This is a genomic window from Nocardiopsis tropica, from assembly GCF_042660575.1.
Classification (GTDB): domain Bacteria; phylum Actinomycetota; class Actinomycetes; order Streptosporangiales; family Streptosporangiaceae; genus Nocardiopsis; species Nocardiopsis tropica.
Window position 1 is genome coordinate 100610 of sequence record NZ_JBHSUF010000009.1, and the last position, 54428, is coordinate 155037.

The window sequence follows — 54428 nt, forward strand, 5'->3', positions numbered from 1 at the left end:
ACGGCCGGAAGGCAGTGCGGATGGAGCATACTCTTGGTGGAACCAGCTTCGATCGGGCACCTGAAATCGAGGGGATGTCCGACCTGTTCGGTGCACTTCAAGCCGAAGCGCTGTCTCCGCGACGATCCCTCGAAGTCCTCCATGCGACGATGAAAGGTCTGTGATGAGCACCGCCGACAACTGGTCCTGGCACAAGTCCAGCCACAGTGATGGAGGAGGTGGGGACTGCGTGGAGGTCGCGGAAGGACCTACCACTCATGTTCGTGACACCCAGAACCGGAACTTGGGTCACTTGTCGACCGAAGCCTCGGAGTGGACGGCGCTACTGGCTGCGGTGCGCGCCAAGTAGCGGAGTAGTGAGTCGGCCCTGCCCGGACAGACGGGTGGGGCCTGCCGCATGTCGGGGGTCGAGGAAGCTCTCACGGGCAGACCGTTTCGCGGTGGCCCCTGCCGAGCACAGGTCCAGGGAGATGCTTTCAGGCGAGCGAAGCCCGGACATGCTGAGAGAGGCCCTTGACGATGTCGGAGAAGTGGCACAAGTCCAGCTACAGCGGTAACACCGGGCACTGCGTCGAGGTTTGCGAGGGTGTGGTCACGGGCGTGCGTGACACCCAGAACCGAGAGTCGGGACAACTCGACGTCCCCGCTCCCGAATGGACCGCGCTGCTGAACGCGATGCGCAGCTGGTAGTACCACCCTCACACACGCGAAGAACCGCACCCTGCCGTCTGCCTGGGCAGGGGGCGGTTCCCATGTTTAGGAGATCGGTTCACCCACGGGAGGGTGCACCGCCACGGCCGAGCGTCCTTCGACGTGCTCGGCACAACCCCTCCGGCCGATGACCACGGCCAATGGCGGATCCGCCTTCCCCGGGGGAACGCGGACAACCTCCGATGTCGCCCACACCCGCGCCACTCGTGAGAAGATGAGACACACCGCCCACCAGGAGGAATCGATGGGTCTCCATTTCTCCCGATCTCCTTTCGCGCCTCTGGTCACCGGCTGGACCTGCACGTACGGCAATCGCCCGCACCGCCCCGGGGCTTCGATCCTCGAAAGCCCTTTCTGCGAGGGCTGATGAAAACCCTTGCCCCTTTCGGGGGAAATGTCCGAATGCCCGGAAGGTAACTTCCGGCGGCTGTCTGACAGAAGAAAGGCCCGCCTGTGAGCCCCCACCCCCCCACTCCCGCCGAAATACCTCTCCCGATCGACGAACCCTCCACCCCTTCCGCGCCGATCCGCGTCATGGTCGTGGACGACCACGCGCTGTTCCGCCGCGGTCTTGTCTCGGTCCTGGACGAGGAGGAGGACATCAACGTCGTCGGTGAGGCCGGACGGGGGTCGGAGGCCGTCCGGCTCGCCGCGGGGGTACGCCCCGACGTCGTCCTGATGGACGTGTGGATGCCCGGTTCCAACGGCATCGACGCCTGCTCACAGATCCGGCAGGCCGCCCCGAGGACCAAGTTCATCATGCTCACCATGAGCGACGAGAACTCGGACCTGTTCGACGCCCTCAAGGCCGGCGCCACCGGGTACCTCCTCAAGGAGATCGCGGTCACCGACATCGCGCGCGCCGTGCGCTCCATCGCGGACGGCCAGTCGTTCATTAACCCGCGGATGGCCAACAAGCTCATCGGGGAGTTCGCGGAGCTGGCCAAGCAGGAGGCCACCCCGCCGTCCGCCCCCGCCATCCCCGACCTGACCCCGCGCGAGACCGAGGTCCTCAAGCTGCTCGCCCGGTCGCTCAACAACCGCGAGATCGGGGAACGCCTGTTCATCACCGAGAACACGGTGAAGAACCACGTGCGCAACATCCTGGAGAAGCTGCAGGTGCACTCCCGCACCGAGGCCGCCATCTACGCGGTGCGCGCCGAGTACGTCAGCTAGGGTTCCGGGCCGACCGCCCCGATCGGTCCGACCGCACTCTGCCCGAGGTCGCCGAGGTGCTGGAGCTGTCCCGTACCTGCTAGGCGTTGTCGGGGGCTGTCGTGGTGGCGATCCAGCGCAGGTAGTCGGGGGAGCCCGCCACGATCGCGGTCGCGACGACCTCGGGGTTCGTCCACGGGTGGTGCTCGACCAGGTGCGCCTCGATCTGCGGGTACCGGTCCGCGCGCGCCTTCAGCAGGAGCTGCCACTCCTGCCCGGTGCCGAACTCGCCCAGGTGCCAGAACACCGACGTGACGGGCCCGACGATCTGCGCACCGGCCGCGAGCTTGGCCGTTACGAGGGATTTCGCCAGGTCCACCGCCTGCTCGCGGGTCTCGGTCGCCGTGGACACCTGGACGTAGCCGGTCATGGCGGGGTCCGTTCCGTCGCGGGGATTATCCGGCCAGTCTAGAGTTCATCTCCCTTGTCGAATCGGCGGTAGCAGATCAGTGTGCGAGCGATGCGGGCGAAGGCGCGGAAGCGGTCGTCCCTGTGTTCGTGCAGGTGGCGCGGGAAACGGCATCCGGCCGACCTCGGACGGTTCGCGGTGACGAACGCTAATGTCACGCCCTGTTCCTAAACTGCCGACATGCACACATCCGAAGCAGAAATGGCCGATTCGTGCGCCGGTGCGGACAGCTCGCCCCGGGTGACGGCAGCGGTGCGCGACTGCCTCGCGCCGCTGCGGGTCTCGGAGGTCTTCGAGCCGGTGGCCGAGCACGTACTGCGCGGTACCGGTCCGGAGGTCCTGGCGGTGTTGCGCGAGCGGCCGACCGGCGCCGACATGGTCGCCAAGCCGGACGTCACCTGGTCGGCCGCGCGGGTGAGGGCCGTCACCGACCTGCATCCCGGCTGGTCGCCGCAGGACGCCGAGGCCGCACGGCTCACGGTCTACCGGACCGCGCAGGCCGACGTCCTCGCCCGGTTCGGGCAGGTGCTGCACGCCGCCGCCGACAGGACCCCGGCCTCCGGGGAGCCGTCGTGGCTCCTCGTGCTGGCCGACGACGTGACCCGTGCGTACGGCGCCGCCGGGGCCGACGCCGAGGACGTCCAGCGGCGGTGGGACCCCCGCTTCCTCACCGAGGTCGCCCGGGCCGGCGACGCCCCCGGCCGGACCCCCGTGCACGCCACCCTGTCGGCGCTGCTGTACGCGGACTCACGCCATTGGGCGCACCGTCGGCACCAGCTTCTGGAGAGCGACGCGGGCATCGAGTTCCTCGCCCGGTACGCCGACGATCTCGCGGACGTCGCCACCGGGCTCGCGGACCACAACCGGAGGTCTGTGCTGCGCCTGTGCGCGCGCAGACCGGAAGCGCACGCGGCACTCGCCGCCGAGCTGGCGGCCGACGCCGACGCGGGCGTCCGCACGGAGGCGCTGGACACCCTGTCCCGGCTCGACGGGCCACGGCAGGTGGCCCTGCTGCGACAGCACCTGCGGACCGCGTCGCCGGACCGCCTGTCGGACCCCCTGGCCCGCCTGGCCGACCTCGACGGCGGCGTCGTGGCGATCGAGGATGCCCTGGCCGACGGCGGCGACGGGCCGGAGGACCCGGAACGCGACCGGCTGCTGCGCCGGGCCGTCTTCCGGGTACGGGTGCTGCGAGCGGCGGAGGCCGTCGTGCCCGTGCCGCCCGTCGCCGCGCCCCAGGACGCGGACCTCGCGGAGGACCTGCGGGCACTGGGGGCCGGCCGATCCGGCGGAGACCCTTCCTGGCACGGTGTCGAGGGGCGGCTGGCGCTGATGCCCGACGTCCGCGTCCTTCGAGACGCGTACCGTGCCGCCGGGATGCCCGACGCGGACCGGCGGGCCGCCGCGCTGCTGGTCACCCGCACGACCCACGCCCGCCGAAAGATCGGCGCCTTCCTGACGCCTGAGGACGCCGAGCGCTGGTGGCCCCTCTTCGCCGAGCGCCTCGACCTCGCGGACGAGTACCTCGACGGCGGCGACGGGAAGCGGCACCCGGACCAGTCCGCCGTCGACACGAGGACGATGATCCTGACGATCCTCGAACGGTTCCCCGCCGCCCCCGAGGCCCTGGTCCCGCGCCTGACCTCGCTCGCGCTCGGTGCGAACCGCCACCGCCTGCCGGCCCGGCGGGTGCTCGGCGACCACCCGGGCGCCCGGGCGGCGGCGACGGCCGCGCTGTCGGACGCCGACGCGGGGACCCGCTCGTCCGCCGCGGAGTGGCTCGCGGGGCTGGGCGAGCCGGGAGCGGTGGCGCCGGAGCCCGGCTGGGAGTTCGGCGCGGGGGTGCTGTCCCCGGCGGTGAGGGCCCTGCCCGCGTCGACGCTGTGGTGGCTGGACCGGTTCCGGGAGCAGGCGCTGGACAAGGGGGTTCCGGCGGACGACGTGGACCGGTGGCTCGGGCTGGCCCGCCCGAAGCTGCGGACGGCGCGCGACGGCTCCGGCCCGGCCGTCGGCCGGCTCGGCGGTCCGCTGATGCTCCCGCCGGACGTGCCCACCCCGGCCACGGTGTGGGGCCCCGACAACTCCTACGAGTACCAGCTCATCGCGACGCTCGACCTGGCGGCGATCCCGCCGGGCGCCACCGACCTCCCGCTCCCGCCCGACGGCCACGTACTCCTGTTCGCGAACGTCGAGCTGGACGACGAGCTCCTGCCGGGCGGCGCCGTCTACGTCCCGGCGGGAACCCCGGTTGAGGAACGGGAGGTCTCGCTCGACTACGAGCCCTACGAGTACGACTCCCCCGAGGCCCTGGACGACGAGCTGCGGCGCACCGGCGACCTGCGGCTGACCCCCGGCGTGGGACTGCCCTCCTGCCCTGTCGGGGACGAGGCCCTCGCCCTGCACCCCCACGCGGAGACGCTGCAGGAGGTCTGGTCCGAGCAGTCCGACGAGGGAGGCGAGTGGCAGATCGGTGGCTACGCCGCGGACTTCGACGGCTACGGGGATCCGGCACCCGCCTCGGCGTACTCGGAGGAGGACGGGCAATGGCCGGGCCCCGGGGACTGGGTCCTGCTCGCGCAGTGGGTCGGGGTCCCGATGGGGATCCTGTACTGGACCATCCCCCGCCAGGACCTCGAGGCGCGCCGCTTCGACCGCGTCGTCGTGCAGATGTACGCCAACCCCTGACCGGCCCGTCTCCTGGGCGCGCGGCCCACTGCGTACAGGTGGGCCGCGCGCGGTGCCGCGACCGGTGAGCCCGTGGCCGCGCGCGCCGGCCGGGGACGCCTCCGGCGCACCCGCCCCGGTTCAGGCGCCGGGCAGCGGGCGCCGGGGGAAGGCCACCCCCGTCAGGGTTTCGGAGGCCTCCCACAGGCGTCGCGCGACCTCGGCGTCCCGCGCCCTCGCCGAGCGGCCGACCAGCTCCGGTGCGCCGCATCCCTCCAGGAATCCGCCCGGCCCCGCGTAGCTGTCGCCCGGAACCTCCGCCACGGCCGCGTACAGCGTCGGCAGGGCCCCGTCCTCGTCGCTCTGCGCCAGGAAGCGGACCACGGCCTGCTCCACGAGGTGGCGCACACGCCGCCGCGGGTCGGTCTTCAACAGGTTCGTGGCCGCCAGGCCGGGGTGCGCGGCGGTGGCGGTCACCGGGGAGCCGGCCCGGGTGAGCAGCCTCTGGAGTTCCGAGGTGAACAGGAGGTTGGCCAGTTTGGACTGCGCGTACGCGGCCGTCGCCCGGTACGGCTTGCGCTCCCAGTTGAGGTCCTCGAAGTCGATCGCGCCCGCCTTGTGGCCGTTGGACGAGACCGTGACGACCCGGCCCCGCAGGCGCGGCAGCAGCAGGTTCGTGAGCGCGAAGTGCCCGAGGTGGTTGGTCCCGAACTGCAGCTCGAAGCCGTCGGCGGTGCGTGTGAGCGGAGGGAACATCACCCCCGCGTTGTTGACCAGCACGTCGACGGGCTCGGTGAGGTCCTCGGCGAAGGAGCGGACCGAGGCGAGGTCGGCGAGGTCGAGCCGCCGGACCTCGACGTCGCCCGTCATCGCGTCGGCGGCGTCGCGCCCCTTGGTGACGGTGCGCACGGCGAGCACCACGCGTGCGCCCCTGGCCGCGAGGAGGCGGGCGGCCGCCCGGCCGATGCCGCTGTTCGCGCCGGTGACCACGACCGTGCGCCCCGCCATGGAAGGGATGTCCGAAGCAGAGAATGTTGCCATGGGCTACAAAGTAGTCAGTGGAAACAAAGTAGTCAACGAAAACATGGCCTGCTAGACTCGGGTCCCATGTCAGACCCCAACGAAGAGCGGCCCTACCACCACGGAAACCTCCGGGCCGTCCTGCTCGACGCGGCCGATCGCTGCCTCCGGGAGCGCGGCGCGGACCAGCTGTCGCTGCGCGACCTCGCCCGGGAGGTGGGCGTCAGCCACGCCGCGCCGCGCAGGCACTTCTCCGACCGGCAGGCGCTGCTGGACGCGCTCGCCGAATCCGGGTTCGCCCAGCTGGACACGGCGCTGCGCACCGCTCTGGCGGGCGCGGGGGAGGACTTCCCGGCGCGCGTGCGGGTCGCGATGACGGCCTACACCCGCTTCGCGACCGAGAACGCCGCGCTCCTGGAACTGATGTACTCCAGCAAGCACCGGCCGGGGGCGACGCGGGTCATCGAGGCGGCCGAGGCGCCGTTCGGCCTGATGGCCGACCTGATCGAGCAGGGGCAGGACGAGGGGGCGCTCCGGGCGGGCGACCCCGAGCGGATCGGGCTCGTCCTGTTCGCGACCCTCCAGGGCATCGCCTCGATCATCAACGGCAACTTCGTCGGACCGGACATGCTCGACGCACTCGTGGAGACCGCCGTCGAGCAGTTCCTCTCCGGGAACCGCCCGGTGGAGTGAGGCGATCACCCGAAGCGACCACGCGGTCTCCCACGGTGCGCAAGCATGGAGTGGCACGTCAGCCGCACCGACGAGGAGAACACCGTGTCCCAGCTGCCCGAGAACCTGCGCTACACCGACGACCACCTCTGGGTGCGCGTGGACGGAGACATCGTGACGACCGGCCTGACCGCCCACGGGCAGGAGCTGCTCAGCGAGATCGTCCTCGTGGAGCTCCCCGAGATCGGGGACGAGGTACAGGTCGGCGGCACGGCCGGGGGAGTGGAGTCGGTCAAGGCCTACAACGACCTCTACGCCTCCGTGGCGGGCGAGGTCGTCGCGGTGAACGAGGCGCTCGTCGAGGAGCCCGGTCTGGTCAACGAGGACCCCTACGGGGACGGATGGATCTACAGGCTCAGGCCCTCCGACCCCGGAGCGGTCGACGAACTGCTGGACGCCGCGGTCTACCGGGCGACCATCGACCAGTGACCCGCACCCGGCGGCCGACCGGGTCGGCCGCCGAACGCGGTGCCGTGCCGTGGTTCGGCACGAGGACGACGAGGAGGCGCATGCCGCGCGCACGGAGCTCGCCGGTCACCTGCCGGAGCCCGCGAGGCCGCCGGTCCACGGCGTGAAGTGAGCCGGATCCGCCGCACCGGCGGGAAGCGCCGGTGCTCAGGGGCGCGGTGTCCGGGCCGTGCGTGCAGGGGGCGGCGGATCAGTACTCAGTCGAGCTCCTCCGCGTACACCACACTCCCACCGAACAGGCCGGCCTCACGCAACCGGTTCTGAGCCTCCCGGGCCATGTGCGGGCCCAGGTCCTCGTCCTCCGACAGGCCGTGGTCGGCACGGAAGGCCGCTTCCAGCTCGGGGGTCATGGCCGGGTGGACGTCGAACTCGTGGATGGTCATGGTGTCAGCCTAGACCGGGGAAGCCCGCCGAGCGCTCAGGCGCCGGTCCCCCGTCGGTCCCCACCGTCACCGCACCGGTCTCCGTCGTCGGGCGAAGGCAAGGGGCCGGCCGGTCCGGGCGAAGTGTGCCATGAATCTGAGCTTCCGGCGGCGGCTCCGGCGTCGGTTGATCCACTTCCTCTCCTCTGTTGTCGGGGCGGGCCGTTCGTGCTGTGGCGCGGGCGGCCCGCCGTCGTTTCGGGGATGAGGTCCGGGGGAGTGTCCGCCCGGGACGGCACGGGTGATCGACCCGCCGTACGGGCACGACGGGTTCCCGATCGGGGTCGGCCGGGCGGCCGGGCCGGTCCGCGAACTCCTGGCGGACGGGGACCGAGGCCGGGACAGGGCGCCCTGCCCCGGCCTCCCGCGACCTCAGGACGCCCCGGCTCCTCCCGGGCCGGAGTCCTCGGACAGCAGCTCGGCGGACTCCTCGTCCAGCCGCAGGTGGTTGACGGCCAGCAGGTCGGTGAGCTGGTCGGTGTTGCGCGCGCTGGCCAGGACCGAGGCCACGGCCGGCCGGTCCGACAGCCACGACAGCGCGACCGAGGCCGGGGAGACGCCGTTGCGGGCCGCGACCGCGTCCAGGGCCCCCAGGACCAGCTCGGCGCGCGGGTCGTCCAGGTAGGCGCGGGCCGTGCCCGCGCGCGGGCTGTCGACCTCCGCACCGCCCCGCCGGTACTTGCCGGTGAGGAACCCGCGGGCCAGGCCGAAGTAGGGCAGCAGGGACAGGCCGCGCTCCAGGGCCAGGGGCACCAGGTCCTCCTCGACCCCGCGCTCCATCAGGTTGTAGTGGGGCTGCACGCACACCGGGGCGTGGAGCCCCTGGTCGGCGCAGATGTCCAGCCACTCGCGGATGCGCCCGGGGCTGTGGTTGGACAGGCCGATGTACCGGATACGGCCGTCGTCCACCAGCTCGGAGAACGCCCGCGCGCTCTCCGCGAGCGGGGTCCCGGGGTCGTCGTGGTGCGCGTAGTAGAGGTCGATCACCTCCACGCCGAGCCGGGCCCGGGAGGCGTCCACGGCGGCGTGGACGTTGGCGGCGGATAGGCCCGGGAACTCCGGGTGCCCGCTGACCTTGGTCGCGAGGACCAGGCCCTCGGGGCGGCCGCGCGCCGCCAGCCAGCGGCCGATGACCGTCTCGGACTCTCCTCCGCTGTTCCCCTCGACCCAGGCGGAGTAGGAGTCGGCGGTGTCGACGAAGTTGCCGCCCCCGGCGACGAACGTGTCGAGGACCTTGAAGGAAGTGCTCTCGTCGGCGGTCCAGCCGAAGACGTTCCCGCCCAGGCACAGGGGGGATACGCGCAGGTCGGTGCGGCCGAGAGGGCGAAGCCGTACGTCGTTCATGCTCACCGTGTTCCGTCGGGTGTGTGGTGCCGCGGACAGGTTAGGCCAGAGCGGGGCGCCGGGCCACCGTTTCCCGGAGAGTGCGCGGGGCTGCCCCGGCCGCCGTGACGGCGCGCCCCGCCACGCGCGGTCCCGGCCGGATGTCCGGCCCGGCCCGGAACGGAACCGGTCGCGCACGGCCGGCCCGCGTCACCGGACCCCCGGGTTGGCGGGGGTCTGGAGGACCAGCTCCTCCTCCCGCTCGGGAAGGTAGTGCACCGTCAGCACCCGTCCCACCTGCACGCTCACGACCGAGGACGCGGGAAGGACCTTCACGACCGCCGCGTGGAAGAGGCTTCCGTCCGGGCGGGTCACCCCCAGCCCGATCTCCATCTCCGGGTTGCCGTTGAGCAGGCGCCCGGTCGGCCGCACCGAGGAGACGACCCCCTGCGCCCGCACACCGCGCGCCGCGATGTCCAGGTTGCGCTCCGTCGTCAGACCCGCGCGCACCATCACCGCGTTGTAGGCCGCCTGCACCAGGGCCGGGTCCTCCCCGCGGTCCAGGGAGACCACCCCGGGCCGGTCGTGCAGGTACCGGACCGGCAGCACCGTACCCGGGACCAGTTCGGCCACCTGGGTGATGTCGACGACGTGCTTGGCCACCGCGGAGAACCGGTGCCCCTCCGGCGTCTCGACATCCATGCTGATCGCCAGCTGGGGCTGGTCGTTGACGCTCAACCCGGTACGGGCCACCCCGGTGACGGTCCCGATCCCGACGGGGGCGCCGGCCGCCTCCCTGCGGCCCAACCCGCCTCCGAGTCCGCCGAGCGCCGAAGCGACCCCCAGCATCGGCAGCGTGGTGCCCAGCATCACCAGCGCCCCGATCGGCGCCCACATGTTGCGCAGCCACGGGCTGACGAACGCGTCCGGGGGCGCGGTCACCCCCGCCCACACGTACCAGCCGACCAGGCCGAGCGCCGCGACCGTCTCGACGAGCACCACCGAACGAACCACCGACCTGCCCATGGATGCCTCCCTCTCACGCTCTCGATGTCCACCGGGACCCATCAGACCCCGCCGCCGCGTCCTACCGATCCCAGGTTCGGACCTGCCGTCGACCGGCGGGGCCGGGCCGGTACCCTCGTCCTGTGCCAGCGACTCCCCTCGGGACGCTCCAGCCCCGGTCCCAGGTCATCGACCGGGCCTGGCGAGCGCTCGGCCCCGGACTGGAACCGCTCAGCGGCCCCGGCGGCGCCCCGCTCACCCGCGCCGTCAAACTCCTCGTCCTCCCGCTCGTCCTGCGCCCCGTCCTGCGCCCGGAACTCGCCGGGGACCTCCTCACCGACGAGGCCGCCGACCTGGCCGCCGGCCTCCTGCGCGGGGACGGGCCGCGACTGGCGGCCGCCGCCGGCTGGTTCACGCTGCTCAAGCGGGTCCGCCGGGCCCTGCGCGTGGTCGGGGGCAACCCGCAGGACCTGTACTTCCAGCGCTGCTACGAGCTCGCCGCCGAGCACGGGGCCCCGCGGCCCCCCGACGCGGAGGAGGTCGCCAGGCAGGTCGTCCTGGAGCTGGCCGCGCGCGACGGCGGGCGCACCGTCGAAGCCCTCAAGGCCCACCTGCGCGATCCCGCGACGGAGAGGTCGGTCGCCCAGGCGCTGTCCCGCGCCTGGGGAGCACGCCCCGTACCCGCCGCCCCCGGCGCCGTCCCCGAGGCGGACGCGCTCTCCCTCGCGGACACCGTCCTGGACGGGTGCGCACCGGCCGACCGGGGCGCCTCCGGGAAGCGCGGCGGCGCCTTCCCCGCCGACGGCGACGTCCCCCGCTACCGGGCGCAGGAGCTCGGGACGGACCTCCGGGACCCCGGTGACACCGCGGAGAGCGCCCTCGCCGCCCTGGTCGGGGGCGGCCACGGCACGCGTCTGGGGTCGGCGCTGTGGGCCGCCGGTCCGGCCTCCGCCTGGGGACCCGAAGGCGTACCGCCCCACCTGGGCCTGAGCGCCGACCCCCTGCCGCCGCGCCCCGGGGTGGGGAGCACGGCGTCCACCGCGGCCCTGCCGGCGCCCCTGGACCGCACCCTCTACGAGAGGGTCTTCACCGTCCTGAGGGCGCCCGGACACCACGACCTGCCGCCGGTCCCCGAGCTCGTCGCCGCCGAGACCGCGCGCAGCTGCTCGCCGCTCGGCCTGTCCGACGAGTCGCTGCGCGTGGCGCTCCTGGTCGGAGGACGCCTCGCCGCGGGGCTCGACCCGCTCGGCACCGCCCCGGGTCCCACGCGCGCGCACCGCGCCATCGACCGCCGCTGGCGCCGCGAGTCCTCCGTGGCGCGCGCCCGGCGCATGACCGTGTCGCCCTTCGACGCCCCGAGCGCCCACGGCACGGGGGGCGGGGCTCCCGGCGCCGGTCCCCCGGACGGCGGGGCGCCGGGGACGGGGCCGGCCCCCACGCAACCCCCGGCCCCCACCGGCCCCCCGGCCTCCGGGGAGGACCTTCTCGCCGACCTCGGCCGCTCCCTGCGGACCCCGTGGATCGCCTACACCCGCCGCCTGTGGGCCCGCCTGCACGGCCGCGACGCCCACGCGGCCGGGATCGACGGCCCCGCCGAGCTGTGGTCCCTCCTCGACGGCGTCTCCTACTCCGTGCTCATGGACCACCGGGCCCGCGTGCGCGCGGCCCTGCGGACCCTGACCGACACCACCTCCGGGAGCGCGGCATGACCTGGATCGAGGTGAGGGCGGAGGAGGACGGCGTGAGCGTGGCCGTCGAGGGCCGCCTGAGCGTCCCCGAGTTCGGCCGGTCCGTCCTCGACGCGGCCGGCGCGCTCCTCACCTGGCCCGACATCGCCGGGCCGGGCGCGGTCGCCACCGGGGTCCCCCCGGGAACCGCCCTCTCCGATGCGCGGGAGGGGGCCGCCGCGTCCGGGGCCGCCCCGTTCGGCGGCCCCCGTGCCGACCTCCTCCCCGACGCCCTGGTGGAGTCCGCGCCCGAGGCCCAGACGTGGCTGTGGGCCGTCTACGGGGCCGGGGCGGCGCGCGCCGTGGCGGCCTGCGCCGGCGGCCGGGCGCACGCCCTGCGGGTCGCCGCGGAGCCGGGCGCGCTCGCGCGGGACCTGCACCGGCTGGCCACGGGGCACTGGGCGTCCCGCTGGTGGCCCGCCTCCCACCTGGACGGCGTTCCCGCCCTCGACGCCGACCTGCTCGGCCTGGAGCTGGCCGCGCTCTCCCACCGGTGCCAGCAGGTGTGGGACCCGGACGCGGACCCCGCCGCCGACCTGGTCCTCGAACACCGCGCGGGCGTCCGGCCGCTGATCGACCTGTGGCACGCCCGGCCGGGCGCCGTCTCCGACGTCCTCCGCTCCGTGCGGGCGGTGGCCGACGACGCGGGGCTCGACGTCGACGGCCTCGCCGGACCCGACGACCCCGGCGGCCGGGGCGGCTCCGGCCCCGCAGGGTGGGCGACCTCCTTCGCGGGCGGTGCCGTCCCCCGTCGGCCGGGCGCCCTCCCGCAGGACCACGCCCTCGCCGCCGGCGGCGCCGCGGGGCCGCCACCCGGCGCCAGGGTGATGGGACGGGGGACGGGGACCAACGACTGGTGCCGGTACCCGCCCGGGTTCGTGGACGCCTCCGAGGACGCCGTCACCTGGACCGCCTTCGCCCACGGCTCCCGGCGCGCGGTCCTGGTGGAGGCGGTTGCGGGGGAGGCTCGCCCCGCCCCCGGCGTGCGGCCGGTCGCGGAGGTCCGGGTCGGCGCCACCGCCCCCGTGCGGGTGCGCTGCGAGCGCGCGGGGGACGCCTGGACCGCCCTCGTGGACACCGCCCTGCCGGACACGGCCGCCCCCTCCCCGGACGTCCAGGTGGTCCTGCCGGGGTTCGACCCCGGACCGCAGGACCCCGCCCGTGCCCGCCGGACCCGTGAGGGGCTGCGCGCGCTGGCCCGCCGCCGCCTCGCCGCGGCCGGGGGCGCCACCGGACCGGACGGAGCGGGAGCGGGGGAGGGGTTCGGCCCCGCGCCCTTCCTCGCCGAGATCGTCGCGGCCCACACGGAGGAGGACTTCTGACATGGCCCACCCCCACGACCCCTCCCGCACCCCGGCCGGGGCCGCTCCCGCCGACCCCCTCGACCCGTCCGACGCCTCCGCCGGGGACGCCCCCGAGGACCGACCCATGGGCTTCGGGGAACCCTTCGACTCGGGGCTGGCCCACAGCGAGGCACTCCTCGCCGGGAGGGAGCTCGCCGCCGCCGAGGACGTCCTCCTCCAGCTCCTCGACGCGGCCGAACGCCTCCCGGACAGCCCCGACGTGCGGTTCCTGCGGGGGCTGCTGCTCACGGACGTGGGCATGGTCCGCTCCGAGCGCGGCGCACCGGGCGACGGGGTCCCCGCCCTGGACGGCGCGCTCGTCCTCCTGCGCGCCGTGGAGCCCCACGCCACCGGCCCCCGCGGCCGCCCCCTGTGGCTGTCCATCCTCCTCAAGGCCCTCCTGGAACGCGCCGAGGCCGCCCGCAGGTCGGGCGACCACCGCACCGCGCACACCCTGCTGGACGAGGCCGACCTCAGGGCCGGGGAACCGTGCGACGACGGCGCCCGCCGGGCCGAACTCGCCGACTCCCGGGCGCGCCTGCTGATGGAGCGCGGCGACTGGGGCGCGGCCGAGGAGCTCCTCACCGCCGCCCTGGCCACCGCCCCCGAGGGACCGGCCTCCTACCTGCTGACCTCCATGGGCCTGCTCCTGGCGAGCACCGGCCGGCCCGACCAGGCCGAGGACCACCTGGACCGCGCGGCCGAGCGCTTCCGCGCGCTCGACCCCGCCGGAGCCGAACCGGCCTTCCTCACCGGCCACCGGGGGTTCGCCGCCGTGCGCCGGGGCGACCTCGACGCGGCCGAACGCCTCTACCGCACGGCCTCCGTCGCCCTCGAACGCCAGGGCGACCACGTGTCCCTGGCGGTGTGCGAACAGGCCCGCTCGCTGATCGCGCAGGCCAGGGGGTCGGCCGACGCCGCCCGCGAGCTGGCTGCCTCCTCCCTGTCCCGCTTCGAGGACCTCGGGGTGCGCCTGGCGGCGGCGGACGGCCTCGTCGTGACCGCCCGGCAGGCGTTCGAGGCGGGGGACCACCTCGCGATGAAGGACATGTGCGAGCGGGCCCGCGCCGTCTTCGAGGAGATGGGCGCCTACGAGCGGTGCGCCCAGACCGACTTCCTCGTCGCCCGGGCCGTGGACGGGCTGCTGCGGGCGGGCCGCTTCGAGGGGCACGAGCGGGAGGCCCTGGACTCCGCACTGGCCCTGGCGCTCCCCGCGTCCCTCGCCCTGGAGTCCATGCGGGCCGACTTCGCCACCGGGCACGCCCGCGACCAGTGGTCGGCGCTCTCGCGGAGCGCCGTCCGCCTCGTCTTCGAGCTGGCCCTGCTGCGCCGGGACCAGGGGCTGCTGTTCGAGCTGGTGGAGTTCCGCTGCGCCGGCGCCCCCCTGGCCCCCGCGCCCGCGGCGGAGGGGGCCTTCCCCGGGCCGGGGGCCAGAGGACCCCTCGCCCCTCCGGACCCGGCGGGACCGGACCTGCCCCCCTCCGGAGGGGGAGCCGCGGACGTCTCCCTCGCGGCCGGGGGAGGGCAGGACCCGGGCGCCCGGGGCGCCGACGGGGTGAGGGTCGCGCTGCCGCCCCGCGTCCTGATGGGGGAGGGCGCCGACCGCACCGCGCTCCAGGAGTACGTCGTCGCGGCCGAGGGCCGGTACCGGCGCAGGGTGACCTCCGACCGGACGGTCGTCGCCACCGCCGGGCCGTCCTCCTCGTTCCCGTCTCCGGTGCCGACCGTGCTGGTGCGGCTCGCGGACGCCGGGGACCTGTACATGACCTGGCGGTGGACGCTCGGCGCCCAGGGCTTCGGCACCGGGTACGCGCCCGGGGACGACGCCGACGCGGTGACGGCCGAACTCGCCGCCGCGCTCCCCGGACCCGGAGAGGACGTGGCCGCGGCCCTCGCCGACGGGGCCATGACCGACCCCGCGCGGGAGCGGGACCTCGCCGCCCGGCTGGCATCGGTCCTGTGGCCGGCCGAGCTCACCGACCAGATCCGCCAGGTGGGGGAGGGGACGGGCGTCCGCCCGCTGGTGCGGGTGCAGCCGTCCCCGCGCACCGGCCAGGTGCCCTGGGAGCTCCTGGCCGTGGACGGCGGCCGGCGGCTGCTCGACCTGGCGGACGTGGTGCTGGCGGTGCCGCTCGCCCTCGGGGCGCCGACCGACGTCCAACCCGCCCCAACCGCTCCACCCGGAACACCGCCCCCACCGGCGGCGTCCGGGGCACCAGGCCGTCACGGGCCGGGGGAGCACGGGGCCGCCCCGCCCCCCGACCCGGCCGCGCCCACGGGCCGCACCGCGACCGCCCCCGCCGTCCTCGTCCTCGACCCCCGGGTCCCGGGCTTTCGCGCGGACTCACCGCTCGGGTCCGTCCTGGGAAGACCGGGCACCGACCCCGACCTGCTGGCCCTGGTCCGCGCCCACCGGGACGCGGGCGACATGCTGCCCGCGGTCTCCGCCCCGGAGGAGGCCCTGCGCCGCACCGACCAGGACCGGGAGTGGCTGGGACGCGCCCTGCGATCGGGCGCCCGCCGCCTGCTCTACGTCGGCCACGTCACGTCCGCCCCGGTGGAGGGCGGCCAGAGCGAGGACGCCCGCCTGCACCTGTGCTGCGGCCCCGAAACCGAGGGGCACGCCGAGGTCGTCCGCTCCCACCGGCCGCTCTCCGCCAAGGACCTGCTCACGGGCGGCGCCGACGGCCGCCCCGGGGCCGAGCTCTGGCCCTCGCCTCCCCGGGTGGGGCTCATCGCGTGCGAGAGCGGCGCGGACGCCCGCTTCACCGAGTCCTTCGGGCTGGCGTCGGCCGTGCTCCGCAACGGCGCGGACCTGGTCACCTCCGCCCGGTGGGTGCTGCCCACCAACCTCGCCCTGCACCGCTTCGGGAGGGTGCCCCCCGACGAGCGCCCCCTGTCCGCGCTGGTGGCGGCGGTGGACGCCGCCCACGACGCGCCCGACCCCGTGCGTGCGCTGGCCGATTGGCAGCGCACCCGGCTGGACCGCTGGCGCACGGCAGGGGACCCCTCCGCGACCCCGCTGATGTGGGCCGCCCTGGTCACCGCCACCGCCGAGCCGCCCCGGAGCCGCTGACCCGGAGAACACCCCGCCCCGCCGGACCGGCGCCCGCCCGTGCTCCTGCCGCCCCTCCGGGGCCCCGGTCCGCCCGACCGTCCCCACCCGTGAAAGGCGATCCGCCGTGAACGCACCCCGCCCGCTGTTCGACGCCCACCTGCACATCGTCGACACCCGCTTCCCGCTGGTGGCCAACGGCGGCTACCTGCCCGCGGAGTTCACCGCCGAGCACTACCGGCGGCGCGTGGCGGACCTGGGGGTGGTGGGCGGGGCGGTCGTCTCCGGATCCTTCCAGGCCTTCGACCAGGGCTACCTCCTGGACGCCCTGGAGCGGCTGGGACCCGGGTTCGTCGGCGTCACCCAGATCCCCCACGACACCCCCGACGCCCGCATCGCCGAACTCGCCGCCAAGGGGGTGCGCGCGGTCCGGTTCAACCTGCGCCGGGGCGGTTCGGAGGGCGCCGAGCACCTGGAGGCCCTCGCCCGGCGTGTGCACGCCGTGGCCGGGATGCACACCGAGCTCTACGTCGACGCCCGCGACCTGGGGCGGATCGCCGACACCGTGGCCGCGCTCCCGGCGGTGAGCGTGGACCACCTGGGCCTGCACGCCGACGGTCTTCCGGACCTGCTCCGCCTGGTGGAGCGGGGGGTGCGGGTCAAGGCCACCGGTTTCGGGCGCGTGGACCTGGACCCGGTGGCGGCGATGCGCGCGGTGCTGGAGGTCGACCCGTCCGCGCTGATGGCCGGCACCGACCTGCCCTCCACCCGCGCGCGACGGCCGTTCGAGGACACCGACCTGGACCTGGTCTCCCGGGCCGCCGGGGAGCACCTGGACGCGGTGCTCCACGACAACGCCGCCGCCTTCTACCGCGTGGGGAGCCCGGGGGAGCGGCCGTCCCGGCCCCTCTGACCCGGCTCCGCGGAGGCAGCCGGGGCCCGGGCCCCCGGCTTCTCCCGCGAGGGCCCGCTTTCGCCGGCCCCGGGACGGGCTGTCCCGGCCGAGCCGCCCGAGGAGTTCCCCGTCGCCACCACCACGTGACCCCGAGGCGTCGGGACCGGCTGCAAGTACAAGGTCACCGGGGGCCGGGGCGCGCGCCGGACCGGCCTCCGACCGGCTCACCGCGCCCGGACGGCGTCCGACCCGAGGAAGGCGAGCACGAGCGTGACGACCCGCTCGGGGAACTGGTCGTGCGGGTAGTGCCCCGCGCCCTCGATCACCTCCAGGCGTCCGAGGCCGGACGGCAGGGCGTCGACGATCGCCGTCCCCTCGGCGTGCGGGTCGGCCCAGTCGGGGTCGAGCGTGCCCATCACGACCAGGACCGGGCAGCGGACGTCGCCGAGGTGCGCGCCGGCGTCGGCCGGGGCGCTGCGGCCCATGTTCTGCAGGGCCTTCATCCGGCCCGGCTCGCGCAGCATGGAGTCGATGCGGTCGAGCCGCTCGGCCCAGTGGTCCGGCTTGGCGCCGGGGTAGGCCGCGTCGAGGTAGGAGCGCCAGAGCGGCACGCTGCCGAGCATCCCCGCGCCGAGCAGCCGCAGCATGCCCCGCCGGAAGCGCCTCACCCGCAGGTCGCCGAGGCCGATCGACTGCTCGCGGGTGAACGGCGCCAGCTCGACGACCGCGGTGACCAGCGAGGGCTCCTGTGCCGCGGCGATGGTGGCGGCCCCGCCGGAGAACGAGTGGCCGACGAGCACGGCCGGGCCGCCCAGGTGGCGGATCACGGCGAGCAGGTCCGCGGCGACGGCGGTGCGGCTCCATTCCGGCCAGTCGACGCCGGACTCCCCGCTGCCGCGCATGTCCACGGCGGCGACCCGGTAGCCCGCCGCCACCAGCGGCGGGACCACGGCGCGGTAGGCGGCGCGGCTGTCGCCCATGCCGTGCGCGAGGACGACCAGCGGCCCGGTGCCCGACACCTCGTAGGCGATCGTGCCGCCGTCGACGGCGAGGTACTCGGTCATGGCATCCCCCAAGTGGCTAAGTGCGTTAGCTAAAAGCTAATGGCATTAGCCAGCCTTGTCAACGGCGTGTCCGCCGGGGGATCCGCGTCCCCGGCGGCACGCGGGACCGCCCGTGCCGTCGCGCGGGGGCGGCGCCGACCGCAGGGCGGAGCGCGGAGCCCCCGCCGCGCGCACATCCCGCACCCGCGCCCGAACGCACCCGCGCCCCCGCCCGAGCCGGGCGGGGGCACGGGACCGGGGTCAGACGCCGTGGAGGGACCCGCGCGCCTCCGCGTAGGCGCGCCGCACGAGGGGCGCGTCGACGGGCTCCAGCTCGGCGCCCTCGCCGAGGTTCCAGACCGGCGGCTCGGCGGTGCCCGCCAGTGCCCAGGCCGCCTGGCGGGCCGCGCCGACCGCGACGTACTCGGCGGGCGGAGGCACCGCCACCGGGACCCCCAGGACCGTCGCCGCGACCTCGCGGACCGCGGCCGACCGGGCGGCCCCGCCCACGAGCAGGACCCGCCCGACCGGCACGCCGGTGCGGGTCATGGCGGACAGGCCGTCGGCCAGCCCGCACAGCATCCCCTCCACCGCCGCGCGCGCGACGTTCTCCGGCCGCATGTTGGCCCGCCGCAGCCCGTGCAGGGAACCGGCGGCGTCGGGCAGCACCGGTGTGCGCTCGCCGTCCAGGTAGGGCAGGAGCACGACCCCCTCCGCGCCCGGTTCGGCGGCCAGCGCGAGCGCGTCCAGCCCGGCCAGGTCCACGCCGAGCATCGCCGCGGTCGCCCCGAGGACCCGCGCCGCGTTCAGCGTGCACACGAGCGGCAGGTACCGCCCGGTCGCGTCGGCGAACCCGTTGACGATCCCGTCCGGGTCCCGGCTCGGCCCTTCGCTCACCGCGAACACGGTCCCGCTGGTCCCCAGGGACACCACGGCGTCGCCCGGCCGCAGCCCCAGCCCCAGGGCGGCGCCCATGTTGTCACCGGTCCCGGGGGCGATCACCGCGCCCGACGGCGTGTGCCCCACGACCTCGGAGGGTCCGGCCACCCGGGGCGCCTCCAGCTTGCGTCCGAACGCCCTGGCCATCAGGTCGGTGCGGTAGGACCCCTCGGCCGGCGACCAGTACCCGGTGCCCGAGGCGTCGCCCCGGTCGGTGACGGGGGCGGCCCCGCCGCCGGCCAGCCGCCAGGTCAGCCAGTCGTGGGGGAGCATCACGCGGGTCGTGCGGGCGGCGTTCTCCGGCTCGCGCTCGGCCAGCCAGCGCAGCTTGCTGACGGTGAGGCTGGCGTTGGGCACGTTGCCCACGGCCCCGGCCCACTCCGCGGGTCCGCCCAGTTCGCCGATCAGGTCCAGGGCCGCCTGCGCCGAGCGGGTGTCGTTCCACAGCAGGGCCGGGCGGACGACCCCGCCGTCCGCGTCCACGGCGATCATGCCGTGCTGCTGTCCGGCGACGGCGACCGCCGCCACGTCGTCGAGCAGGCCCGAGGAGGCCTCCTCCAGGGCGGTCCACCACTCGCGGGGGTGGACCTCGGTTCCGTCGGGGTGCGGTGCGCGGGCCTCGCGCACCACCGCTCCGCCGTCGGCGTCGCAGACCACGATCTTGCAGGACTGGGTCGAGCTGTCGATTCCGGCGACCAGTGCCATGTCGGCTCCGTGAGGGTGAGGGGGTGGGTGTTCGGAGGGTGGCGGTTCGGAGTGGGAGGAGGGTTCGGCGCGCGGGCCGGTGCGTGGAGGGGAACGGCCGGGGCGGGCCCGCCGGCGGCTCAGAGGACCGCCGCCTCGATGAGCGTGCGCGCCGTCGTGGTGTCGGTCACCAGGGAGGACACCACGCCGGTCTTGAGCACGGAGTGGATCGCCTGCGCCTTCCCGGCGCCTCCGGCGACCGCGACGACCTCGGGCACGTCGCGCAGCTGCTCCAGGGTGATGGCGATGATCCGCGAGGTCAGCTCCGGTGCGGTCGGTGTGCCGTGGACGTCCACGGTCCGGGCGCACACCTCGGCCTGCACGCCGTCGCGTTCGAGGGCGGCGCCCTCGGCCGGGGAGAGGGCGTCCCGGACCAGGGACAGGGTCGGTGACCAGGATCCGATGGCGACCACCGCCTTGTCCAGCTCCGTGTAGCGCTGCATCGCCCCGGCCACCTGGGGCTGGGCTCGCAGGGCGTCGGCGGTCGCGGGGTCGGAGACCACGAGCGGGGCGTAGATGGGGTAGGCCGGGCCGCGCGCCAGGCTGGCGACCCGCCGGACCAGCTCCACCGAGTTCTCCTCCACGCCGCCGGGGAGCACGCCGGTCAGCTGCACGACCGTGCACCGGGGCAGCTCGTCCAGCGCCAGCGTCATCGCGTTGAGCGTGCGCGAGCAGGCCAGGCCCAGGGTGTCGTCCTCCTCCAGGATCTCGGTGAGGTACTCGGCCGCGATCCGCCCCAGGCCGCGGTGCATGGCGCCGCCCTCGCCGGGGTCGACGACCGCGATCGCCTGGTGCAGCCCGTAGGCGGTCCGCAGCTGGTGGGAGAGGTCGGTGTCGACCTCGGTGGGTTCGGCGATCTCGATGCGCACGATGCCCGCCGCGCGCGCGTCGTCGAGGATGCGCGCGACCTTGAACCGGCTGATCCCGAAGTCCTCGGCGATGCGGATCTTCGACTCCCCGGCGATGTAGTACCTGCGCGCGATGGCGGTGGCGCGGATCAGTTCCGCCGGTCGGAACGCGGGTTTCATCGAGATCCTCCAGGGGTTCGCTCATATGAGCATGCTGACGCTCATTATTGCATCCCGTCTTGACCCGTGATGCCAGTCACAACTTAAATGAGCCGCACGTTGCTCATCTGCTCAGGGGTCTGCTCATCTGAGCAGACCCGTGGCGGCCTGACACCCCCACGGGACACGGCTCCCCGCAACCCGGGCCGCCCCCCAGGAGGAAGAACATGCTCACACGCACGACGCGGCGCGGACTTCCCGCCGTGGCCGCCGCCACCGGCCTGGCGCTCCTCGCCACCGCTTGCGCCGGCGCGGGAGGCGGCGGCTCCGACGGGGAGCGCGTCGTCACCGTCGCCACGGTGGCCAACCCCCAGATGGACGACATCCAGGCCCTCGCGGACGAGTTCAACGCCTCGCACCCCGGCATCACCGTCGACTTCGTCGTCCTGCCCGAGAACCAGCTCCGCGACCGCGTCACCCAGGACATCGCCACCCGGGGCGGCCAGTACGACGTGGTCACCGTGGGCACCTACGAGGTGCCCATCTGGGCGGAGAACGGCTGGATCCTCGGCCTCGACGAGTACGCCTCCGACCCCGACTACGACATCGACGACATCATCCCGACCGTGCGCTCCGCCCTCTCCCACGAGGACCGGATGTACGGGGCGCCCTTCTACGGCGAGTCGTCACTGCTGATGTACCGCGAGGACCTGTTCGAGGAGGCGGGCCTGGAGATGCCCGACGAGCCGACCTGGGAGGACGTCGCCGCCTTCGCGGAGGAGCTGGACGACCCCGAGGGCGGCGTCTCCGGGATCTGCCTGCGCGGCGTCCCCGGCTGGGGAGAGCTCCTCGCCCCGCTCAACACGGTCATCCTCACCCACGGCGGCCGGTGGTACGACGAGGACTGGAACGCGCACCTGGACTCCCCCGAGGTCGAGGAGGCCGTCCGGACCTACGTCGACCTGGTGGGCGGGTACGGGCAGCCCGGGGCGCCCAACGCCGGGTTCACCGAGTGCCTGACCACCATGGCCCAGGGCGACGCCGCCATGTTCTACGACTCCACCGTCGCAGCGGGCAACCTGGAGGACCCCGACTCCAGCAGCGTCGCCGGCGACATCGGCTACGCCCCCGCCCCGGTCGCCCGGACCGAGCACGCGGGCTGGCTGTGGGCATGGGCGCTGTCGATCCCCACGACCTCCACCGACCCCGGGGCCGCCTGGGAGTTCGTCTCCTGGGCCACGTCCCGCGAGTACCACCGCCTGGTCGGGGAGCGCCTCGGCTGGGAGCGCGTGCCGCCCGGCGCCCGCGTCTCGACCTACGACATCCCCGAGTACCGGGAGGCGGCCGAGGCCTTCGCCGGTCCCACCTACGAGGCCATCGGCAACGTCGACGTGGAGCGGCCCGGCCTGCACCCGCAGCCGTGGACCGGCGTCCAGTACGTCGCCATCCCCGAGTTCCAGGACCTGGGCACCCGCGTCTCCCAGGAGATCTCCGCGGCCATCGCCGGACAGCAGTCCGTCGAGGAGGCGCTGCGCAAGTCCCAGGAGTACGCGGAGGAGACGGCCCTGTCCGGCGGCTACCGCGACTGAACCGGGTCCGGGCCGCCCCGGCCGCACCACACCGCCACCGCCACGACACCTTCGAGGAAGCCCATGACCGCTCAGACCACGCCGGACACGGCGCGGCGCGGGCCCACCACGCGCGAACCCGCGCGGGGGGAGCGCTGGATACGCCGGACCCCGCTGCTGCCGGGCCTGCTGTTCGTCATCGCGATGACGCAGATCCCGTTCCTGTTCACCGTCTACTACAGCTTCCAGGACAGCAACCTGCTGCGGCCGGACTCCGGCTCCTTCGCCGGGATCGCCAACTACGGCCGGGTCCTGGGGGACCCGCTCTTCCGCAACGCCGTCGCGAACACGGTCGTCCTGACCGCCGGCGCCGTCCTGCTCTCCCTGGCCCTCGGGCTGGCGCTCGCGGTCCTCCTCGACCGCTCCTTCCCCGGCCGAGGGGTCGTGCGCACCCTCCTGATCACACCGTTCCTGGTCATGCCCGTTGCCGCGGCACTGCTGTGGAAGACGTCCGTGTACCACCCCGTCTACGGACTGCTCAACTGGGCGCTGTCCCCGTTCGGGGTCGAGGCGGACTGGGTCAACGACTTCCCGCTGCTGTCCGTCGTCATGGTCCTCACCTGGCAGTGGACGCCGTTCATGATGCTCATCATGCTCGCCGGCCTGCAGAGCCAGTCGCCGGAGGTGCTGGAGGCGGCGCGCGTCGACGGCGCCCGGCCCCTCGCCGTCTTCCGACGCATCACCTTCCCGCACCTGCGCCGCTTCGTGGAGCTGGCGCTGCTGCTCGGCACGATCTACATCGTCCAGACCTTCGACGCCGTCTACATGATCACCCAGGGAGGCCCCGGCCAGGCCAGCACCAACCTGCCCTACTTCATCTACCTGCAGGCCTTCCGCGCCTTCGACGTGGGCGAGGCCGCGGCCGCCGGGGTCATCGTGGTGGCCGCCACCCTGGTCGTCGCCATGTTCGCCCTGCGGGTGGTCTCCAGCCTCTTCGAGGAGGAGTCGTGACAAGCGTGACCGAGGCGCCGGCCCCCGCCGCAGCCCCCGAGGCGGGGCCCGCCCCCCGCAGGCGCCGACGCCGGCCGCTCCGCCCCGCCGCGGGCCTGCTCGCCTGGGCCGTGGGACTGCTGTTCTTCTTCCCGGTCCTGTGGATGTTCCTCACCGGGTTCAAACAGGAGTCGCAGGCCTCCACCGACCCGCCGACCCTCTTCTTCCGACCCACCCTGGACCAGTACGCCGCCGTGCTCGGCCGCGACTTCGTGCCGTACCTGCTCAACTCGCTCCAGGCCTCGGTCCTGTCCACGCTCCTGGCCGTCGTCCTGGGCCTCCCGGCCGCCTACGCGCTCTCACTGGTGCGCGTCCCCCAGTGGCGGGACTCGCTGTTCTTCTTCCTGTCCACCAAGCTGCTGCCGCCGGTGGCCATGATCCTGCCGCTCTACGTCATCGCCCAGAACCTCGGCGCCCTGGACGACGCCCGCACCCTCACCCTCGTGTACACGGCCATGAACATGCCGATCGCGGTGTGGATGATCCGCTCCTTCCTGGTCGAACTGCCCAAGGAGGTGCTGGAGGCCGCCCGGATGGACGGCGCGCCCAGGCTCACCGAGATGCGGCGCGTCATCCTGCCGATGATCGCGCCCGGGCTGGCCGCCACCGCCCTGATCTGCTTCATCTTCGCCTGGAACGAGTTCTTCTTCGCCGTCAACCTCACCGCCACCCGTGCCGCCACCGTGCCCGTGTTCCTCGTCGGCTTCATCAGCGGCGAGGGGCTGTTCTGGGCCCGCCTGTCCGCCGCCTCCACCATGGCGGCCCTGCCCGTGATCATCGCCGGATGGACCGCCCAGCGCTGGCTGGTCCGCGGCCTCTCCCTAGGAGCTGTGAAGTAATGCGTGCACTCGTCGTCAGCGAACCCGGCCACTTCTCCCTCGAGCGGGTGGAGGACCCCGCTCCCGGACCCCGCGAGGTGGTCGTCGCCCCCTCCGCCGTGGGCGTCTGCGGCACCGACCTGCACATCATCGACGGGGAGTTCGCCCCCACGCCCTACCCGATCGTCCCCGGCCACGAGTTCGCGGGAACGGTCGTCGCGCTCGGATCGGAGGTCACCGGCCTGGCCGTGGACGACCGCGTGGCCGTCGACCCCTCCCTGTTCTGCGGCGCGTGCTCCAAGTGCGTCGTCGGCCGGGGGAACCTGTGCGAGAGCTGGAACGCCATCGGCGTCACCGGCCCCGGGGCCTGCGCCGAACTCGCCGTCGCCCCCGCCGCGTCCTGCTACCCGATCCCCGAGCACATGCCCTTCTCCCACGGCGCGCTCATCGAGCCCCTGTCCTGCGCGGTGCACGGCTTCGACCTGCTCCCGGGCCGGGTCGGGGAGCACTACCTCGTGTACGGGGCGGGAACCATGGGCCTGCTGATGGCCCAGCTCGCTCGTTCCGCCGGGGCCGCGAGCGTGTCCGTCGTGGACCCCAACAAGGACCGGCTGGCGGTGGCCGCCTCCCTCGGCGCCGACGCCGTCGCCCCCGGCCCCGACGAGCTCGACCGCCGCGACTGGGAGGTCGTCGTCGACTGCACCGGCGTGGTCGCCGCCATCGAGGACGGGCTGACCCGCGTCGCCCGGGGCGGCACCTTCCAGGTGTTCGGGGTGGCGCCGGCCGAGGCCACCGCGTCCTTCTCGCCGTTCCGCGTCTACAACGACGAGATCACCGTCGTGGGCAGCATGGCCGTCCTGCACAGCTACGGGCGGGCGGTGGACCTCATGGCCAAGGGCGTGGTCGACGCCGACGCCATGGTCACCGACACCTTCGCCCTGGACGGCTTCGGCGACGCCGTCGACGCGTTCCGGGCGGGCCGTGGCCGCAAGCTCCAGATCAACCCCCAGCTGTAGAGGAGGGATCCGCCGTGGCATCGGTCGGTTTCGAGAAGGCCACCCACTTCTACCCGGGCTCGGAGGCGCCCGCCGTCGACGAGCTGAGCCTGGAGGTGGAGGACGGGGAGTTCCTCGTGCTCGTGGGCCCCTCCGGGTGCGGGAAGTCCACCTCGCTGAGGATGCTCGCGGGGCTGGAGGAGGTGGACTCGGGCACCATCCGCATCGGGGGCGAGGACGTCACCGACAGCAGCCCGCTGGAGCGCGACATCGCGATGGTCTTCCAGTCCTACGCGCTCTACCCGCACATGTCGGTGGCGCAGAACATGGGGTTCGCCCTGGAGATGGCCAAGGTCGCCAGGCCGGAGCGGGAGCGCAGGGTCCTGGAGGCCGCCCGGCTCCTGGACCTGGAGCCCCTGCTGCACCGCAGGCCCAAGGCGCTCTCCGGGGGACAGCGCCAGCGCGTCGCGATGGGGCGCGCGATCGTGCGCGAGCCCCGGGTGTTCCTCATGGACGAGCCCCTGTCCAACCTGGACGCCCAGCTGCGCGTGTCCACCCGCACGCAGATCGCCGCGCTCCAGAAGCGGCTGGGCGTGACCACCGTCTACGTCACCCACGACCAGGTCGAGGCGATGACCATGGGCGACCGGGTGGCGGTGCTCAAGGACGGGGTGCTCCAGCAGTGCGACAGCCCCGTGCGGCTGTACGAGCACCCCGCCAACGCCTTCGTCGCCGGGTTCATCGGCTCCCCGGCGATGAACCTGAGGGAGTTCCCCCTGAGCCGGGAGGGGGTCCGGGTCGGCGACGCCGACCTGCCGCTCACCCCCGGCCAGCGGCGCAGGCTCGCCGACGAGGGCGCGTCCTCCGCGCTGCTGGGCTTTCGCCCCGAGGCGGTCGACCTGGTGGGGGAGGGCGAGGGGTTCGCGATGGAGGTGGGCCTGGTCGAGCACCTGGGCGCCGACTGCTACCTGTACGGCGGCCTCCCCGGGCATCCGGCCGACGGCGATCTGGTGGTGCGGGTGGCGCCGCACGCGGCTCCGGCGGCGGGTGCGACCGTGCGCCTGGGCGTGCGCCCCGGACGGGTGCACGTGTTCTCGCCGGGAACGGGGGAGCGCCTGGACGGCTGAGCGCCCCGCCGCCGCCCGGCCTCCGGGCGGCGGCGGGCTCCACGGTCCGGACGCCCCCTCACGCGCGGGCGGCCCCTCCCGGTGGCACGGCCCTCCGGGGGCACCCCGTGCCAGGGACGCCCCCCGAGTGCGGCGCGGTACGGGAAGGGGTCAGCGCAGGGCCGAGACCCCGCCGAACGCACCCCGGTGGTAGACGAGCGGCGGACGCGGGTCGTCCAGCACCAGCGTGTGCGTCACCTCCCCGACCACCAGCCAGTGGTCGCCGATCAGCCGGGTGTCGAACCGGGAGCAGACCAGGTGCGCCGAGGCCCCGTCCAGCAGCGGGACCTGCGACGGCCCCCGGCTCCACGCCGTCGGCGCGGCGAACCGGTCCTCCCCCCTGCGGGCGAACCGGTCGGCCAGGTCGGACTGCTCCTCGGTCAGCAGCTGCACCCCGAACTCGCCCGCCCTGCGCAGCGCCGGCCAGGTCGTGGAGGACTCCGCGATGTAGAAGGACACCAGCGGCGGGGCGAGGCTGACGCTGGTGAAGGAGGTGGCGGTCAGCCCCACGGGCCGCCCCTCCACGCTGGCGGTGATGATGACGACCCCGGCCGGGTGGTTGCGCAGCGTCGCGCGGAAACGGTCGGCCTCCGCCAAGGACGGGGAAGCGGTCTCGGCGATACTCAACGGACTCTCCCTTGTGGTGGGTGAAGAGAGGGGGGAGGACTCAGGCGGCGGCCGACCGGGTGCGCACCGCCGCGCGCAGCACGGGGGCCGAGCGCCCGGCCCACGGCGCGAGCACCCCGTCCAGGCGCGGAGTGCCGTCGGTCCCGCCGTCGGAGGGGACCGCGTCCTGGAGCAGGGCCAGTCCGGACGCCGGAACGGTCGCGCCCAGTTCGAGCAGCAGCGGGCGCAGGTGCACGTCCACGGCCAGGGTGTGGGCCGCGGACGCCATCACCAGCACGGGCACGGCCGTCACCCCCGCCAGCCCGCCGGACGGCAGCAGGTCCAGGAACACCTTCAGCAGACCGGTGTAGGTCGCCTTGTAGGTGGGGCTGGCCACGACCAGCAGGTCGGTGGCGCGCACCCTCTCCAGGGAGGCCTCCACCTCCGGCTGCGGGCCGGGGGCGAGCAGCAGCTGCCGGATCCGCGACAGGTCGAGCAGGTCGTCCGGTCCGGGCACGTCCGGCAGTCCGGCCGCGTCCGCGGCGTGGCGGGCCACGGCCAGGCCGGCGGTGGCGGTACGGGAGTTCGGCCGGGGATTGCCGACGAGGACGGTGGTGGTGGTCATGGCGGTCTCCGGTGCGGGGGCGGTCAGGACGTGGCCGGGGCGGACACGGCGAAGGGGACGTGGGGGGCGGCGGACTCCTCCCCTCCCTCCGGGTGCTCCCACAGCCCGCGCTCCCGCAACAGCGGCAGTACCCCCTCGCCGAACCAGTAGGCCTCCTCCAGGTGGGGGTACCCGGACAGGACGAACTCGGTGGCGCCCGCCCGGTGGTACTCCTCGATCAGGTCGGCCACCTGGGCGTGGCTGCCCACCAGTGCGGTGCCGGCCCCGCCCCTGGCCAGGCCCACACCCGCCCACAGGTTGGGGTGGACCTCCAGGTCGGCGGCGCTTCCGCCGTGCAGTTCGAGCATCCGGCGCTGGCCCTCGGACTCGCTCATGGCCAGGTGGTGCTGCACCTGCCCCACGGTGTCGGGGGCCAGCCCGTCCAGCAGGCGCCGGGCCTGCGCCCACGCCTCCTCCGCGGTGTCCCGGCTGATCACGTGCAGCCGCACGCCGTAGTCGAGTGTGCGGCCGCGCTTGGCCGCCAGGGCGCTGACCCGGTCGATCTTGTCGGCGACCGCGCCGGGCGGCTCACCCCACGTCAGGTACGTCTGCACGCGGCGGGAGGCCACGTCGAGCGCGGCGGGGGAGGAGCCGCCGAAGTAGACCGGCGGCAGGGGGTCCGGCGCCTTCGCGAGCCGGGCCCCCTCCACCGTGACGTGCTCCCCCCGGAAGTCGACGGTCTCCCCGCGCCAGAGCCGTCCGACCACCTGGAGGAACTCGTCGGTGCGCGCGTACCGGGCGTCCTTGTCGAGGAAGTCGCCGTGCTGCCTCTGCTCGGCGGACTCGCCGCCGGTCACCACGTTGAGCAGGAGACGTCCGCCGCTGAGCCGCTGGTAGGTCGCCGCCATCTGCGCCGCCAGGGTGGGCGAGAGGAGCCCGGGGCGGAACGCCACCAGGAACTTCAGCCGCCTCGTGCTCCCGGCCAGCATCGCCGTGGTCAGCCAGGCGTCCTCGCACCACGCGCCGGTGGGGGTGAGGACACCCTCGAACCCCAGCCGCTCGGCGGCTCCGGCGATCTGGGCGAGGTAGTCCAGGGTCGGCTCGCGGGTCCGCCAGGCCGAGGCCACGACGTCCGCGCCGTGGCCGCCGCCGACGATGCCGCGGCTGTCCCCCTGCGTGGGCAGGAACCAGTGGAAGGTCAGGGGCATTGAGGGACGCTCCTCCGTTGCTGGATCAGATCTGACCGTGCCGCGGTGGGCGGCGACGGTTGAGGGAGTACTCCCCGACGTGCTGGACCTTCCAGCGCACCGGGTCGTGGACGGTGTGGGTGCGGGCGTCGCGCCAGTGGCGGTGCAGGTTCTCGGAGTCGGCCGCGGCCCGCGTGCCCGCCACCTCGAACAGGGCGGAGGAGACCTCCACGGCGGCCCGTCCGCCGGCGACCTTGGCGGCGGCCACGGCGACCGAGGCCTCCGCGGTGGCGTCCTCCGCGCCGGGGGCGCCCCCGGCCAGGACGGCGTCGGCGGCGTCCACCCGGTCGGCGGCGGAGGCCAGCAGGGCCTCCGCGGCGCGCACCTGGATCTCCAGCTCGCCGAACCGGTGGACGAGCAGCGGGTCCTCGGGCGCGGTGTCGACGCCGCTCTCGAACCAGGGGCGGCTCTTGGAGCGCACGAAGGCCGCCGCCTCGGCCAGGGCGCCGCGCGCCGCGCCGACGTCGATGGCGGCGTGCAGCAGCTGCGCGAACGCGCCGTAGGTGGTGGGCCCCTCGAACGTCAGGTACTGGGGCAGGACCAGGTCGTCGGGCACGGCCACGTCGGCCAGGTGCACCGTTCCGCTGGCGGTGGTGCGCTGGCCCATGCCGGCCCAGTCGTCCTCGACGCGCACGCCCGGGGCGTCGGCCGGGACGAAGGCGATGTGCGGGCGCGGTCCGTCCGGGGTGGCCGCGGGGGCGACCACGGCGATCCAGTCGGCGAGCAGCGAACCCGTGGCGTAGTACTTGCTGCCGTTGACCCGCCAGCCGTCGCCGCCGCGCTCCAGGCGGGTGGCGTGGGTGTGCGCGGTCCTCCCGGACCGCTCGGCCTGGGCGTTGGAGACGAGCGAGCCGGAGAGGACGTCGCCGAACACCCGGGCCCGCGCGGTCCCGCCCCCGCGCAGGCGCAGCGCGTTGAGGAACGCGAAGTGCGGCTGCGGGATCTGCGCCAGGCTGAGGTCGGCGGTGCCGAGCAGGCGCAGGATCTCGGCGACGGTCCCGGCGTCCGCGCCGGCCCCGCCCAGGGCGCGGGGCACGGTGATCCCGAGCAGGCCCGACCGGGCCAGTTCGCGGACCTGCTCCCGGGGCAGGCAGCGGTCGCGGTCGCGCCCGGAGGCGCCCTCCGCGAACCGGGGGACCAGGGCGCGGGCGGCCTCGACGGCCTCCGCGTCCGAGGCGATGACCCGGACCCCGCCGCCGGTCGTGCCGGGGGTGGGGCCGGTGACGGTCTCGGACATGGTGAACCTCCTGCTGGGACGCACGCCGACGTGTGCCAGTAAATACCTACCGGAATTATGGGGAATCAAAGCACAGGTCGGTGTGCGGCGGGCGGCGGTTCCGTGTCCTCGGCGTGGTGTTCGACCAGGAGTGCCGTGCTGGGGCGGATTCGGTCGGGGGCCTGTGCGGGGTGCGCGGCGGTCCCTGTCGGATGTCGGGCATCGGGTCGGCCTCCCGTCCGATCGTGCGGCGTGGAGGGCGTTCCGGGCCGAGGGTCGGGCGGCTCCGCGCATGGCAGCCCCCTCGGCCCGGAACGCCGGGACCGGCCTCGCGTTCGTCCACCCGGCGGGGTGGCCCGGGCGGCGCGGGTGGTCGGCGGGTCCTGGCCGACGGCTCCGCGATTCCGTCGGCCTCGTCCACCAGCCTGATCCGCTAACCCCATTTTGTCAACCGAAAAAGTAGGGAATCTTCGGTGGTGCGTGCGGGGGGAGTGGGAACGTGCAGGTCGGGCGGGGTGTGTCGAGGGGTGTGGCGACACCGGGGCGGGTGTGACACGTGCGACGGGAGGCTCCTACCAACTAAACCTGTAGGGAATGTGGTTTACTGCGGTCATGGCAGTCAGAACACCGTCACACCTGCGGCCCCCGGCCTTCGACGGGCACTGTTAGCGGCCGCCGGACCAGCGCAGACTCCGACCGCCCACGAATCCGAGAGCAAGAACCCATGACCGACACCGCAGCCGCGCCCGCCGCGCCGACCCCGCTCACCCTGGACCGCCTGTCCGAGCTGACCGCCGCGGTCGCCGAGGAGGTCCGCCAGGGGCTCCACGAGATCCGCTTCGACGCCGAGAACCGCTGGTCGGTCCGCCTGCGCGCCGACGACTACACCGACGTCTGGCTCATCTCCTGGACGCCCGACCAGTCCACCCGGCTCCACGACCACGCCGGTTCGCTGGGCGCGCTCACCGTCGTCGCCGGGGAGCTGGTCGAACGCTACTGGGACGCCGGCCTGCGCGAACGCACCCTCGCCGACGGCGGGGGCGGCCGGTTCCCGCTCGGCCACGTGCACGACGTGGTCAACGCCGCCGCCGCGCCCGCCGTCAGCGTGCACGCCTACTCGCCGCCGCTGACCGCCATGCACTACTACGAGGTCAGCGGCGACAACGCGCTGCGCCGCACCGGCAGCATCCTGACCAGCGACCCCGAGCCCGACGTCCCCACGCTGGACGCTGTGCCCACGGCCGGGGCGGGGGAGCGGCGGTGAGCGCGATCGAACGGCTCCTCGACGGCAAGCGCGCCCGACTCGAACGGCTCTCGCCGGCCGAGGCGCTGCGCGCCCAGGGGGAGGGCGCGCTGCTGGTCGACACCAGGCCCGCCGTCAACCGCGAGGCCGAGGGGGAGATCCCGGGGGCGCTGGTGATCGACCGCAACGTCCTGGAGTGGCGGCTGGACCCCAGCAGTCCCGACCGGGTGCCCGAGGCCGACTCCGTTGACCGGCTCATCGTGCTGTTCTGCAACGAGGGGTACGCCTCCAGCCTGGCCGCCGTCCAGCTCCAGGAGCTGGGGCTGGCGAGGGCCACCGACATGGCCGGCGGTTTCCGCGCCTGGCGCGCCCGCGGGCTGCCCACCACCGAGCCCGTGCTCCGCGCCGAGTCCGGGCCGGAAGCCGCACACCGGGGCTGAGGTTCCGGCTCCCCGCGCCGGGACCGGTCCCGTCGCCGTGTGCCGGACACGGGGGCCGTGCTCCCCGTATCGTCACCGCCGGGCCGTCGGGCCCGGTCCCACGCCCTTTCCGGGCGCCGGAAGCGGGTCTGGCGCCTTGCCCGGCCATTAACTACACTAAATGAGTAGGTTTAGTGTAGTTAGTCGCCGTTCCGGTCGTATCCCGTCCCATCCCCCGAGGGCGCCCCCGCGCCCGGAGATCGAGGAGAACCATGAGCGAGACACCCACCACGCCCGCTTCCACGCCCGAACCGGCTCCCCCGCGCCCCCGGTGGCGGATCGGCGAGGACTGGGCGGCCACCGTCACCGGACTCGTGCTGCTCGGCCTGGCCCTGCTCGGAGTCATCCCGGCGGGACTGGTCCCCTGATGGCCACGCACACCCCCGGCCCCGGAGAGGACGCCTCCCGGGCCGACGGCGCCGGCGCGACCGGGACCGCGGACGGCACTGCGGTCGGCCCCGACGACACCGCCGGTACCCCTGAGGGCGGCGTGACCGGCGACGGCGGGGCCGACGCCCGGGAGGACGCGGATGCCCCGCGCGGACCCGGTGCACCGCTCTGGTCCGTCCTCGGCCTCCTCGTGGTCCTCGCCCTGGCCGCGGCCACCCGCTTCCTGGAGTCCTGGGTCCCCGCCGCCGCGGAGGGATCCCCGCTGGGCGGCTTCGCCGAGGCCGTCGAGTACCCCGTCTACGCGATCCTGCTCGGCCTGCTGGGCAACCTGGCGCTCTCCCTCCTGGGGGTGCGCGACCGGCTGGCCCCGGCGTTCAGGACCGAGTTCCTCATCAAGACCGGTCTGGTCCTGCTCGGCTCCACGGTCCTGTTCGACGTCATCGCCCAGGCCGCCGGACCCGCCGTCCTCCAGGCCCTGTTCCTGGTCACGTCGGTGTTCCTGTTCACCTGGTGGGTGGGCGGCAAGCTCGGCCTGGACGACCGGCTGCGGGCGCTGCTCGCCTCGTCGGTGTCCATCTGCGGGGTCAGCGCCGCCATCGCCGCGGCCGGAGCCGTGCAGGCGCGCAGGGAACAGCTCGCCTACACCGCGAGCCTGGTCATCCTGTTCGCCGTCCCCTCGATCTTCCTGCTGCCGTGGCTGGTCGGCGTGCTCGGACTGAGCACCGCCCAGGCCGGCGCGTGGATCGGCGGCAACATCGACACCACGGCGGCGGTCGCGGCCTCCGGGGCGATCGTCGGCGAGGAGGCCCTCCAGATCGCCTCCATCGTCAAGGCCACCCAGAACGTCCTGATGGGCGTCGTGGCGGTACTGCTGACCGCCTACTTCGCCTTCAGGGTCGCCCCCGCCGAGGGCGGCGGCGCGGTGGAGCGCCCCGGCCTGCGCACCCTGTGGGACCGGTTCCCCAAGTTCGTGCTGGGTTTCCTGGCCGCCTCGGTCGCCGCGACCCTGTGGTCCAACGGCCCGGCCGCCGACCCGCAGGCGGGCCTGGACACCGCCAGGGCCCTGCGCGACTGGTTCCTGATCGCGGCGTTCACCAGTATCGGCCTGGAGTTCAAGCTCGGCTCGCTGCGCGAGGCGGGCTGGCGGCCGATCGGCGTGTTCGGCCTCGCCACGGTGTTCAACCTGGCGGTCGGACTGCTGCTCGCGGTGCTGCTCTTCCGCGGCTTCGCCTTCTAGGGGCGTCCGGGCGGTCCCGACGGCCGTCCCGAGGAGGGGCGGGTCTCCGGTGGGGCCGCCCGGCGGCGGCCCCACCGGTCAGACGCCCAGGGGCGGCGACGGGGGGCCGTGGTAGATGTAGCCGACCTTGCGCACGGTCGCGATGAGGTCCCCGGCCCCGCCGAGCTTGCGGCGGAGCCGGTGGATGTGCACGTCGATGGTGCGCGAGTGCAGGTCCTTGCGGGTGCCCCACACGCGCTCCATCAGCTCGCGGCGGGCGATCGCGCGGCCGGGGGAGTCGGCGAGGCACTCCAGGAGCTCGTACTCCTGGTAGGTGAGCTCGATTTCCCGCCCGCCGGACCAGACCCGGCGGGCGTCGCGGTCGATCAGCAGGGTGGCACCCGGGACGGGGAGCGGTCTGGCGCGGGCGTGGGGCTCGTCCACCACCACCCCGTAGACCAGCATGTACTTGCCGCTCTCGGGCAGGGGCAGCACGCCGAGGAGCGAGTGGTCGGAGCCGGGCTCTTCGGGGGAGGTCGGGACGGGGCCGCCGACGGCGCCTCCCGGCCCCGCCTCCGGCCGGGGCAGGGCGGCCAGGGACGGTTCGCCGCGCAGCGGGGCCGCGCTCCGCAGGGGCACGGCACGGGTGTCGACGCTGGGGAGTGAGCTGTGTGCGCTGAGCATGCCACCATCATGCGCCGTATTCCCGTTAATTTCTACCGGATTAGTCGGTAATATGGTCCATGTGGTTCATGCCACGCGAAGGGCGGGACGAAACGGATTATTCCTACCAATCCGGTGGGATAGTGTCTGATTGGGTCGGTAATACCCCACAGGGGGCACTACCCGCCCGGGCCGACGGTGTTCGCGCCGACGCCGGGACCCCCGCGATCCTCCACCCCACGATCCCCTAAGGAGTGCACATGCGCACGACCTCAGCCGTCATCGGCGCCGCCGCCGTCACCCTGGCGCTCTCCGCCTGCGGCGCCCCCAGCGAGCAGGCCGCCGAGGCCGAGAACGGCGGCGGGGACGTCCTGACCGTGGGGGTCAGCCCCGTGCCGCACGGCGACATCCTCGCCTTCATCGACGAGAACCTCGCCGAGGAGGCCGGGCTGGACCTGGACATCGTGGAGATCTCGGACTACAACACCCCCAACGCGGCCCTGGTCGAGGGGGAGCTGGACGCCAACTACTTCCAGCACCGATCGTTCCTCGGCGAGTGGGTCGAGAACGGTCCCGACGCCGAGCTCACCTACATCACCGACGTCCACATCGAGCGCCTCGGCCTCTACTCCGAGAGCGTCGAGAGCGTCGAGGACCTGCCGGACGGCGCCGAGGTCGCGGTGCCCAACGACCCCGCCAACCTCGCCCGCGCGCTCGGCGTCCTGGAGGCCGAGGGCCTGATCACCGTCGACCCGGAGGCCGGCGAGTCCGCCACCGAGAACGACATCACGGACAACCCCCGGGACATCACCGTCACCCCGCTGGAGGCCGCCCAGCTGCCGCGCTCGATCTCCGACGTGGACGCGGCGATCGTCAACGGCAACTACGCCATCGAGGCGAACCTGCCCGAGGAGTCCAACGTCCTGGCCTGGGAGCCGGAGGGCGAGGACTACGTCGAGGCCTACGCCAACGGCCTGGTCGCCCTGGAGGAGAACGCCGAGGACGAGCGCGTCCAGCTGCTCGCGGAGCTGCTGCACGACGAGCGCGTCCTGGAGTTCGTCCAGGAGTCCTGGCAGGGCGTCGTCCTGGCGGTCGACGGCGACGGCAACGTCGTCGAGACCGGTGGGGCGGCCGACGAGGAGTAGTCGTCCGGCGGCCCGGCCGGCCGCCGCGCACCCTTCCCCGTTCCCCCGAGGGCGGTGGGGCCTCCCGGCTCCACCGCCCTTCGGCGTGTCCGGGGTCGGACGCGGGGTCGTCCGGGGCGCGCAAGCAGGCCGCCGGTCACGTTCAGGAAGAAGGGGCGGACCCATCGTGACCAGGGCTCTCCCGTGATGGAGAGGCACATGTGTGACCTGCATCACCATAGGGTAAGTTCCACAAAACCTACTCATTTAGTAGAGTTTTACACGACCGGCCCGACCCTTCCCGAACCCCCGAATGAGGACCCGAGATGAGCATGCGCACGTCTGTGCTTCCGACCGCCGCCGCAGTACTGGCACTGGGACTGGTCGCCACCGGGTGCGGGAGCGAGGGGGAAGGGAGCGGCGGGGACGGGGGCTCCGGAACCCTCACCCTGGGCTACTTCCCCAACATCACCCACGTCCCGGCCCTGGTCGGCGTGGAGAACGGGACCCTCGCCGAGGCCCTCGGCGATACCGCGCTGGAGACCCAGACCTTCAACGCGGGCCCCGACGCCATCAACGCCCTGTTCGCGGGCGAGGTCGACGCGACCTTCATCGGCCCCAACCCCGCCATCAACGGATGGGCGCAGTCGGAGGGCACCGCGCTGCACATCATCGCCGGGTCCACCTCCCGGGGCGCCGGACTCGTGGTCCGGCCCGGCATCGACAGCGTCGAGGACCTGCCCGGCACCACCCTCTCCACGCCGCAGCTGGGCAACACCCAGGACGTGGCGCTGCGCTGGTTCGCCCAGGAGCAGGGCTGGGAGGTCGACACCGAGGGCGGGGGCGAGCTGTCCGTCCTGCCCCAGGACAACGCCGAGATCATCGACAGCTTCGTCCTCGGCGAGATCGACGGCGCGTGGGTGCCCGAACCGCACCTCAGCCGCCTGGTCGACGAGGCGGACGGCGAACTGCTCGTGGACGAGACCGACCTGTGGCCGGAGACCGGCGGCGAGTTCGTCACCACGCACCTGATCGTCAGCGCCGAGTTCCTGGAGTCCGACCCCGAGGCGGTCGAGAACCTGCTGCGCGGCCACATCGAGACCGTCGACTGGATCAACGAGAACCCCGAGGACGCCCAGACGGCGGCCATCGCCCACCTGGAGGCCCTCACCGGCGGCGGGCTCTCCCCCGAGGTCGTCGCCTCCGCGTTCGAGAACGTGACCTTCACGGTCGACCCGATCGCCCCCTCCCTCCAGGGCGGCGCCGAGCACGCCGAGGCCGTCGGCCTCCTCGACCCGGTGGAGCTGGACGGCATCTACGCCCTGGACCCGCTCAACGGCCTCCTCGCCGAGGCGGGTCGCGACGAGGTCGCCGGGCTCGGCTGACGGACGGCGGAGGGCCTCCGCCCCGGGCCGGTATCCCACGGCCCGGGGCGGCGGCCCCTCGCCGGCGAGGGGCCGCGGGCCCACCGCGCGGTGGGCCCGTCCGGCTCAGAGGAGCTGGTGGACGCGGACGAGGTTGCCCGCGGGATCGCGGAAGGCGCAGTCGCGGACCCCGTAGTCCTGGTCGGCGGGTTCCTGGACGACGTCGGCGCCCGAGGCCCGGACGCGGGCGAAGAACCCTTCGAGGTCGTCCGTTGCGAGCGTGACGGAGGTGTAGACGCCCTTGGCGATGAGTTCCAGGACGGTGCGGCGCTCGTCCTCGGAGATGCCCGGATCGGTGGCGGGCGGGTGCAGCACGAGGGAGGTGCCGGGCTGCCCGGCCGGTCCGACGGTGATCCAGCGCATGTCCTCGTAGCCCACGTCGTTGCGGACCTCGAAGCCCAGCGCGTCGCGGTAGAAGCCCAGAGCGGCCTCGGGGTCGGTCTGCGGAAGGAAGGCCTGGTGGATGGTGACGTTCATGGGCGCCACGCTACGCAGGACCACCGGGGCGGGCTTCTCGATTCCTGACCGGCCTGTTCACACGCTTGGCCAGGCAGGGCGGGATCCCCGCCCCGTCCCGGGAGCGGTCGCGGCGGTAGACGCTCGGCGGCACGCCCACCAGTTCGGTGAACCTCGTGCTGAACGTGCCCAGGGAGGAGAAGCCCACCGCGAAGCAGACCTCGGTGACGCCGAGGTCCCCGCGCCGCAGCAGCGTCATCGCCCGTTCGATCCGCCGGGTCATCAGGTACGAGTACGGGGACTCGCCGTAGACGCGGCGGAACTCCCGGCTCAGGTGCCCGGCCGACATGTACGCCCCGCGTGCCAGCGCCTCGACGTTCAGCGGCTCGGCGAACTCGCGGTCGATCCGGTCGCGGACGCGGCGCATCGCGGCGATGTCGCGCAGGCGTTGCGCCTGCGCGCCTCCAGGTTCCATGTCTCCATCGTTCCACGCCGCGCCGACGTTCGGGCGGGTTCGGCCCGCAACCGGCCCGTGCGGGGACAGCGGGACCGGGGGTTCCGGCCTCAGCGCGGTACGTGTCGGGAGCGGGGCGGGCGCGGGTCGGGAATCGAGAAGCGGCGGGGTTGCGGGCACGATTGGCGTCGGAGGCGTCTCACACCGATTCCGACCAGGGGAGTGGCAGCGATGAGCGCGAACACGGGCACGACGGGCGGCGGGGCCGCGGAGGGCTTCTCGGAGGAGGAGCGCGCGGCCATGAAGGCGCGGGCCGCCGAACTCAGGAAGGAGGCGGAGCGCGGGCGGGGCGCCAAGGCCGCGGCCGGGGAGCTCGACGTCCTGGCGAAGATCGCGGAGATGGATCCCGCGGACCGCGCGGTGGCCGAGCGCGTCCACGCCATCGTCACCGCCAACGCCCCGGAGCTGACACCGAAGCTCTGGTACGGGCAGCCGGCCTACGCCAGGAAGGGGAAGGTCGTGTGCTTCTTCCGGAGCGGGCAGGCCGACAAGGAGCGCTACTCGACCTTCGGTTTCACCCCCGAGGCGAACCTCGACGACGGCGGCCTGTGGCCCACGTCCTTCGCCGTCACCGGTCTCGGCGGGGCGGCCCGGGAGGAGCTCGCCGCCCTCGTCCGCAGGGCCGTGGGCTGACCCGCCGCCCCAGCGGCCCGGCGGGCCGCCGGGGCATCCCGGGCCTCCGACACACCCGGGCGAGGCGTGGTGATCTGGATCACATTGTGCGGAGTGGCGCCGACCGTGCTGGCGTGGCGCGGGGGTGCGGCGGGTGTCCGGTGGCGCGCATCGCGACCGGTGCGCCGTTCTGACCTGGGTCTTCTCGGTGGGTGGGGTCATCCCTGGAGTGCGGTTCGGGGTGTTTGGGCTGGTCATTCGGGAAGCGGGGGACGATTCGCCTGCTTCCACAAAACCTACTTATTAAGTAGAGTTTTGCTCGTCCTCCGACGCAGCACGAAAAGGACCACTCCATGCGTGTGCCCTCCCTCCCCCTGAGAACCGCCCTGGCGGCCCTGGCCGTCGGCCTGGCCGCCACCGGGTGCGGGGCGGCCGGCGCCGAGGAGGCCGACGGGTCCTCGCTGACCCTCGGCTACTTCCCGAACATCACCCACGCCCCGGCCCTCGTGGGCGTCCAGGACGGGATCATCCCCGGGGCCCTCGGCGAGGGCGTCGCCTTCGACACCCGCATCTTCAACAGCGGCCCCGACGCCGTCAACGCCCTGTTCTCCGGCGAGGTCGACGCCGCCTACCTCGGCCCCAGCCCCGCCGTCAACGGGTGGGCGCAGTCCGAGGGCCAGGCGCTGCACGTCGTCGCCGGGGCCGCCACCAGGGGGACCGGGCTCGTCGTGCGCGAGGGCATCGACTCCCTGGACGACCTGCGCGGCACCACCCTGGCCACCCCGCAGCTGGGCGGCACCCAGGACGTGGCGCTGCGCTGGCTCGCCGAGGAGCAGGGCTGGGACGTCGACACCGCCGGGGGCGGAGACCTGTCGATCGTGCCCCAGGCCAACGCCGAGACCGTGGACGCCTTCGCCCTCGGCGAGATCGACGGCGCCTGGCTGCCCGAGCCCCACCTGAGCCGGGTGATCGCCGAGGACGACGCGCACCTGCTCATCGACGAGGCCGACCTGTGGCCGCAGACCGACGGCCGGTTCGTCACCACCCACCTCGCGGTCGGCGCCGAGTTCCTCGACCGCAACCCCGAGGTGGTCGAGGACCTGCTGCGCGGCCACATCGCCTCCGTCGACCTGCTCAACGAGGAGCCCGAACGGGCGCGGGCGGCGGCCGGGGACCATCTGGAGTCGCTCACCGGCGCGCGGCTCGACCCCGGCATCACCGCGTCGGCCTTCGACAACGTGGCCTTCACCGTCGACCCCGTCGCCCCCTCGCTGCTCGCCGGCGCCGACAGAGCCGAGGCCGTCGGACTGCTCGAACCCGTCGACCTGAACGGAATCTACGCCCTCGACCTGCTCAACGGTCTCCTCGCCGAGGACGGCCGCGAGCGGGTCGCCGGGTTGGAAGGGTAGAGGCCCATGACCACCGTCACAGAGACGCCCGCGCGCACCGCCGCCGTGGAGATCCAGGACATCTCCAAGGTCTTCGGACACGGCAAGGGCGCCGTGACCGCGATCGACGGGATGTCCGTCACCGTCGGCACCGGGGAGTTCCTCGCCATCGTGGGCGCGTCCGGCTGCGGGAAGAGCACCCTGCTCTCCCTCGTCGCCGGACTCGAACAGCCCACGACGGGCAGCGTGGACGCGGGCGGCCACAAGGTCGCGATGATGTTCCAGGAGGCCGCGCTGTTCCCGTGGCTGACCGTGGGCGCCAACATCGAGGTGCCCATGAAGGTCAACAAGGTGCCCCGGGCCGAGCGCAGGAAGCGCGTCGCCGAACTCCTGGACCTGGTGCGGCTCACCGGCTTCGACCGCAAGCGCCCCCACGAGCTGTCCGGCGGCATGCGCCAGCGCGTCGCCCTGGCCCGCGCGCTGGCCCAGGACGCGGACGTGCTGCTCATGGACGAGCCGTTCGGCGCGCTGGACGCCATGACCCGCGACATCCTCCACGACGAGCTGGAGCGGATCTGGCGCGAGAAGGAGCTGACCATCCTCTTCGTCACCCACAACGTGCGCGAGGCGGTGCGCCTGGGCGACCGGGTCGTGCTGCTGTCCAGCCGCCCCGGTCGGGTGATCGACGCCTTCCCGGTCGAGGGCGAGCGCCCCCGCCGGATCGACTCGGTGCAGATCGCCGAGCAGGCCGCCACCATCACCGACCGACTCCGCGAGGAGGTCTCGCGCCATGCCTGACACCGACGTGCGGGACGACCGGCGCCGCGTCCGCGGACTCGACGCACTCGAACTCCAGCCCCGGCGCGGTACGGGGGAGCGCAGTGCCGCCGAGACCGCCGGGAGGATCTGGGCAGCGACCTGGCCCAAGCTGGCCGCGGTGGCCCTGGTGCTGCTCGCCTGGCAGGCAGTCGTGTGGTCCGGGTGGCGGACCGAGTTCGTCTTCCCCGGACCGGACAGGGTGCTGCCGACCCTCTTCCGGGAGATCACCACACCCGAGTTCTGGGAGGCCGTCCAGGTCACCATGCGGCGGGCCCTGACCGGCTTCGCCCTGGCCCTGGTCGTGGGCGTGATCATCGGCATCGCGGTCTCGCAGTTCAAGCCGCTGCGGGTGGCGATCGGCTCGCTGATCACCGGGCTCCAGACGATGCCCTCCATCGTGTGGTTCCCGTTCGCGATGCTGCTGTACGGCATCAGCGAGTCGGCGATCATGTTCGTGATCGTGCTGGGCGCGGCCCCCTCCATCGCGGGCGGGCTGACCTCGGGCATCGACTACGTGTCCCCGTCGCTGCTGCGGGCCGGGCAGGTGATGGGCCTGCGGGGGGTGCAGCGGTACACGGTGCTGATCATCCCGGCGGCCCTGCCGATGTTCGTCACCGGCCTCAAGCAGGGCTGGGCCTTCGCCTGGCGCTCGCTGATGGCGGGCGAGCTGCTGGTGATCATCAACCAGCAGAACTCCATCGGGTGGGCGCTCAGCCAGGCGCGCCAGCTCAACGACGCCGAGCGGCTGCTCAGCTACATCATCATCGTGCTCGTCGTCGGCATCGTCATCGACGTGTTCTTCAACTGGGCCGACCGGGCCCTGCGCCGCCGCTGGGGCATCACCGGCTCCTGACCCGGCACGGGCCCGCGGGAAGGGACGGGGAGGACGTGCGCGGGGGCGCGCGTCCTCCCCGTTCTCGGTGTACAGGGCTGAACCGGGGTGTTAACCCAAGCAAAACCAACAAGAACAACAAGAAGCCAACAAAAAAGCCACACAAACCTGGTTTTTGACGGCTGGTGTGTGGTTGACTGCGTTGCGCCACTACCCCCGGCACGTCCCGGTCCCCGCTCGGCCGGCCCGTACCCCCTATGGTTTTTGGAGACGCACATGTCCATCTTCCGCAGAGGCAAGGCCCTGACCTCGTCGGTGCTCGCCGGCCTGCTCCTCACCTTCGGCCTCGCGCTCGCCGCCGCCTCACCGGCCTCCGCCGCGGGCACCTTCCGGCTCTGCAACGTCGGCTCCGGCTACTCCGCCCAGGCGACCTTCCCGGACCGCGGCGGCTTCTCCACCTACGTCGTCAACTCCGGCCAGTGCACCAGCGTGAGCACCAACGGCAACGAGGGCTACTACGTGACCATCAGGAACAGCGGCGGGCGCTTGAAGTCGACCGGGGGCTACCGCATCCCGAGCGGCAGGAGCGTGGACTTCTCCACCGGCGGCACCTTCGCCGCTCCGCAGTTCCACGCGCAGGTCTACTAGAGACCGCTCGTACCGGGGCCGGACCGCGCTGCGCGGTCCGGCCCCGTCGCCGTGCGGAAGGGCCATCGCGACGGGTCCCTGTCCCGGCGGCCTCAGGGCAGCAGACCGGCCAGGTATACCACGCCGGTGGCCGTGACGAGCGCGCCGAGCAGGAAGCGCAGCGGCTGCTCCCCCAGGCGGCGGGAGCACCCGATCCCCACCAGGGAGCCGAGCGCGCCGCCGAGCCCCAGCGCCAGGCCCACGCCCCAGTCGGGGGCGGCCGGGGCCGCGCCGAAACCGATCCGGTCGAACACCGCGTAGGCGGTCAGGCCCACCACGGACGTGGCCAGGGTGGTGGTCAGGGCCACCACGGCGGCCCGCGAGGTCAGCCACCCGGCCGCGCCGATGAGCAGCGGCGACAGCAGGGAGCCGCCGCCGATGCCCACCGCCGCGCCGAACAGCGCCGCGCCGCCCGCCGCGAGCGCGAGCAGGGCGCGGCCCCCGCGTGCGGGCCGCGCGCCCCCGGCCCCCGTCGGCGGGGGAGCGGAGGCCCGTGCCCGGCGGACCGCGAGGAGGCGCGCCCCCATGGCGAGCATGAGCACGGCGAGCAGGCCGCGGAAGAGCGCGGGATCGGACAGCCAGGTGACGCGCACGGCGGCGCCCGCCACCGCGCAGGGCACGGCGGCGGCCGTGGCCACGAGCATCTCCGTGCCGTGGCCGCGCGCCGACCGGGCCAGGCGGCTCAGGCCCAGCGGCGTGGCCACCACGTTGTAGAGCAGGTTGGTGGCACTGACCGCGGGTCCGTGCATCCCCAGGGCGCTGAGCTGCACGGGAAGCAGGAGGACGGCCCCCGAGATCCCCACGGGGGCCGTCACGGCCGCGACGGCGAATCCGGCCATGACGGCGACGAGGATCTCCATGCGGATAACTCTACTAAACAAGTGGGTTTTAGGGGGATTGTGGGTGCTCCACCGCGGATGCCCGGTGGCGGCGGTGTCCCCGTCCCCGGGCCCCGGGTCCCCGCCCCGGCGGTCCCGCTCCCGCGCCGTTTCCGAGCGCTACACGGGTTCCACCGGCCGGGACGCGCGCTCGTCGTAGGCCGCGCGCGCCGAGGCGATCTCGTCCATGTGCTCCTCCGACCACAGGCGGATCGACCCCATCAGCGCCTCCACCTCGGCTCCGAGCGCGGTCAGGCTGTACTCCACGCGCGGCGGGGTCGTCGGGTACACCCGGCGGTCGACCAGCCCCGCCCGCTCCATCTCGCGCAGGGTCTGGGTCAGCATCTTCTGCGTGATGCCGTCCAGGCGGCGGCGCAGCTCGCCGAAGCGCGCGGGGCCCTGGGAGAGCACCCCCACCACCAGGCACAGCCACTTGTTGGACAGCAGGGAGAGGACGTTGCGGGACGCGCAGTTCCGCAGGTAGACATCCGCGCCGCCGAGTTCTCGCAAGTCAGGAGTGGTATACACCAGGTACCTACAGATGGGGAAAGTGCCTTCTATACAAGGGGTACCTTAGCCGGGAAGCTGGGCGCATGACAGAGCACATGCGCACCGTCCAGCAGAAGTCCGTCGGCGGCCCCGAGGTCCTGGAGGTCGTCGAGGCCCCCGTGCCCGAGCCCGCGCCCACCCACATCCGGGTGCGGGTGCACGCGGCCGGCGTCAACCCGACCGACTGGAAGATGCGGACCACCGGCTACTGGTACACGCCCCCCTTCGGCCAGGGCTGGGACGTCTCCGGGGTCGTCACCGCCGTCTCCCCGGGGGTCACCCGCTTCGCCGTCGGCGACGAGGTCTACGGGATGCCGAACTTCCCCGACACCCCCGGCGCCTACGCCGACCAGATCACCGGCCCCGCGCGGCACTTCGCCCCCAAGCCCGCGGGACTCGACCACGTCCACGCCGCCGCACTCCCGCTCGCCGCGCTCACCGCCTGGCAGGCACTGGTGGACACCGCGGACGTCGGAGCAGGACAGCGCGTCCTCGTCCACGCCGCGGCGGGGGGCGTGGGCCACCTGGCCGTCCAGATCGCGAGGGCCCGGGGAGCCCACGTGATCGGTACCGCCAGCGCCGCCAAGCACGACCTCCTCCTGGGCCTGGGGGCGAACGAGGTGGTCGACTACGCGGCCGAGGACTTCGCCGAGGCCGTAGGCGACGTGGACGTGGTGCTCGACGCCATCGGCGGCGACTACCTGGAGCGGTCGCTGCGCACCCTGCGGCCCGGCGGGCTGTACATCGGCCTGGCCAACCCCTTCGACACCGAGGGGGTCGCCCTGGCCGCGGAGAAGGCGGGCGCGGGTGTCCGCGGCGTGACCCTGATGGTCGAACCCGACCACAAGGGCCTGGAGGCGGTCACCGCGCTCGTGGAGGAGGGGCGGTTGAAGCCGCTGGTCGCCGCGACCTTCCCCCTGGAGGAGGCCGCCGAGGCGCACGAGCTGGGGGAGACGGGCCGCACCACCGGAAAGATCGTGCTGACCCTGACCTGACCCGGCCACGGGGCGACGCCGGACGCGGGCACGCGGAGAGGGGCCTGGCCCGGCCCCTCCCGGTCGCGGCCGGTTCCCGCTCCGGGGACCTGCGGGGTCCCGAGCGGACCGGGGCACGCATCCCCGGTGCCCGGGGCGGGCCCGCCGTACGCGAACCGGCTGCGGGCGCCCGCGGGCCCCGCACGCCGTCCGGCGGTGCGGGGCCCGGACGCCTCAGGCGTGGACGAGCGGGGTGTCCACCAGGTGCTCGGCCACGAACCAGGCCTGCAGCTCGTTGACGCGGATCACCTCCGAGACCAGCAGGTCGTTCGTCCCGTCGTCGCCCATCTCCTGGGTGCGCGCGGCGGCGTCGTGGCAGTCCTCCAGGATGGTCTCGTGCGCCTCCAGGAGGCGGGAGAGCATCGCGGGCACCTCCTCGACGCCGTTCGGCGGACGCGGGACGTTGGTGATCTCGGCGACGTGCCGAGGGTCCCCGACCGCCACGCCGCCCAGGGTCTGGACGCGCTCGGCGATGGTGTCGATCAGCTCGGTCTGCTCGTCGGCGTGCTTGTCCATCAGCAGGTGGAGCTGGTAGAACGTCTGCCCGCGCATCAGCCAGTGGTGCTTCTTGTACAGGTCGTGCAGGATGCGGGTGTCGCACAGCACCTGGTTCAGCCGCTGGCACGAGTACATCCGCGCGTCGTAGGAGAGGCCGACCGGAAGCTGGCGAACCGTGCCGAACTCCTGGATCTCCTTGCCCTTCTGGTGCAGCCACGGCTGGCTGCTCCTGGGCTTGGGCGTCGTTCCGGCCTTGCGGTCTGCGGTCGTCACTCTGGTCCCCCTCCAGTCGGTGTGACTCGTCTCGCGACTGGAGCGCACACGGTGGTGCGCTCCGTGTGTCAGTCTCGGTTACCCACCGGTGCCGGGCGGCTAACGTCCAGCCAACCGGGAGTAAGTTTTCTGTGCTTTCGCCGCTTCCGGTGCGGCCCGGAAGGGGCCGCCCGCCGCTACCTCCCCGTACGCACGGGCAGGGCGAACAGGCCGTGCATGATCATGCTCGGCCACCACCGCAGCTCGGACTCGTCCACCGCGAGGCGGAGCCCGGGGAACCGGTCGAGCAGGGCGCCGACCGCCACACGGGCCTCCATCCGTGCCAGCTGCGCCCCGACGCAGAAGTGCGCCCCGTGCCCGAACGCCAGGTGCGCGTCCCCGCGCCCGGGCCGGAACCCGTCGGCGTCGTCGTAGCGCCCGGGGTCCCGGCCCGCGGACAGCAGGGAGACCAGGACCGGTTCGCCCGCCTCCAGCGCGACCCCGCCCACGGTGGTCGGCTTCCGAGGGAACCGCCAGGTCGCGTTCTGCAGGGGGCTCTCCAGGCGCAGCGTCTCCTCGACGGCCGGGCCGAGGAGCGCCCGGTCCGCGCACAGGCGCTCCCAGCGCTCCGGGCGGCGCAGCAGGGTGAAGAGCATGTTCCCGATCAGCGCCACCGTGGTCTCGTGCCCGGCGACCAGCAGCAGGAACGCCGTGGACGTCACCTCGTCGCGGCTCAGCTCCCCGGAGCGGTGCGCCTCGACCAGGTCGCCCAGCAGGTCGTCGGAGGGTTCGGCCAGGCGGGCTTCCACCAGTTCCCCCAGGTAGCGGTCGAACCAGTCGGTGGTCGCGGCGATGGCCTCCATCTCCTCGTAGGACGAGGAGTCGATGACCGCGGCCCGCCGGTGGAACTCGGGCCGGTCCGCCCCGGGAACGCCGAGGATGTCGCAGATGATGGCGATGGGCAGCGGATAGGCCAGGTCCCGGACCAGGTCCGGCCGGTCGGAGGCCGCGATGCGGTCCACCAGGTCCGCGGTGACGCGTTCGGCGCTCTCCTTCAGGGCTCTGACCCGGCGCGGGGTGAACGCCCCTCCCGCGACCCGGCGCAGCCGCGTGTGGTCGGGCGCGTCCACGTTGACCATGCTGCGCACCAGGCTGGGCCGGTGGTCGTAGGGGAGACCGAGGCCGGCCGCGCGCCAGGCGGCGTCGCCCGCCGCGGGGTCCTTGAGCATGTCGGGGTCGGCGAGGACCCGCCGCGCGTCGGCGTGGCGGGTCACCAGCCAGGCCCACGCCCCGCCGGGCAGGTCCACGCGGTGCACGGGGGAGTGCTCCCGCAGCCAGCGGTAGGCGGGGTGGGGGTCGGCCTCGAACTCGGGACCGTGCAGCTGCGGTGGGGAAACGGACATGGCGTGCCTCTCGTACCGGGGGGTGCTCCGGGTGCTTCCTACCCCCCGCGCCCCACGGGCCTACGCCGGAGGGCCCCGGCCGGTGGCCGTTTCCGGCCACGCGCCGCGCACGCGCCGCCGGGGCTCCCCGGCCGCTCCGCGCGCACGGCCGGTGCGGGCCGGGGCCTTCGCCGGGCGTGCCCGGACCGCCCCGGTGCGGGCCGGGTGCGCGGCTGCGGCCCGCACCCGGTCCGTGGGGCCCCGCCGTCGGGGGCACGGGAACCCGCGCCCCGGGCCGGTCCCGCCGCCGACCGCGACACCGGACGGCTGCTGCCACGGGCGCCCGCACCCACGGGCCGGTCCGCCCTGCGTCAGGGCGCGATGGCGCAGGCGGTCTCCAGCACGAAGCGCGGCCAGGGCCGGTGCGGGTCGTGCCCGGTCAGCTCCCGTACCCGGCGCAGCCGGTAGCGCAGGGTCTGGGGGTGGACGTGCAGGACCTGCGCCGCGGTGGTCGCCGCCCCCTCCCGGAAATAGGCGCGCAGCGTCTCCAGCAGGTGGGCGCCGCCCGCCGACAGGAGCGGGCCGAGCACGGCGCGGCGGACCGCGGACGGGGTGACCGGGCCGCCGTTCAGGAGGGCCAGCACGCACGCGTCGGAGTCACGCAGCAGCCCCTCGGGGCCGAACGCGTGCGGGGGCGCGGTCTCCAGCGCGTCGTCGGCCAACCGGTAGGCGGCGGACATGTCGGCGAGGGCGCGCGGTGCCAGGACGCACCCCCGCCAGGGGTGCGCGCCGAGCACGGCGGCCACCCTGCCGGCGTCGGCGGGGGAGGCCAGCAGCACCACCCGGCCCGCGCGCGTGGTGAGCAGCGGGTCCGCGCCGACCGGTTCGACCAGGCCGAGCAGCGCCATCCCCGCCGACACGGCGTCCCCCTGCGGGGCGCCGACGGGGGGAGACCCCTCCGGCTGCGCCACCACCAGGACCGCGGGGTCGGGCGGGGCGATGCCCAGGGTCCTCGCCCGGTCGCGGATCGCCCCCTGCGAGGCCTGCCGTCCGATGAGGAGGTCGTCCAGGAACGCCCGCCGGGCCCTCTCCAGGTCGGCGTCCAGCCGGTGGGCGGTCTCGGCGTGGCCCTCCGCCAGGCTCTCCGAGATCTGGTCGATCGAGGTCAGCCAGAGTTCGCCCAGAGCGAACACGTCCGCCGCGTCGAGCCCGTCGGCCCCGTGCTCGGAGACGGCGCGCACCGCCGCCACCGATCCGACCCGGTGCGCCCGGACGACGGCGCCGATCGAACGCCCGTCCGCGGCCCGGGAGCGCCCGATGCCCCGCAGCCGCTCCACGTCGTCCGGGGGCAGCCGGGTCTCCCCGGCCACCCACAGCTCCATCGACCGGGACACCAGCCACCCGGTGATCGCGCGCACCTCCTCCAGCTGCGACCCGTGCAGCGCGCGGTAGGCCGGGACCTCGGCGTACACCTCGGCGACGATCCGCTCCACCAGCCCCGCGCGCTCCCGCGCCATTCCGGCGCTGACACGGGCGCGCTGTTCGTGCCCCACCGGCCCACCTCCCGTCCCGGGCCGGCAGCCTACCGGGGGGCCGCGCGCGGCGACACGCCGGGCGCGGCGGTCCGGGCCGGAGCCGCCTTCGGCCCTGGGCAACGGTAAAAAGCCCGCACACGAGCGGCGCAGCTTCGGTCCGCCACCCGTGTTGACATGGCAGTATGCGACTGCGGCACGGGGAATGCCGTGCACTGTACGACAGCAGGGCCGTTCAGGGCCGACGGGGGATGAAAAAAGATGACGGTTCCGGGCATCACACTGGCCAATGGTGTGCGCATTCCACAGCTGGGCTACGGGGTGTGGCAGGTGCCCGACGACGAGGTGGAACAGGCGGTCTCCACCGCGCTGGAGGCGGGTTACCGCAGCATCGACACTGCGGCCGCCTACGGCAACGAACGCGGGGTCGGCGAGGCCCTGCGCAGATCGGGACTGGACCGCGACGACCTCTTCGTGACCACCAAGCTCGCCAACCCGGACCAGGGCTACGACACCACGCTGCGGGCCTTCGACGCCAGCGCCGACCGCCTGGGCATGGAGACCGTCGACCTGTACCTGGTCCACTGGCCGCTGCCCCGGCGCAACCTCTACGTGCCGACCTGGAAGGCGCTGGAACGCCTCTACGCCGAGGGGCGGGTGCGGGCCATCGGGGTGTGCAACTTCCAGGTGCCGCACCTGGAGAGGGTCATGGAGGAGGGCGGGATCACGCCCATGGTCAACCAGGTCGAGCTGCACCCGCTGCTCACCCAGAAGGCCGTGCGCGACTTCGACGCCGAGCACAACATCGCCACCGAGGCGTGGAGCCCCCTGGGACACGGAAAGCTCCTCGACCACCCCGGTGTCACCGAGGTCGCCGAGGAGCACGAGCGCACCCCGGCCCAGGTGCTCCTGCGCTGGCACGTCCAGCTGGGCAACGTGGTCATCCCGAAGTCGGTGACCCCCGAGCGCATCCGCTCCAACTTCGAGATCTTCGACTTCGAGCTCTCCGAGGAGGAAATGGACCGGATCAGCGGGCTCGACTCCGACACGAGGTTCGGCCCCGACCCCGACGAGTTCGACGGCGACTAGGCGCCAGCCCCGACCGGCCCCGGCCGGCGACGGCCTCCGACCGGCAGCGGCCGGAAGCCGGGGTCCGGGCCGGACGGGCACGGGCTAGCCGCGCAGCTCCCGGTGCCTGCGGGCGCCGGCCAGGACGGACTCGGTGCCGTTGCGGCGGACACGGCCGACGTAGACGGCGCCTCCGATGAAGATGGCGGCGAACAGCGCCAGCACGGCGACGAGGGCCAGGGCGGACAGCAGCAGTGAGATCGACATGCGCTCATCGTAGCCGCACGTCCTCGGAACACCCTCCGGGGGACCGTTCCGGGACGGGCGACGGGAGCCGCACCAACCCGGAGGGCACGCCGATGGACCGGACACCGCACGAGATCGTCAACCCGCTCTCCCTCGCCGATCCGGTGGGGTACTCCCACGCGCTCGTGGTCAGACCCGGGCGCCTCGTCCGCGTCGGCGGACAGACCTCGCGGCGCCCCGACGGCAAGGTGGTCGGGGACTCCGTGGCGCAGCAGTTCGACCAGGCGCTCGCCAACCTGGTGGAGGCGCTGCGGGCCGCCGGCGCCGAACCCGCCCACGTGGTGGACATGTGCGTGTACACCACGTCGATGCACTCCTACCGGGTCAACAGCGGCACCATCGGGTCCGTCTACCGGCGGCACATGGGCCGCTACTACCCGCCGATGACGGCGGTGGGCGTGACCGACCTGATGGACCCCGACGCCCTAGTGGCGCTGACGTGCACCGCCGTGATCCCCGAGGACGCCGCGGACGACCTCCTCCACAGGGCCGAGGCGCGGGAGCTGGTCGAGGAGGCCGAGGAGACGCTGGCGGCCGACCCCCTCGCGGCGCGCGACCCGGGCGTCCGGCCCGGGCGCACCCGCCCGTAGCCCCGGGGCGCCGGGGCCTGTCCGGGCCCGGCGCCCTGCCGCGCCCCGGTGGCCGGGGTCAGGTCCCGTGGGCGGGCGCGGCGTTCACATGTAGCCGAGCCGGGACAGCTCCACGCCCGCCACCTCGTGCACGTCCGTGTGCTGGTTCCGGGACAGGCGCTCGCGCCACGAACCCACGCCCCACGCCTGCTCGGTCAGCAGCTCCGACGCCGACACCCGGGCCCCGCAGAACTCCCGCAGCCGCTCCGCCGTCTCGACCTCGCCGCCGTGCACGTCCTCGTAGCGCAGGGTCAGCAGCCGGTCGGCCCCGATCTCCCGGCGCAGCAGGGCCGACATGCGCACCGCGCCCCGCCAGCGCATCGCGCACTTGGCGGCGGTGGAGCCCTCCGTGAACGCGTCCAGGTCCGACTGGTCCTCCAGCCCGAAGAAGTGGTTCGGGAACTCGTGGTCCAGTTTCATGAAGCTCGGCTTCAACCAGGCCAGGGAGCGCTCGTCGTCCATCATGTCCGCGATGACGTCGCGGCCGTCCCGGATGATCTGGACGAACAGCGCGTCCGGGAACGCCGCGTGCAGGGCGCTCGCGGCGAACAGCAGGTCGGGGCTCGCGTCGCCGTAGCGGAGGGCGTCGGCGCTGTGCTCGCACGGTTCCGCGGAGGCGTTCGCGGGCACGCGGGCCCACGGGCCGGGGCACTTGGGACAGGTCAGCGGGGTGAGCTGCCAGGCCTCGGCGTAGGCCTCGCGCAGGAGGCTCGCCGTTCCCGCGACCTTCTCCCGCGCCAGCGAGGGGCGTCTGGCCACGGCGTAGACGGCGTTGAGCACGCCCGGGGACCCCGCCCCCAGGTGGAACCCGGGTGCGCGGGCCAGGGCGCGGGAGACCTCGGCGATCCCGGAGTGGGGGGCGCCCAGGACGAACACCGGGCGTTGGACCTTGGTCCCGTTGACCACGAGGATGTAGGACGGCTGCTTCATTTGTGTCGATTTTTGCACCCTTTGCCCCTCTCGTGTGCATCGGCCGCGCGTTTCACGCTCCGCGTCCGCGAGTTCCCGGCGCCGCGGCCCTCCGGAGGGGCGCGGCGGGTCGGGGAGAGCCTCGGGAAGCCCCGGTCCGGTGTCGCTGCAACAATGGGGTATGGCCTCGATGAGCACCCGTTCCGCGCCGTTCGCCGACCCCGAGGAGTTCGAGCGCGCCGCCGACCTCCTCTCCTCCGCCGGGAGCATCACCGTGCTCACCGGCGCCGGCGTCTCCACCGACTCCGGGATCCCCGACTTCCGGGGGCCGAAGGGATTGTGGACGACGAACCCGAGCGCGGAGGCCATGTCGGACATCGACTCCTACATGGGCGACGTGGACGTGCGCCGCGAGGTGTGGTCGCAGCGCCGCGTCCACCCGGTGTGGGAGGCCGAGCCCAACGCCGCGCACCGGGCGTTCGCCGACCTGCGGGCCATGGGCCGGCTGCGGGCGCTCATCACCCAGAACATCGACGGCCTCCACCAGCGCGGCGGGGTGCCCGACGACGCCGTCATCGAGGTGCACGGCACCATGCTGCGCATCATGTGCATGGCGTGCGGGCTGCGCACCCCCACCCCCGTGGTGCTGGAGCGGCTGGACGAGGAGTCCGACCCCCACTGCCTCGCATGCGGCGGCATCCAGAAGGCGGACACCATCTCCTTCGGCCAGCGGCTCGACCCCGACGTCATCGGCGAGGCCACCCGCGCCGCCCAGGAGTGCGACGTGTTCATGGCCGTGGGGACCTCGCTGACCGTCCACCCCGTGGCCGGGCTGTGCGACGTGGCCATGATGGCGCGCGCCGCCCTGGTCGTGGTCAACGCGGAGCCCACCCCCTACGACGACTTCGCGGGGGCGGTCCTGCACGACCCCATCGGGGAGGTCGTCCCGGCCCTGGTGCGCCGCGTCCGCGGGACGGCGCCGCGGAACTAGCCGCCGCCACCGCCGCTGCCGTACTGGTTCGCGGCGGACTCCACCCGCCGGAGGGGGAAGGCCGCGTCGACCGGCGGGGGATCGGACGGGGGCGGCTCCGCCCCAGGGCCGGCCGCGCGCAGGAGCCCCAGGACGTGTTCCCTCACCTGGGCGGTGACGATGTCCCCGGGCAGGGAGGCCAGGACCGGCATGACGAGGTCCGCGCCGAGCAGGGGGCCGGGGACGACCTCCCGCAGGTGCGCGAAGTAGCGGCGCAGCAGCTTCGCCAACTGCTCGGGCAGCACGGTGGGGAAGGGCGCGGTCGAGGCCGCGGCCAGGTCGGCGGCGGCCTGGGTCAGCGTGATGAGTTCGAGGCGGCCCAGACTCGTCTGGGAGAGCAGCCTCCGGTAGCTGTCCAGGCGCTGGTGGGGGTGGAGCTGAGGGGGCTCCATCCGCAGCCGCTGGACCTCGTGCAGCTCGGCCCAGACCCGGTCGTCCTTCGGGTCCTGGTACCAGGTGCCCAGGTCGTCGGAGACGTGGCGCAGGTACGGCACGAGCCCGAGCGCGAAACGCGCCGCCGTGCCGTTGACGCGCATCGCCATCGACCGGATCAGGCGGGAGGTGACCGAGTCGTAGGGCACGGTGACGCCGTAGGGGTCCATGACCACCGGGCCGGGGTGCCTTCGCCTGCTCAGCTCGAACCCCATGCACTCCCCGACGTCGACGGGCGAGCCGTCCTCCCGCTCCAGCACGGTGACCACGCCGTCCTCCGACCAGCCGTCCAGGTGGCGGACGCGGATCGCGGACATGATGCTGTACCACTCCGAGCCGGGCAGGAGGCGCCACATCGACGTCGTGCCCCGGAGGAACTGGTCGGGCTCCTCGGCCCCGGGGAACAGCTCCAGGGCGTTCACCGGCTCCTGCCTGACCAGGACCAGCAGGATCATGAGGTTGGCGGTGTAGTTCGCCTCGCGGTGGGACAGCCGGAGCCGGGCCGGCTCGTACTCGGTGTAGGACCGGTTGGAGGCCGGGAAGGGCGCCTCCTGGAACAGCTCCACGAGCAGCCCGGCGTAGTCCTCGCGGGCCTCCGGCTCCTCCGCGAACCGCCGCTCCAGCATCTCCGAGAGGAAGTCCACCACCTTGTCGCGTCCGGCATAACTCGCGAACGACGACAGGGCGAACAGCTCGCCGTCGTCCGTGCGGACGCTCCTGCCCCGGCGGCGCGACGAACGCGCCCGGGCGTCGTCCAGGTCGGCCAGGGCCGCGTCCACGGCCCTGGCCACCAGGTACTCGCCGAAGGTGGCGTGCAGGAACTCGAACACGCTCGCGGATCCGTCGCCCACCCGGGCCCGGGACTCGTGGACGAAGAAGAAGCGCCCCAGCACCTGGTGCGCGGCGTCGATCCGCCCGTGCGGGCCCGGGTCCTCGGGGCGCACCGCCGCGTCGGGCATGAGGACCGCGAGGTCCTGCTCCAGCTCGTCCGCGGTGACGCTCTGCTTGCGCCGGGTGAACATCGCCAGGGCGGCGACCTCCAGGCGGCGCAGCTCGTCCTCGACCGCCGCGGCGAAGTCGCGCGTGCCCAGCCCCGAGCGGTGCTTCTCCACCTCGCGCCGGGCGAACATGGTCAGCAGCCGCTCGTACAGCTCGCCCTGCCCGAGTGCGTCGCCCGCCCGGCGCAGGGCGTTGCCCTCGCCGTCGTACACGAGCAGCATCAGCAGGAGGAGGGGCTGCTCGGCCAGCTCCGAGTACGGCGCCAGCACCCCGGGCGTGAGGGGGGCCAGGCCGGAGGAGGCGAAGGCCCGCGCGTTCGCCCCGTTCCACACCTCCAGCATCTGCCCGATCCGCGGCTCGTCGAAGGGCTCCAGCCTGATCACGGTGGTGCCCTCCGGGAAGCGCGCCCGGTCGGCCACCACCGTGCGGCTGGTCACGACGACCACCACCGGCCGGCCCAGGGCCTCCTGCTGGAGCTGGAACTCCTGCACCCGCTCCAGGTAGTCGGAGCGGTCCACCCCGGTCGCCTGGAGGAGTTCGTCGAAGCCGTCCAGGATGATGACGGGGAGCGCGCCGTCCGCGGACTCCGCGAGTTCGCGCCAGGACACCCTGGTGTGGAGGGTGGCGGCCAGACCCTCCTCGATCTGGACGTGGATGGGGGAGTTGGGCAGGACCGACCGCAGCTCCACCCGGATCGGCAGGAAGTCGGACTCGGGGAGCCTGGCGGAGAGCATCTCCGTGAACTTGGACTTGCCCGCCCCGGGGTGGCCGAGGACGACGGTGGGGAACCCGGTGCTGTCCGTGTGCACGAGGTGGGCGGCGAGGAACCCCTGGAGGTCGTCGAACAGGGTCTGCCGCTGCCACCACTCCTCGGTCGAGGGCGAGGCGCCGCCGTGGATCCGCGCTATCCGGCCGCGCGGCGGGATGTAGGCCTCTTCCAGGGGAGGCAGGACCAGACCCGGCGCGGTCTCGTTCGTCCTCAGGACGGGCTGCCGCAGGACCGCCCGGTAGGAGGCGGCCAGCTCCCGGCGCCGGACGTCCACCCCGCGCCGTGACGCGATCGCCGAGAGCTGCCGGTGCAGCTCCCCGAG

General features: G+C 74.0%; 54 protein-coding genes (2 of these 54 running past the window's edge). 31 read left to right on the forward strand and 23 right to left on the reverse strand.

What is annotated here, in order from left to right:
• The 4 genes from ACFQBR_RS16315 to ACFQBR_RS16330 all read left to right on the forward strand — a co-directional run.
• A protein-coding gene (locus ACFQBR_RS16315) for a helix-turn-helix domain-containing protein (RefSeq protein ID WP_344181818.1) crosses the window boundary here: on the forward strand, positions 1-164 show its 3' end. It extends 643 nt beyond the left edge of the window; only the last 164 of its 807 coding nucleotides appear in the window; the start codon falls outside the window, past its left edge; the stop codon is at positions 162-164.
• Positions 164-349 (forward strand): DUF397 domain-containing protein, encoded by a 186-nt coding sequence (locus ACFQBR_RS16320; RefSeq protein ID WP_330158364.1) that lies wholly within the window; start codon positions 164-166, stop codon positions 347-349. The genes ACFQBR_RS16315 and ACFQBR_RS16320 overlap by 1 nt, the downstream gene beginning before the upstream one ends.
• Before the next feature lie 170 nt (positions 350-519).
• The gene (locus ACFQBR_RS16325; RefSeq protein ID WP_344181820.1) at positions 520-690 is read left to right on the forward strand and encodes a DUF397 domain-containing protein; all 171 of its coding nucleotides are present in this window, start codon (positions 520-522) and stop codon (positions 688-690) included.
• Positions 691-1164: 474 nt separating this feature from the next.
• A complete protein-coding gene (locus tag ACFQBR_RS16330; protein ID WP_344181822.1) occupies positions 1165-1887 on the forward strand; it encodes a response regulator transcription factor in 723 nt (240 codons plus the stop codon).
• A gap of 79 nt (positions 1888-1966) precedes the next feature.
• Here ACFQBR_RS16330 and cutA read toward each other — a convergent pair whose 3' ends face one another.
• Positions 1967-2296, reverse strand: coding sequence for a divalent-cation tolerance protein CutA (gene cutA, locus ACFQBR_RS16335; protein ID WP_344181824.1), 330 nt, complete (start codon positions 2294-2296; stop codon positions 1967-1969).
• Between the two features lie 219 nt (positions 2297-2515).
• Here cutA and ACFQBR_RS16340 point away from each other — a divergent pair, with 219 nt between their 5' ends.
• Positions 2516-5020, forward strand: coding sequence for a DUF1963 domain-containing protein (locus ACFQBR_RS16340; RefSeq protein WP_344181827.1), 2505 nt, complete (start codon positions 2516-2518; stop codon positions 5018-5020).
• A 120-nt stretch (positions 5021-5140) separates the two neighbouring features.
• On the opposite strand, the gene ACFQBR_RS16345 is transcribed toward ACFQBR_RS16340, so the two are convergent.
• Positions 5141-6040 carry an oxidoreductase gene (locus tag ACFQBR_RS16345; protein WP_344181829.1) on the reverse strand — a complete coding sequence of 300 codons (900 nt, stop codon included), beginning with the start codon at positions 6038-6040 and terminating at the stop codon, positions 5141-5143.
• Positions 6041-6106: 66 nt separating this feature from the next.
• Here ACFQBR_RS16345 and ACFQBR_RS16350 point away from each other — a divergent pair, with 66 nt between their 5' ends.
• Together ACFQBR_RS16350 and gcvH are read left to right on the forward strand one after the other, a co-directional pair.
• On the forward strand, positions 6107-6712 hold the full coding sequence (locus ACFQBR_RS16350; protein ID WP_344181831.1) for a TetR/AcrR family transcriptional regulator: 606 nt from the start codon (positions 6107-6109) through the stop codon (positions 6710-6712).
• 45 nt (positions 6713-6757) lie between these two features.
• Positions 6758-7180 (forward strand): glycine cleavage system protein GcvH, encoded by a 423-nt coding sequence (gcvH, locus tag ACFQBR_RS16355; RefSeq protein WP_344181833.1) that lies wholly within the window; start codon positions 6758-6760, stop codon positions 7178-7180.
• Positions 7181-7416: 236 nt separating this feature from the next.
• Here gcvH and ACFQBR_RS16360 read toward each other — a convergent pair whose 3' ends face one another.
• From ACFQBR_RS16360 to ACFQBR_RS16370, 3 genes are all read right to left on the reverse strand, one after another.
• Positions 7417-7602 (reverse strand): hypothetical protein, encoded by a 186-nt coding sequence (locus ACFQBR_RS16360; RefSeq protein WP_344181836.1) that lies wholly within the window; start codon positions 7600-7602, stop codon positions 7417-7419.
• A 411-nt stretch (positions 7603-8013) separates the two neighbouring features.
• On the reverse strand, positions 8014-8985 hold the full coding sequence (locus ACFQBR_RS16365) for an aldo/keto reductase (RefSeq protein WP_344181838.1): 972 nt from the start codon (positions 8983-8985) through the stop codon (positions 8014-8016).
• A gap of 189 nt (positions 8986-9174) precedes the next feature.
• Entirely contained in the window at positions 9175-9990 is an 816-nt protein-coding gene (locus tag ACFQBR_RS16370) for a hypothetical protein (RefSeq protein WP_344181840.1), read from the reverse strand.
• Positions 9991-10112: 122 nt separating this feature from the next.
• On the opposite strand from ACFQBR_RS16370, the gene ACFQBR_RS16375 reads away from it, so the two are divergent.
• From ACFQBR_RS16375 to ACFQBR_RS16390, 4 genes are all read left to right on the forward strand, one after another.
• Entirely contained in the window at positions 10113-11678 is a 1566-nt protein-coding gene (locus ACFQBR_RS16375) for a serine/threonine-protein kinase (RefSeq protein ID WP_378553738.1), read from the forward strand.
• Positions 11675-13018 (forward strand): hypothetical protein, encoded by a 1344-nt coding sequence (locus tag ACFQBR_RS16380; protein ID WP_378553740.1) that lies wholly within the window; start codon positions 11675-11677, stop codon positions 13016-13018. Before ACFQBR_RS16375 ends, ACFQBR_RS16380 begins: the two co-directional genes overlap by 4 nt.
• Before the next feature lies 1 nt (position 13019).
• Positions 13020-16115, forward strand: a complete 3096-nt coding sequence (locus tag ACFQBR_RS16385; protein WP_344181846.1) for a hypothetical protein — start codon at positions 13020-13022, stop codon at positions 16113-16115.
• A 106-nt stretch (positions 16116-16221) separates the two neighbouring features.
• Positions 16222-17007, forward strand: coding sequence for an amidohydrolase family protein (locus tag ACFQBR_RS16390; RefSeq protein WP_344181848.1), 786 nt, complete (start codon positions 16222-16224; stop codon positions 17005-17007).
• Positions 17008-17213: 206 nt separating this feature from the next.
• On the opposite strand, the gene ACFQBR_RS16395 is transcribed toward ACFQBR_RS16390, so the two are convergent.
• The 3 genes from ACFQBR_RS16395 to ACFQBR_RS16405 form a co-directional block, all read right to left on the reverse strand.
• Positions 17214-18053, reverse strand: a complete 840-nt coding sequence (locus ACFQBR_RS16395) for an alpha/beta fold hydrolase (protein WP_344181850.1) — start codon at positions 18051-18053, stop codon at positions 17214-17216.
• 240 nt (positions 18054-18293) lie between these two features.
• Entirely contained in the window at positions 18294-19676 is a 1383-nt protein-coding gene (xylB, locus tag ACFQBR_RS16400) for a xylulokinase (protein ID WP_344181852.1), read from the reverse strand.
• A gap of 119 nt (positions 19677-19795) precedes the next feature.
• On the reverse strand, positions 19796-20743 hold the full coding sequence (locus tag ACFQBR_RS16405; protein ID WP_267945448.1) for a sugar-binding transcriptional regulator: 948 nt from the start codon (positions 20741-20743) through the stop codon (positions 19796-19798).
• Positions 20744-20949: 206 nt separating this feature from the next.
• Between ACFQBR_RS16405 and ACFQBR_RS16410 the strand changes: the two genes are divergently transcribed.
• From ACFQBR_RS16410 to ACFQBR_RS16430, 5 genes are all read left to right on the forward strand, one after another.
• Positions 20950-22311, forward strand: coding sequence for an ABC transporter substrate-binding protein (locus tag ACFQBR_RS16410; protein ID WP_344181854.1), 1362 nt, complete (start codon positions 20950-20952; stop codon positions 22309-22311).
• Positions 22312-22374: 63 nt separating this feature from the next.
• On the forward strand, positions 22375-23301 hold the full coding sequence (locus ACFQBR_RS16415; protein WP_344181856.1) for a carbohydrate ABC transporter permease: 927 nt from the start codon (positions 22375-22377) through the stop codon (positions 23299-23301).
• The gene (locus tag ACFQBR_RS16420; protein WP_378553745.1) at positions 23298-24179 is read left to right on the forward strand and encodes a carbohydrate ABC transporter permease; all 882 of its coding nucleotides are present in this window, start codon (positions 23298-23300) and stop codon (positions 24177-24179) included. Before ACFQBR_RS16415 ends, ACFQBR_RS16420 begins: the two co-directional genes overlap by 4 nt.
• The gene (locus tag ACFQBR_RS16425) at positions 24179-25174 is read left to right on the forward strand and encodes a zinc-dependent alcohol dehydrogenase family protein (protein ID WP_344181858.1); all 996 of its coding nucleotides are present in this window, start codon (positions 24179-24181) and stop codon (positions 25172-25174) included. Before ACFQBR_RS16420 ends, ACFQBR_RS16425 begins: the two co-directional genes overlap by 1 nt.
• A gap of 14 nt (positions 25175-25188) precedes the next feature.
• The gene (locus tag ACFQBR_RS16430) at positions 25189-26280 is read left to right on the forward strand and encodes an ABC transporter ATP-binding protein (protein ID WP_344181860.1); all 1092 of its coding nucleotides are present in this window, start codon (positions 25189-25191) and stop codon (positions 26278-26280) included.
• A 150-nt stretch (positions 26281-26430) separates the two neighbouring features.
• Here ACFQBR_RS16430 and ACFQBR_RS16435 read toward each other — a convergent pair whose 3' ends face one another.
• Genes ACFQBR_RS16435 through ACFQBR_RS16450 form a run of 4 tightly spaced genes read right to left on the reverse strand, consistent with a single transcriptional unit; the run spans position 26431 to position 30013 of the window.
• Positions 26431-26946 (reverse strand): flavin reductase family protein, encoded by a 516-nt coding sequence (locus ACFQBR_RS16435; protein ID WP_267945443.1) that lies wholly within the window; start codon positions 26944-26946, stop codon positions 26431-26433.
• 40 nt (positions 26947-26986) lie between these two features.
• Positions 26987-27550 (reverse strand): NAD(P)H-dependent oxidoreductase, encoded by a 564-nt coding sequence (locus ACFQBR_RS16440; protein WP_344181863.1) that lies wholly within the window; start codon positions 27548-27550, stop codon positions 26987-26989.
• Between the two features lie 23 nt (positions 27551-27573).
• Positions 27574-28737, reverse strand: a complete 1164-nt coding sequence (locus tag ACFQBR_RS16445; protein WP_344181865.1) for an LLM class flavin-dependent oxidoreductase — start codon at positions 28735-28737, stop codon at positions 27574-27576.
• Positions 28738-28762: 25 nt separating this feature from the next.
• Positions 28763-30013 (reverse strand): SfnB family sulfur acquisition oxidoreductase, encoded by a 1251-nt coding sequence (locus tag ACFQBR_RS16450; RefSeq protein WP_344181868.1) that lies wholly within the window; start codon positions 30011-30013, stop codon positions 28763-28765.
• Positions 30014-30716: 703 nt separating this feature from the next.
• On the opposite strand from ACFQBR_RS16450, the gene ACFQBR_RS16455 reads away from it, so the two are divergent.
• The 4 genes from ACFQBR_RS16455 (at position 30717) to ACFQBR_RS16470 (ending at position 33341) form a co-directional block, all read left to right on the forward strand.
• The gene (locus ACFQBR_RS16455) at positions 30717-31256 is read left to right on the forward strand and encodes a cupin domain-containing protein (RefSeq protein ID WP_330158338.1); all 540 of its coding nucleotides are present in this window, start codon (positions 30717-30719) and stop codon (positions 31254-31256) included.
• Positions 31253-31675, forward strand: a complete 423-nt coding sequence (locus ACFQBR_RS16460; protein WP_344181870.1) for a rhodanese-like domain-containing protein — start codon at positions 31253-31255, stop codon at positions 31673-31675. The genes ACFQBR_RS16455 and ACFQBR_RS16460 overlap by 4 nt, the downstream gene beginning before the upstream one ends.
• 251 nt (positions 31676-31926) lie before the next feature.
• Positions 31927-32082, forward strand: coding sequence for a hypothetical protein (locus ACFQBR_RS16465; RefSeq protein WP_267945437.1), 156 nt, complete (start codon positions 31927-31929; stop codon positions 32080-32082).
• Positions 32082-33341, forward strand: coding sequence for a YeiH family protein (locus ACFQBR_RS16470; RefSeq protein WP_344181872.1), 1260 nt, complete (start codon positions 32082-32084; stop codon positions 33339-33341). Before ACFQBR_RS16465 ends, ACFQBR_RS16470 begins: the two co-directional genes overlap by 1 nt.
• A gap of 78 nt (positions 33342-33419) precedes the next feature.
• Here the strand turns inward: ACFQBR_RS16470 and ACFQBR_RS16475 are convergent, their stop codons facing one another.
• Positions 33420-34004 carry a winged helix-turn-helix domain-containing protein gene (locus ACFQBR_RS16475; protein ID WP_344181874.1) on the reverse strand — a complete coding sequence of 195 codons (585 nt, stop codon included), beginning with the start codon at positions 34002-34004 and terminating at the stop codon, positions 33420-33422.
• 239 nt (positions 34005-34243) lie between these two features.
• On the opposite strand from ACFQBR_RS16475, the gene ACFQBR_RS16480 reads away from it, so the two are divergent.
• Together ACFQBR_RS16480 and ACFQBR_RS16485 are read left to right on the forward strand one after the other, a co-directional pair.
• Positions 34244-35128, forward strand: coding sequence for a MetQ/NlpA family ABC transporter substrate-binding protein (locus ACFQBR_RS16480; protein ID WP_267945434.1), 885 nt, complete (start codon positions 34244-34246; stop codon positions 35126-35128).
• Positions 35129-35433: 305 nt separating this feature from the next.
• Complete coding sequence (locus tag ACFQBR_RS16485; protein WP_344181875.1) at positions 35434-36492, forward strand: ABC transporter substrate-binding protein; 1059 nt, start codon at positions 35434-35436, stop codon at positions 36490-36492.
• A gap of 105 nt (positions 36493-36597) precedes the next feature.
• On the opposite strand, the gene ACFQBR_RS16490 is transcribed toward ACFQBR_RS16485, so the two are convergent.
• Positions 36598-37008, reverse strand: coding sequence for a VOC family protein (locus tag ACFQBR_RS16490; protein WP_267945432.1), 411 nt, complete (start codon positions 37006-37008; stop codon positions 36598-36600).
• A 10-nt stretch (positions 37009-37018) separates the two neighbouring features.
• Positions 37019-37462, reverse strand: a complete 444-nt coding sequence (locus ACFQBR_RS16495; protein ID WP_267945431.1) for a helix-turn-helix transcriptional regulator — start codon at positions 37460-37462, stop codon at positions 37019-37021.
• Positions 37463-37672: 210 nt separating this feature from the next.
• Here ACFQBR_RS16495 and ACFQBR_RS16500 point away from each other — a divergent pair, with 210 nt between their 5' ends.
• From ACFQBR_RS16500 to ACFQBR_RS16520, 5 genes are all read left to right on the forward strand, one after another.
• Positions 37673-38134, forward strand: a complete 462-nt coding sequence (locus ACFQBR_RS16500) for a DUF1801 domain-containing protein (RefSeq protein ID WP_344181876.1) — start codon at positions 37673-37675, stop codon at positions 38132-38134.
• A 332-nt stretch (positions 38135-38466) separates the two neighbouring features.
• Positions 38467-39522, forward strand: a complete 1056-nt coding sequence (locus ACFQBR_RS16505; RefSeq protein WP_344181878.1) for an ABC transporter substrate-binding protein — start codon at positions 38467-38469, stop codon at positions 39520-39522.
• A gap of 6 nt (positions 39523-39528) precedes the next feature.
• Positions 39529-40299, forward strand: a complete 771-nt coding sequence (locus tag ACFQBR_RS16510; RefSeq protein ID WP_267945428.1) for an ABC transporter ATP-binding protein — start codon at positions 39529-39531, stop codon at positions 40297-40299.
• On the forward strand, positions 40292-41173 hold the full coding sequence (locus tag ACFQBR_RS16515; RefSeq protein WP_267945427.1) for an ABC transporter permease: 882 nt from the start codon (positions 40292-40294) through the stop codon (positions 41171-41173). The genes ACFQBR_RS16510 and ACFQBR_RS16515 overlap by 8 nt, the downstream gene beginning before the upstream one ends.
• Positions 41174-41428: 255 nt before the next feature.
• Entirely contained in the window at positions 41429-41800 is a 372-nt protein-coding gene (locus ACFQBR_RS16520; protein ID WP_267945426.1) for a hypothetical protein, read from the forward strand.
• 92 nt (positions 41801-41892) lie between these two features.
• On the opposite strand, the gene ACFQBR_RS16525 is transcribed toward ACFQBR_RS16520, so the two are convergent.
• Complete coding sequence (locus ACFQBR_RS16525; protein WP_378553754.1) at positions 41893-42699, reverse strand: TSUP family transporter; 807 nt, start codon at positions 42697-42699, stop codon at positions 41893-41895.
• Between the two features lie 138 nt (positions 42700-42837).
• Positions 42838-43227, reverse strand: a complete 390-nt coding sequence (locus ACFQBR_RS16530; protein ID WP_344181885.1) for a winged helix-turn-helix transcriptional regulator — start codon at positions 43225-43227, stop codon at positions 42838-42840.
• Positions 43228-43310: 83 nt separating this feature from the next.
• Between ACFQBR_RS16530 and ACFQBR_RS16535 the strand changes: the two genes are divergently transcribed.
• On the forward strand, positions 43311-44261 hold the full coding sequence (locus tag ACFQBR_RS16535; protein WP_344181887.1) for an NADP-dependent oxidoreductase: 951 nt from the start codon (positions 43311-43313) through the stop codon (positions 44259-44261).
• Positions 44262-44474: 213 nt separating this feature from the next.
• Here the strand turns inward: ACFQBR_RS16535 and ACFQBR_RS16540 are convergent, their stop codons facing one another.
• The 3 genes from ACFQBR_RS16540 to ACFQBR_RS16550 form a co-directional block, all read right to left on the reverse strand.
• On the reverse strand, positions 44475-45071 hold the full coding sequence (locus ACFQBR_RS16540) for a Dps family protein (RefSeq protein ID WP_267945422.1): 597 nt from the start codon (positions 45069-45071) through the stop codon (positions 44475-44477).
• 176 nt (positions 45072-45247) lie between these two features.
• Positions 45248-46453, reverse strand: coding sequence for a cytochrome P450 family protein (locus tag ACFQBR_RS16545; RefSeq protein ID WP_344181889.1), 1206 nt, complete (start codon positions 46451-46453; stop codon positions 45248-45250).
• A 350-nt stretch (positions 46454-46803) separates the two neighbouring features.
• On the reverse strand, positions 46804-47985 hold the full coding sequence (locus ACFQBR_RS16550; protein ID WP_344185131.1) for a PucR family transcriptional regulator: 1182 nt from the start codon (positions 47983-47985) through the stop codon (positions 46804-46806).
• 240 nt (positions 47986-48225) lie between these two features.
• Here ACFQBR_RS16550 and ACFQBR_RS16555 point away from each other — a divergent pair, with 240 nt between their 5' ends.
• Positions 48226-49053: an aldo/keto reductase gene (locus ACFQBR_RS16555; RefSeq protein ID WP_344185132.1), complete on the forward strand. Its 828-nt coding sequence runs from the start codon at positions 48226-48228 to the stop codon at positions 49051-49053.
• Between the two features lie 84 nt (positions 49054-49137).
• On the opposite strand, the gene ACFQBR_RS16560 is transcribed toward ACFQBR_RS16555, so the two are convergent.
• Positions 49138-49299, reverse strand: a complete 162-nt coding sequence (locus tag ACFQBR_RS16560) for a hypothetical protein (RefSeq protein ID WP_267945414.1) — start codon at positions 49297-49299, stop codon at positions 49138-49140.
• A gap of 92 nt (positions 49300-49391) precedes the next feature.
• On the opposite strand from ACFQBR_RS16560, the gene ACFQBR_RS16565 reads away from it, so the two are divergent.
• On the forward strand, positions 49392-49928 hold the full coding sequence (locus ACFQBR_RS16565; protein WP_267945413.1) for a RidA family protein: 537 nt from the start codon (positions 49392-49394) through the stop codon (positions 49926-49928).
• An 84-nt stretch (positions 49929-50012) separates the two neighbouring features.
• On the opposite strand, the gene ACFQBR_RS16570 is transcribed toward ACFQBR_RS16565, so the two are convergent.
• Entirely contained in the window at positions 50013-50897 is an 885-nt protein-coding gene (locus tag ACFQBR_RS16570; protein ID WP_344185133.1) for a sulfotransferase family protein, read from the reverse strand.
• 160 nt (positions 50898-51057) lie between these two features.
• Between ACFQBR_RS16570 and ACFQBR_RS16575 the strand changes: the two genes are divergently transcribed.
• Complete coding sequence (locus tag ACFQBR_RS16575) at positions 51058-51867, forward strand: SIR2 family NAD-dependent protein deacylase (RefSeq protein ID WP_344185135.1); 810 nt, start codon at positions 51058-51060, stop codon at positions 51865-51867.
• On the opposite strand, the gene ACFQBR_RS16580 is transcribed toward ACFQBR_RS16575, so the two are convergent.
• Positions 51864-54428: the 3' portion of an NACHT domain-containing protein gene (locus ACFQBR_RS16580; protein ID WP_344185136.1), read on the reverse strand. It continues 684 nt past the right edge of the window; the window shows 2565 of its 3249 coding nt (coding positions 685-3249); its start codon lies off the right edge, out of view; the stop codon is at positions 51864-51866. The two genes, ACFQBR_RS16575 and ACFQBR_RS16580, sit on opposite strands and share 4 nt — an antisense overlap.

What these genes read in the sequence shown, in the direction of transcription:
- ACFQBR_RS16320 (WP_330158364.1), top strand. Translation starts at nt 164, where the DNA reads ATGAGCACCGCCGACAACTGGTCCTGGCACAAGTCCAGCCACAGTGAT.
- ACFQBR_RS16325 (WP_344181820.1), top strand. Translation starts at nt 520, where the DNA reads ATGTCGGAGAAGTGGCACAAGTCCAGCTACAGCGGTAACACCGGGCAC.
- cutA (WP_344181824.1), bottom strand. Translation starts at nt 2,296, where the DNA reads ATGACCGGCTACGTCCAGGTGTCCACGGCGACCGAGACCCGCGAGCAG.
- ACFQBR_RS16340 (WP_344181827.1), top strand. Translation starts at nt 2,516, where the DNA reads ATGCACACATCCGAAGCAGAAATGGCCGATTCGTGCGCCGGTGCGGAC.
- ACFQBR_RS16345 (WP_344181829.1), bottom strand. Translation starts at nt 6,040, where the DNA reads ATGGCAACATTCTCTGCTTCGGACATCCCTTCCATGGCGGGGCGCACG.
- ACFQBR_RS16350 (WP_344181831.1), top strand. Translation starts at nt 6,107, where the DNA reads ATGTCAGACCCCAACGAAGAGCGGCCCTACCACCACGGAAACCTCCGG.
- gcvH (WP_344181833.1), top strand. Translation starts at nt 6,758, where the DNA reads ATGGAGTGGCACGTCAGCCGCACCGACGAGGAGAACACCGTGTCCCAG.
- ACFQBR_RS16360 (WP_344181836.1), bottom strand. Translation starts at nt 7,602, where the DNA reads ATGACCATCCACGAGTTCGACGTCCACCCGGCCATGACCCCCGAGCTG.
- ACFQBR_RS16365 (WP_344181838.1), bottom strand. Translation starts at nt 8,985, where the DNA reads ATGAACGACGTACGGCTTCGCCCTCTCGGCCGCACCGACCTGCGCGTA.
- ACFQBR_RS16370 (WP_344181840.1), bottom strand. Translation starts at nt 9,990, where the DNA reads ATGGGCAGGTCGGTGGTTCGTTCGGTGGTGCTCGTCGAGACGGTCGCG.
- ACFQBR_RS16380 (WP_378553740.1), top strand. Translation starts at nt 11,675, where the DNA reads ATGACCTGGATCGAGGTGAGGGCGGAGGAGGACGGCGTGAGCGTGGCC.
- ACFQBR_RS16385 (WP_344181846.1), top strand. Translation starts at nt 13,020, where the DNA reads ATGGCCCACCCCCACGACCCCTCCCGCACCCCGGCCGGGGCCGCTCCC.
- ACFQBR_RS16395 (WP_344181850.1), bottom strand. Translation starts at nt 18,053, where the DNA reads ATGACCGAGTACCTCGCCGTCGACGGCGGCACGATCGCCTACGAGGTG.
- xylB (WP_344181852.1), bottom strand. Translation starts at nt 19,676, where the DNA reads ATGGCACTGGTCGCCGGAATCGACAGCTCGACCCAGTCCTGCAAGATC.
- ACFQBR_RS16405 (WP_267945448.1), bottom strand. Translation starts at nt 20,743, where the DNA reads ATGAAACCCGCGTTCCGACCGGCGGAACTGATCCGCGCCACCGCCATC.
- ACFQBR_RS16410 (WP_344181854.1), top strand. Translation starts at nt 20,950, where the DNA reads ATGCTCACACGCACGACGCGGCGCGGACTTCCCGCCGTGGCCGCCGCC.
- ACFQBR_RS16415 (WP_344181856.1), top strand. Translation starts at nt 22,375, where the DNA reads ATGACCGCTCAGACCACGCCGGACACGGCGCGGCGCGGGCCCACCACG.
- ACFQBR_RS16425 (WP_344181858.1), top strand. Translation starts at nt 24,179, where the DNA reads ATGCGTGCACTCGTCGTCAGCGAACCCGGCCACTTCTCCCTCGAGCGG.
- ACFQBR_RS16440 (WP_344181863.1), bottom strand. Translation starts at nt 27,550, where the DNA reads ATGACCACCACCACCGTCCTCGTCGGCAATCCCCGGCCGAACTCCCGT.
- ACFQBR_RS16445 (WP_344181865.1), bottom strand. Translation starts at nt 28,737, where the DNA reads ATGCCCCTGACCTTCCACTGGTTCCTGCCCACGCAGGGGGACAGCCGC.
- ACFQBR_RS16450 (WP_344181868.1), bottom strand. Translation starts at nt 30,013, where the DNA reads ATGTCCGAGACCGTCACCGGCCCCACCCCCGGCACGACCGGCGGCGGG.
- ACFQBR_RS16455 (WP_330158338.1), top strand. Translation starts at nt 30,717, where the DNA reads ATGACCGACACCGCAGCCGCGCCCGCCGCGCCGACCCCGCTCACCCTG.
- ACFQBR_RS16465 (WP_267945437.1), top strand. Translation starts at nt 31,927, where the DNA reads ATGAGCGAGACACCCACCACGCCCGCTTCCACGCCCGAACCGGCTCCC.
- ACFQBR_RS16470 (WP_344181872.1), top strand. Translation starts at nt 32,082, where the DNA reads ATGGCCACGCACACCCCCGGCCCCGGAGAGGACGCCTCCCGGGCCGAC.
- ACFQBR_RS16475 (WP_344181874.1), bottom strand. Translation starts at nt 34,004, where the DNA reads ATGCTCAGCGCACACAGCTCACTCCCCAGCGTCGACACCCGTGCCGTG.
- ACFQBR_RS16480 (WP_267945434.1), top strand. Translation starts at nt 34,244, where the DNA reads ATGCGCACGACCTCAGCCGTCATCGGCGCCGCCGCCGTCACCCTGGCG.
- ACFQBR_RS16485 (WP_344181875.1), top strand. Translation starts at nt 35,434, where the DNA reads ATGAGCATGCGCACGTCTGTGCTTCCGACCGCCGCCGCAGTACTGGCA.
- ACFQBR_RS16490 (WP_267945432.1), bottom strand. Translation starts at nt 37,008, where the DNA reads ATGAACGTCACCATCCACCAGGCCTTCCTTCCGCAGACCGACCCCGAG.
- ACFQBR_RS16495 (WP_267945431.1), bottom strand. Translation starts at nt 37,462, where the DNA reads ATGGAACCTGGAGGCGCGCAGGCGCAACGCCTGCGCGACATCGCCGCG.
- ACFQBR_RS16500 (WP_344181876.1), top strand. Translation starts at nt 37,673, where the DNA reads ATGAGCGCGAACACGGGCACGACGGGCGGCGGGGCCGCGGAGGGCTTC.
- ACFQBR_RS16505 (WP_344181878.1), top strand. Translation starts at nt 38,467, where the DNA reads ATGCGTGTGCCCTCCCTCCCCCTGAGAACCGCCCTGGCGGCCCTGGCC.
- ACFQBR_RS16510 (WP_267945428.1), top strand. Translation starts at nt 39,529, where the DNA reads ATGACCACCGTCACAGAGACGCCCGCGCGCACCGCCGCCGTGGAGATC.
- ACFQBR_RS16515 (WP_267945427.1), top strand. Translation starts at nt 40,292, where the DNA reads ATGCCTGACACCGACGTGCGGGACGACCGGCGCCGCGTCCGCGGACTC.
- ACFQBR_RS16520 (WP_267945426.1), top strand. Translation starts at nt 41,429, where the DNA reads ATGTCCATCTTCCGCAGAGGCAAGGCCCTGACCTCGTCGGTGCTCGCC.
- ACFQBR_RS16525 (WP_378553754.1), bottom strand. Translation starts at nt 42,699, where the DNA reads ATGGAGATCCTCGTCGCCGTCATGGCCGGATTCGCCGTCGCGGCCGTG.
- ACFQBR_RS16535 (WP_344181887.1), top strand. Translation starts at nt 43,311, where the DNA reads ATGACAGAGCACATGCGCACCGTCCAGCAGAAGTCCGTCGGCGGCCCC.
- ACFQBR_RS16545 (WP_344181889.1), bottom strand. Translation starts at nt 46,453, where the DNA reads ATGTCCGTTTCCCCACCGCAGCTGCACGGTCCCGAGTTCGAGGCCGAC.
- ACFQBR_RS16555 (WP_344185132.1), top strand. Translation starts at nt 48,226, where the DNA reads ATGACGGTTCCGGGCATCACACTGGCCAATGGTGTGCGCATTCCACAG.
- ACFQBR_RS16560 (WP_267945414.1), bottom strand. Translation starts at nt 49,299, where the DNA reads ATGTCGATCTCACTGCTGCTGTCCGCCCTGGCCCTCGTCGCCGTGCTG.
- ACFQBR_RS16565 (WP_267945413.1), top strand. Translation starts at nt 49,392, where the DNA reads ATGGACCGGACACCGCACGAGATCGTCAACCCGCTCTCCCTCGCCGAT.
- ACFQBR_RS16570 (WP_344185133.1), bottom strand. Translation starts at nt 50,897, where the DNA reads ATGAAGCAGCCGTCCTACATCCTCGTGGTCAACGGGACCAAGGTCCAA.
- ACFQBR_RS16575 (WP_344185135.1), top strand. Translation starts at nt 51,058, where the DNA reads ATGGCCTCGATGAGCACCCGTTCCGCGCCGTTCGCCGACCCCGAGGAG.